Here is a 52,383-nt window from a genome sequence, read left to right on the forward strand (position 1 = left end):
GGTCATTATTTATGTTGCGCATAACGTTTTAGCTTTATTCTTTAAAGCTAATTCTGTTACCGAATTAGTTGACCTTTACAATTGCGAGCGTAGCGTGGCAATCCCCGACTTACAGAGCGGCTCTGCATATCGGGGATTGCCACGTCGTTCCTCCTCGCAATGACGCATGGACAAAGACCTCTTCTAGTAAAAGCTTCAGAAAAAATCAACACCATCAACAAAATCAAAAAAATCAACGGTCTTTTTTGCTAACTTTGTTAGCATGAAACGATCAGGGAGTGCAGATATGCCTTTACATTATGGTTATGTGCCGCAATGGCTTGCCGAGCGCATGGCCAAGCTGGGTCTGGCCGTAGTAGAAAACATTGTACTGGATTATGGCAAGGACGAGGTATTACGTCGCCTAAGTGATCCTTTCTGGTTTCAAAGCCTGGGCGCGGTGATGGGTATGGACTGGCATTCATCGGGCATTACTACCTCGGTGATGGGCGCGCTTAAAAGGGCTATTAACCCGCATAGCCGTGAGCTGGGCATTTATATTTGCGGCGGCAAGGGCAAATACTCCAAACAAACCCCAGCCGAGCTGATGAAGATCAGCGAAAGCACTGGTCTGGATGGTAACTACCTGGTGAAATGCAGCAAGCTGAGCGCCAAGGTTGATAATACCGCCATACAGGATGGCTTTCAACTATACCTGCACAATTTTATCCTGAGCGATACCGGTAAATGGGCCGTGGTGCAGCAAGGCATGAGCGATGCCAGCGGTACAGCACGCCGATATCACTGGCATTCGGAACAACTGAGCTCCTTTGTGAACGATCCGCATACGTTCATCTATGGACAAAACCACGGCCTTATCCTCAATATGACCGCTCAACAAGCTGATGCCGCGCGCAATGGCGTGATGCAGATAGCCACCGAAAAACCTGAAACCATGCTGCGCGAAATCAATAAACTGGTAATGCCCGGCCATCATCATGTAACCGCTAAGGATGTCGACCTGAAACGCCTTGGTGCCGTACTGTGGCTGGCCCATGAAAAACAACCTGCCGATTTTGAAGAGCTGTTATTATTGCAGGGATTAGGGCCGCGAACATTACAATCATTGGCGCTGGTGAGTGAGGTAATACATGGCACGCCCTCGCGGTTTAAAGATCCGGCCCGGTTCTCGTTCGCGCATGGTGGTAAGGATGGTCATCCCTTCCCCGTGCCTACCAAAGTTTACGACGAAACCATCGGCACACTGCAAAACGCCATCTATAAGGCCAAACTGGGTCAATCGGAAAAGAATGAAGCCATCAAACGCTTATCGAAAATAGCCGAGAATGCCGAAAAGGATTTTACGCCCAATGCCAATTTTGAACAAGTGATAGCCCGCGAACGCGAAGATTCCTGGAAGTATGGCGGTCGTACAGTAATGGGCCGCTCCAAACCACCGGTACAACAGCAACTGAAATTATTTTAATACCGTAGCCAAGGTCTTTTCCGACTCCAATCTCGCCCGTAAAATTGGCAATTTGATCTTAGCAAAATCCACTACATTGGCATTGCTGTTACGCGTGGCATCTTCAAATAAACCAATAAGTTGCTGCTGTTCATTAATTATTTCCTGTAAACAGGCCTTATCAAATTGAACTCCGTGCGTTTTCGCCAGCTGACTTATCATTTGCTGATGCACATCACTCACCGAATCGGCAGAGGTTACAAAGTTATCGGACTTTAATTTTCGCAGCTCATCAACAAGTTTCATATTATCCACGGTAACCTTTTGAGCAAACTGGATAACCAATTGGTTTTTAGAGTTGGATACAGGTAAGCCCGAAATTTTGATCATGGTAAGCCCGGCCTCTGTACTGCTATTCAGAAAGCTTAGTCCCTTATCATCAACCAATGATTTGTTATTGTAATTGCTGGGACGCTTATTATCTGTACAACTCTGCACCAAAATCAGAGTGATCAATCCTATTAATATTCCTGTTATCTGCTTCATTTGCTACTTACCTGTATTTTACATAAGGTTTAACAAAAATTAATGCTCCTGGTTTAGCAAAGCATCTATATATCTCGCAATCCATCCCAATTGTTACTTATACCGATTTTTAATTTTTTAATTTGCGTAACCAAAAGGTTTCATTTATATTTGTAACCTAAAGGTTTCAAATAACTATTAACTATGATTCAAAGAGACGTTTTTAAAGCAATTGCCGACCCGACCCGACGCGAGATCATCAATTTGATTGCCCACAACAATATGAATTTAAATGCCCTGGCCGATAATTTTGATATCAGCAGACCGGCGGTATCAAAACATATTAAAATATTAACCGAATGCGGATTGCTGGTGATTAAACAGCAGGGCCGCGAACGGTTTTGTCAGGCCGATCTGCGTCAGCTGCAGGAAGTGACCGATTGGGCCGAGCAATACCGTCAGTTCTGGATGCAAAAACTGGATGCACTGGGCGGTTTCCTGGATAAAGAAGGAGCTTAAAAGCGGAATGCATAAAGCTGAAGCTAAAACATAATTATAAACTTAAAATAAAACCTATGAGTGCACAACCATTTGTTATCGACCGAGTTTACAACGCCTCTGTTGAGCGCGTTTGGCAAGCCATTACCGACAACAACAAAATGAAGGAATGGTATTTTGACATACCTGATTTTAAACCCGAAGTTGGCTTTGAATTTACTTTCACCGGCGGAAGCGAAGAAAAAACATACGTGCACCTTTGCCGCGTAATTGAAGTGATTGAGGGCAAAAAGCTATCGCATACATGGAGATATCAGGATTACGAAGGAGATTCGGTAGTTACCTGGGAGTTATTCCCTGAAGGTGATAAGACCCGGGTTGTACTTACCCATACCGGCCTGGAAACCTTCCCACCGCTCAAGGATTTCGCCAGAGAAAGCTTTACCGCCGGCTGGACCGAGATTGTTGGCCGTATGCTGAAGGAATATGTAGAGAAGGCGTAAGTTTTGGTAACTCACAAAAATTGTCATTTCGAACGTAGAGAGAAATCTTATATAGCTTAGATGAATAACGTATAAGATTTCTCACTCGTTCCTCGTATCGAAATGACATTTTGGCTCCTTATCACTATCTTCGAATGAACGTTATGCTAAACAACCTGACCAACCATATCAAAAAATTCGTAGAGCTCCATGGCATCGATGTGGAGTTGATTAATTCAGTGGTAACGGTAAAGCAGGTTAAAAAGAAAACTTTTTTACTGGAACCAGATCATATTTGCCGAGATCTATACTTCGTAAGCAAAGGTTGCCTACGCCTGTATTTCATCAACAAAAAACTCAACGAACAAATAACCCAGTTTGCAATCGAAAACTGGTGGATGAGCGATCATGGCAGCCTCGAAAGCGGTAAACCATCCAGTTATTTTATACAAGCGGTTGAAAATTCCGAAGTCATCAGCATCAGTAAGCCTAAACTGGAAGAGCTTTTTGAAAAGGTCCCCAGCCTGGAACGTTATTTCCGGATAGTGCAGCAGCGCGCTTTTATCGCCTCGCAAAAGCGTATTGAATACATTTACAGCATGAGCGATGAGGAACGCTACCGCCATTTCAACAGTCTGTTTCCCGATTTTATACAGCGTATACCGCAATACATGCTGGCCTCCTATCTGGGCTTTACGCCGCAGTTTATGAGTAAAATACGGGCAAAAAAAGTTTAGTCAGCCTCCGTATTTCTTAATCTTGATTCATTTTTTGAGGCTTGTTTTGTCCTGATCTTTGGGTATCACAAAAAACAAAAGAAAATGAAAACAAGAATCTTAATCGGAAAAGTAGATCCTGAAGCATACAAAGCATTAGCTGTTTTAAGCAATTACATTGAACACAGCAGCTTAACCAAAACGCATAAAGAGCTGATCAAAATACGTGCTTCACAAATAAACGGCTGTGCTTATTGTATAGACATGCATACCAAAGATGCCCGCAAAGCCGGTGAAACCGAACAACGCATCTACGCCCTGAACGCCTGGCGCGAAACTCCTTTCTTCACCGAAGAAGAGCGCGCTATACTGGCTTTAACCGAAGAAGTTACCCTGATACAAAACCATGTATCCGACAAAACCTACGAAGAAGCAGAACGCATCTTAGGCGAAAAATACCTGGCCCAGGTAATCATGGCCATCATCAACATTAGCGCCTGGAATCGTGTAGGTATAGCTACCGGTATGCAGCCTGCTTTGTAAAACAAAAAACGATTGTCATTTCGAACGAGGTACGAGGAGAAATCTTTTACAGTGTATTTATCGCGCGCAAAAGATTTCTCACTATCATTCGAAATGACAACCTTTTTCAAACAACCAAAAAAGCCGGGTCTTTTTCAAGAGCCCGGCTTTTGGATTTGGATTTATAATTCAAATTAGAACATGCTAATTAAAATACTTGGTCAAACTGGTTAACGGCGTCTTTGCTTTCGAGCACGGAGTGTCCCATCAAAAACTCATCAACCTTGCGGGCTGTTTCGCGGCCCTCGGATATAGCCCATACCACCAGTGATTGTCCGCGGCGCATATCGCCGGCGGTAAATACTTTGCTTATATTGGTACGGTACACACCTTCTTTCGCTTTTACATTTTTACGCTCATCAAGCTCCACGCCTAATTGCTGTATCACACCAACATGCTGCGGATGTAAAAAGCCCATCGCCAGGAATACACGCTGACAAGGTATTTCGCGCTCAGAACCTTCAACTACATTGAATTTTACCGGGCGACCCAGGAAATCCTGCTCCCACTCTACATCAACTACTTTAAGGGCCCTCAGGTTGCCTTCTTCGTCGCCTAAGAACTCCAGCGTATTTACACCCCAGAAACGCTCCGCACCTTCCTCGTGCGAGCTGGTGGTTTTCATCACCATGGGGTAAGTTGGCCATGGCATATGCTTGGTGCGCTGCTCAGGCGGCTGAAACATCACCTCAAACTGTTTAATAGAGCTGGCACCCTGGCGGTTTGATGTACCCACGCAGTCAGAGCCGGTGTCGCCACCGCCAATGACTACCACATCTTTACCGGTAACCAGGATATCTTCACCCTGAACCGGGATGTCGCTTACCCGTTTATTTTGTTGTTTCAAAAAGTCCATCGCGAAGTGGATGCCTTTTAACTCACGACCGGGGATGTTGAGGTTACGTGGTATAGTTGAACCGCCTGCCAGTACTACAGCATCATGGCTGCGTACCAGTTCATCAGCGGCTACGTTAACACCAACCTCGCTGTTGCATTTAAATACAACGCCATCTTTCTCCATCACTTCGATACGGCGCTCTACTACCCATTTTTCCAGCTTAAAATCGGGGATGCCGTAACGTAACAGGCCTCCCGGTTTATCATCGCGCTCGTAAACAGTAACGGCGTGCCCTGCTTTGGTCAGCTGCGCTGCCGCGGCCAGTCCTGCCGGACCTGAGCCTACCACAGCTACCTTTTTACCGGTTTTAACCAGTGGTGCAGTTTGTTTTACCAGGTTTTTCTGGTAAGCGATCTCGATAATATGTTTCTCAATTTCCTCAATAGCTACAGCGGGTTTGTTGATACCCAGTACACATGCCGACTCACACGGAGCAGGGCATATACGGCCTGTAAATTCAGGGAAGTTATTGGTTGACGATAAAATATGGTAAGCCTCTTCCCAGTTTTTGCGATACACCGCATCGTTAAACTCCGGAATAATATTACCCAGCGGGCACCCCGAATGGCAAAACGGAATACCGCAATTCATACACCTGGCCGATTGTTGGTTCAGCTTTTCGTCGGTATATAAATTAACAAACTCTTTATAGTTCTTTACGCGTTCAGCAGCCGGGGTCTTGGTTGGTAACTCCCTGTTAAACTCCTGAAATCCTGTTGGTTTTCCCATTGAAATTTAGCCTATTGTTTGATATTGTAATTTCTCGATAACTTTTTTATACTCTTTCGGATACACCTTCACAAATTGTGTAGATGCCAGCGCCCAATCCTTCAGGATCTGCTGTGCCAGTTTACTGCCGGTTAAGCTGATGTGCTTGCGTAACAATGCCTGTATCTGCTCCTCGTCCTGTAATGATAACGGGTCAAGATCCACCATCTCAGTGTTGCAGTTTTCGGCAAAAGTACCTTCGGGATTGTATACCCAGGCTAAACCGCCGCTCATACCTGCTGCGAAGTTTCTGCCTGTTTGTCCCAGGATCAACGCGCGGCCACCGGTCATGTATTCGCAACCGTGATCGCCAATGCCTTCCACTACAGTAGTAGCACCAGAGTTACGTACCGCGAAACGCTCGCCTGCCATACCACCGATAAATACCTCGCCGGATGTAGCGCCATACAGGGCCACATTACCGATAATGATATTATCCTTCGGCACAAAAGTGGCGTTGCCTGCCGGGTAGATAGCCAACTGTGCTCCCGATAAACCTTTACCTACATAATCATTTGCTTCGCCTTCCAGCTCAAAGGATAAACCTTTGGTGGCAAACGCGCCGAAACTTTGACCTGCCGAGCCTTTGAATTTATAGTTGATGGTATTATCAGGTAACCCAGCCGATCCGTATTTTTTAGATACCTCATTGGATAACAAAGTACCAATGGTACGGTTAACGTTGATCACATCGAAGGATGCAAATACCGGGGTTTTATCTTCCAGGGCAGCTTTAGCGCTTTCTACCAGTTTCCAGTCCAGGATATCGGCCATGCCATGATCCTGGCTTTCGCTATTGTACAGCGTCATGCCTTTGGTATTGGTTACCGGATGCAGGATGCCAGATAGATCGATCTTTTTAGCTTTCCAGTTATCCAGGTGGTCTTTTACTTTCAGGAACTGAACACGGCCTACCATTTCATGAATAGTACGGAAGCCCAGTTCAGCCATGATCTCGCGCAGTTCTTCGGCCATAAACTTGAACAGGTTAACCACATGCTCAGGTTTGCCAGAGAATAGTTTACGCAGTTCAGGATCTTGTGTAGCTACACCCACCGGGCAAGTGTTCAGGTGGCATTTACGCATCATGATACAGCCACCGGCAACAAGGGCAGCAGTAGCCACACCCCATTCTTCGGCACCCATCAGGGCCGCAATAGCCAGGTCACGACCGGTTTTTAACTGACCATCTGTTTGCAATACCACACGGCTGCGCAGTTTGTTGCGTACCAGTGTTTGGTGAGCCTCGGTTAAACCAAGCTCCCATGGTAAACCTGCGTGTTTTACAGAGCTTATTGGCGATGCGCCTGTACCACCGTCATATCCGGCAATCAGGATCACATCGGCGTGGGCCTTAGCAACACCCGCCGCAATGGTACCCACGCCGGCTTTTGAAACCAGTTTTACGTTGATACGTGCGGCACGGTTAGCATTCTTTAAATCGAATATCAATTGGGCCAGATCCTCGATTGAATAAATATCGTGGTGCGGCGGCGGAGAGATCAAACCAACACCTGGTGTAGAGTGACGGGTTTTAGCGATCCAGTCATCAACTTTATGACCAGGTAATTGTCCACCTTCGCCCGGTTTTGCTCCTTGCGCCATTTTTATCTGTAGCTCATCGGCATTGGTCAGATAGTTGGAAGTTACTCCAAAACGTGCCGAAGCGATCTGTTTAATAGCCGAACGCATAGAATCGCCGTTTGGCAATTTTTCGTAGCGCATTTCATCCTCGCCACCTTCGCCGGTATTACTTTTACCGCCTATACGGTTCATGGCGATGGCCATGGTGCTGTGCGCCTCATGCGAGATAGAGCCGAATGACATGGCGCCCGTTGCAAAGCGTTTCATGATATTTTCTGCCGGTTCAACCTCATCTATGCTGATAGCCTCACGGTGATGGGCAAAATCAAGCAGGCCACGGATAGTGAAATGCTTTTCGGTTTGCTCATTGATCTCTTTAGCATATTTTTTATATACCTCGTAATCATTTGTACGGGTAGCATGCTGTAATAAGTGTACGGTGGTTGGGTTAAACAAGTGGGCTTCACCACGGCGTTTCCACTGGTAAATACCACCTTCGGGTAGTAAGTTATCGGCAGCTTTTGCGCTAAACCCGATGCGGTGTTTGCAAAGGGCCTCACGGGCTATTTCATCAAGCCCTAAACCGCCTATGCGACTTACGGCTCCGCAGAAATAACGATCCACAACCGATGTGTTTAAGCCTAATATTTCAAACACCTGCGATCCATGGTATGATTGCAAAGTAGAGATTCCCATTTTAGAGAAGATCTTCAGCAAGCCATCATTTACAGATTTTACATAATTTTTTTGCAGGTATTTGATATCCAGACTGGTTTCCAAGCTGCCATTATTTTTAATAGTTTCAATGGTTGACAGGGCCAGGTATGGGTTGATAGCCGTTGCGCCAAAAGCCAGCAAGCAGGCAAAGTGATGTACTTCCCAGGCATCACCGGTTTCCACAACCAAACCTACCGCGCCACGGCGGCCTTTTTTAACCAAATGATGGTGAACCGCAGATACCGCCAGTAACGATGGTATAGGCGCGTGCTCAGAATCAACAGCACGATCCGATAGGATCAATACCTCAAAACCGTCATCAACCGCGTCCTCGGCATAACGGCAAAGCCTGGCTATACCTTTTTCCAGCGAGCCCGGCATGCCATCGGCATTAAAATAAGTTTGCAGGGTTTTAGCATGGAACAAACCGGTATCAATACTGCGCAGTTTTTCTAACTGGTGATTTTTTAGTATCGGGTGTTTTAACACTACGCAATGGCAGTGCATTTTATCTTCATCAAGCAAATTACCGTTGTTACCAATAAAGGTAGCTAAACTCATCACTAAACGCTCCCGGATAGGATCTATCGGCGGGTTGGTCACCTGGGCAAAAAACTGTTTGAAGTAGCTCGACAGGTGCTGTGGTTTGTCTGACAGGATAGCCAACGGCACATCGGTACCCATGGAACCTACGGGCTCTTTACCATCAACCGCCATTGGTTTAATAATGGTGTCGATATCTTCGCGGCTGTAGCCAAATACCTGCTGGTAACGGAATACCGCCGACTCAGAAAGGCTGGCAAATGCCAAACGCGGCTCGGCCAGTTCGCTCAGGTTTATTTTATAGTTTTCCAACCAACGGCCATAAGGCTGTTGCGTGGCAATTTGTTGTTTAATTTCTTCGTCGGTAATAATGCGGGCCTGTTCGGTATCAATCAGCAGCATTTTGCCGGGCTGTAAACGGCCTTTGCGTAATACCGTGCTTTCGTCAATAGCTAAAGTACCGGCTTCGGAAGCGGCGATTACGCGGCCATCATTGGTGATTACATAACGCAGCGGACGCAGACCGTTACGATCAAGCACAGCGCCAACCAGTTTACCATCGGTAAAGCTAATAGCAGCAGGGCCATCCCATGGCTCCATTAAAGTAGCATGATATTCATAGAATGCTTTTTTAACCGGATCCATCTGCTCGTTACCATCCCATGCTTCGGGGATTAGCATCATCATTACATGTGGTAATGAACGACCAGAGTGCAGTAAGATCTCGATGATATTATCCAAACAGGCAGAGTCAGACTGGTTATTGTCAATCACCGGCATGATCATCTCCATCTCTTCGGCGCTGAAATAGGTGGAAGCGTATGATTTTAAGCCAGAGTAGAACCAGTTTAAGTTACCGGTAAGGGTATTGATCTCGCCGTTATGGGCAATCAGGCGGAAAGGCTGCGCCAGTTTCCATGACGGGAATGTATTGGTGGAGAAACGCGAGTGGATCATGGCAAAGCCAGAGGCGATACGCGGATCGTTCAGATCTGAATAATATTTACGCAGTTGATAGGTAGTAACCTGTCCTTTGTAAACAATGGTTTTACATGATAACGATGTAAAATAAAAATGCTCACCAGCGCCGGGAATAGTTTCAACGATGGTTTTGTTAATATACCTTCTTAATATAAATAGTTTACGTTCAAAATCGTCGGCATTGGTAATACTGCCTGGGCGTGCAATAAAAATCTGTTCTACATCCGGTTCAGCCTGACGGGCGGTTTCACCAACGGCCATCGAATCGACAGTAAGCTTACGATAACCTAATTTGATCAGGCCCAGCTTTTCAATAGCATTGGTGATCACATTACGGCAGGCTTTCTTTTGTGCCGAGTCCTTCGGAAAAAATATCATCCCCACACCATACTCACCGGGTTCAGGCAGGCTGATCTCCAGGTTTGAGCATTCTTCCATCAAAAATTCATGTGGTAATTGTATCAGTATACCTGCGCCGTCGCCGGTTTCAGGATCGCATCCGCAAGCGCCGCGGTGTTCCATGTTCTCCAACATAGTTAGCGCATCGTCAATGATCTGGTAAGATTTATGACCATTAATATTGGTTATAAATCCTGTTCCGCAGGAGTCGTGTTCAAATTCTGGCCGGTAAAGGCCCTGGTGGCTCTCAGTTTGATTCATCGTAAAATTTAAACCAGTTTTATAAAAAGGGTGTAATCACGAAATTACTAAATCCCACATAAATTATAAAATTATCGGTTATTTTTTAAAATATCTAAAAAATCCATTACCGAAGTAATGTTTATTTAACAAATCGATAACAAAAAATACAGAATATTATGATTAAGAAAATGAAATACGAAATTTTCTTATTTAGAATCGATATAAAGTTGCACAAACAAAGCAATATTCAGTTATAGCAGCGGTAATTATTGTTATAACAGAATTTAATTTTGTGTGATTTATCGACGTATTCTATAGAATAACACTCAATTTAAACTAGTGTACTATTTACATTAAGGTATCATTTAACCTAAATTTTAGAATTGTTAACTTCGCACAAAATTTAAAACTGATGCCAGCAAAAAATAAAGCCGTTTTTTTAGATCGTGATGGGGTACTTAATCAGGAGATGGGTGATTATGTGCGCCGCCTGGAAGATTTTCATATACTGGACAATTTTGAAGCCTTGAAAACCCTGCAGGATCGCGGTTATCTGTTGCTTGTAGCTACCAACCAGGGCGGCCTGGCCAAAGGCTGGTATACCGAAGAAGAGCTGGGCAAAATGCATAGCCTGCTGAAACAAACCTACCGTGAGCACGGTGTAGAGATAACCGACTTTTTTTACTGCCCTCATCACCCCCTGTTTACCGGCGATTGCGATTGCCGCAAACCAAAACCGGGTTTATTATTACAAGGCATTGCCAAATATGATATCGACCCGGCCCAATCCTATTTCATTGGCGACCGTGAGCGTGACGTGGAAGCCGGGACGGCCGCCGGTGTTAAAGGTATATTAATAGACAGCGACCAGCCGATTAGTACGGTGCTGCATCAAATTGCTTAAATAATTAATCAAAGTATGTCATTGCGAGGAGGAACGACGAAGACAACCGACCAGAGGGAGCTCATTAATACAATAAAGAAAACAAACACAGCATTAATAATCTCCTCGCATGCATAAATGCGAGGAGATTGCTACGCTACGCTCGCAATGACATAAAGAAAGAGCGATGGTTGTCAAAAAATCTGTATAACCTAAAACATTTTCCCTTCATACAACTTTTATCCCTATTAACCAGTAAAACATCACATGCAACTAAACCGCTATTTAAAAAACTACGACACTTTTATAGCCGCGCTGCTTGGATTTTTTGCTGTACGTATATTTTGTAGTTATAGCGGTATCGGCATTTCGCCCGATTCGATCATGTACGTGAGCGCTGCCCGAAGCCTGAACACCAACGGCACACTGCAAACGTTCAATCACCTACCTATAGTCGACTTCCCGGTGTTCTACCCTATTTTCCTGGGCACTATCAAGTTCATCACCCGTATTGATCCGGTTATTTACGGATCGGTATTGAATGGATTGATGTTTGCCACCTTAATATACTTCAGCGGGTGGATCATGCACCGCTTTGTGCCCACATCACGTGTTTATAAATGGCTGATGCTGGTGGCCATTGTTCTTAGTCCGGCCTTGCTGCAGGTGTACTCCTACTTATGGTCGGAGACTTTATTTATTCTCGAAACTCTGCTATTCCTGGTCGCTTTCAGACAATATCTTTTAAAACATACGCTTAAACCATTGCTGGTGGCTGCCATTATTGCTGCTATAGGCTGTATTACCAGGTATGCCGCCGTTACCATTGTGGGCACCGGAGGCTTATTGTTACTGCTCGATAGGGTACTGCCGCTTAAAAAGAAGATCATACATATTATTATATACGGCTTTGTTTGTATATCGCTGCTGGTAAGTAACCTGCTGTTTAACGCGTTCATGTCGGGCACCACCACCGGGCCACGCGAGCCATCCATTACCTCCTTTGGTAAAAACCTGTACTATTTTGGTACCGTAATGTGCGATTGGATGGGATTTACCCCCAATCAGTATTACCTGGCTACGCCTATTGCTACCATCATGCTATTGGGTTTTATAGCAGCACTGGCGTACAATTACTATCGACGCAGGCTGGATAGCTTTGAAAATCTGGCTATTACCTTTGCTTTAGTGTATGGTTTGTTCATTATCATTTCCTCCACCTTTTCGCGTTATGAGCGTATCAATCACCGCTTGCTGGCCCCTATTTTTATTCCGGCGCTTTGGGGTTATACCAGTTGGGGCCCGCTGATCCTCAAGAAGATCAGCAGCATAACTACCCGCCGTATTGTAGCTGCTGTATTTATAGTGTTGATGCTGGGCTTTGTAACCAAAGAGTTTTTTATAGATAAGCAACGCTACAGCGAACAAATAGCCGATGATTACGGTGTACCCGGCTATACTTCTGATGATTGGCTGGAATCGCCTTTTGCAGCTTATTTAAAGCATATTGATAAAAGCATGTTTAAGCCAAAGGTTACCATTTATACCGATGCGCATGAGGCGGTTTATTTCTTCTCGGGCATATCATCGTACCTGGTGCCGCACCGGTTCTTCAAAAAAGACATTGCCAGTTTCTATAAAAAGAAACACTTCTATCTTATTTGGTTCAACGTACTCGAAAACCCCGAACTAATCAATCTGAAGGATATCCAAAAAGTAAAATCGCTCAAACTGATCAAAGATTTTGGCGAAGAAGGCGGTATTTATGAGTGCGATGAGCAATAAAAAGATCAAAATTTAAAACGATCAGCCATATAAAATTTACAGAATTGCAAAATAGTTAAAGTTTGGGGCCGATTATTTTGATAATTCTAAAATTTGGCAAATTCTGATTCAAACATTTTGATTTAAAAAACATCTGTATATATTTGCGACAGCTAATCCATAGTTTTACTATATAAAAATGAACGGCATCGCACTACATCATCTTCATCTGCATCACCACCATGTGGTGATCAGCTAATATGTATGTTTCTACGCGAAATAACAATCTCCGTTTATACTCTTTTTTATCATAGTTTCTTAAATTCAATCTTTTGAAAACACTTAAAATAGCGATCCAGAAATCTGGTCGTCTCAACGAAAAATCTGTTGAATTACTAAAAAATTGCGGCTTAAATTTCGAAAATTACAAAAGCTCGCTTATCTCCCCCGTTTCCAATTTCCCTTTAGAGATCCTTTTTCTGCGCGATGATGATATTCCAGAATACGTTCAGGATGGTATTGCCGATCTGGGTATTGTTGGCGAAAACGTGATCCAGGAAACCGAGGTTGAGGTGAGCTACCTGCAACGTCTGGGCTTTGGTAAATGCTCGCTCAAAATAGCCGTACCCAACAACAACGATATTCAAAACCTGAGCGATCTGAACGGAAAAGCCATTGCTACTACCTATCCTGTTATTCTAGGTAAGTTCCTGCAGCAGCAGGGTATTCAGTCAGATATCCGTACCATATCCGGTTCTGTAGAGATCTCTCCAGGCCTTGGTCTGAGTGATGCTATCTGCGACCTGGTTTCCACAGGCGGTACATTAAAAAGCAACGGACTGAAACCATTTGCCGATGTAATGTCGTCAGAGGCAGTGCTTATCGGTTGTAAAACCATCGAAGATAATCACCTGGTGCAGGAGCTTATCCAACGCATTCAATCGGTTTTACGTGCTAAAGAAACTAAGTACGTTGTACTTAACGTTCATAGAGATAACCTTGATGCGGTTACTGCTTTATTGCCGGGCGTAAAAAGTCCGTCGGTAGTAAGCCTGGCCGAACCTGATTGGGTTGCGGTACACACCGTGATCCCCGAGCGTGATTTCTGGGATAGGATAAGTCAGCTTAAACAAGCCGGCGCGCAAGGCATTGTGGTTATGCCGATTGAGAAGATAATACTTTAGTTAGTGTGCAGTTGGCGGTTTGCAGTTAGCATTTTAAAACTGTAAATAAAGCAAACTGCCAACTCAAAACTGCAAACTGAAATGAAGACATACAACTATTCAGATTTAAACAGCACCGACATCCAAAAACTGGTTCAGCGTAATGTTGACCCGGCTAATGAGATCCGCACCATTGTTGAGGAGGTTATTGATAACGTACAACAACATGGCGATAGTGCCCTGTATGAATATGCCAGAAAATTCGACAAGGTTGAATTAAGCAACCTGTATCTGGATAAAACAGACCTGGAAGAACTGGCCGAGTCGGTATCTGCCGAGCAAAAAGCCGCGCTGCAAACGGCTTACAACAATATTCATAAATTTCACAAAGCCCAGTTAAAAGCCGAGGATAAAGTAGAAACCATGCCTGGCGTTACCTGCTGGCGCGAGTTAAGGCCGATTGAAAAAGTGGGTCTGTACATCCCCGGTGGAACGGCTGTTTTACCAAGCACTTTTTTAATGCTGGGCATCCCCGCACGCATAGCGGGTTGTCATGAAATTGTGGTGTGTTCACCACCGCAAAAAAACGGTAAGGTGAATGCTTTTATAGCGTACGTGGCCTTGCTGTTGGGCATCGATAAAATATACCTTGCAGGTGGTTCACAGGCTATCGCGGCCATGGCTTACGGAACTGAAAGTATTACTAAAGTTGATAAGATTTTTGGCCCTGGAAATCAGTTTGTTACCAAGGCTAAAACCATCATCCAATCCACCACCACAACGGCTATTGATATGCCAGCAGGCCCATCAGAAGTATTGGTGATTGCTGATGAAAGCGCTACCCCGGCCTACATCGCCGCCGATCTTTTGGCGCAGGCCGAACATGGTATTGATAGCCAGTCGGTATTGGTATGTACCTCTGCCAAAATAGCTCAGGAAACATTGACTGAAGTGGAGAAACAGTTACCTACTTTACCCCGTACCGAGATCGCTAAACTGGCTATTGATAACTCGTACATCGTGGTTGCTTCTAATTTAGAGCAAGCTATGAATTTCAGCAACCAGTACGCGCCGGAGCATTTGATACTGGCTACCGAAAGATGGAAAGAGATCACCGGTTTCATCATCAATGCGGGCTCGGTGTTCCTGGGTAATTTAACCCCGGAAAGCGCCGGCGACTATGCCTCAGGAACTAATCATACGCTGCCAACCAGTAGCTATGCCAGGGCATATTCTGGCGTATCGGTTGATTCGTTTGTCAAAAAGATCACCTTTCAGCATATCACCCGTGAGGGCATCCAAAATATTGGCCCATCAGTTGAAATTTTGGCCGAGTTGGAAGGCCTGCACGCGCATAGGAATGCGGTATCAATAAGGAATAATTATTAAAAATTTGTCATCCTGAGGAACGAAGGATCTGTTCGATGATTAGATTCTTCGCTACGCTCAGAATGACAGGAAAAATTTGAAAGAATAATGTACAATATCAACAATATACTCCGCGAAAACATCAAAAACCTAACCCCCTACTCTTCCGCGCGTGATGAGTATCAGGGCGAGGCCAGTGTTTTCCTGGATGCTAATGAAAACGCGTTCGGGTCGCCGTTGAACCAGCAGTTTAACCGCTACCCCGATCCATTACAGTATCAGTTAAAACGGCGTATCACCGAAATTAAAGGTGTACCACCCCGCAATATTTTTATAGGCAACGGCAGCGACGAAGCCATCGACATCCTTTTCCGCAGTTTCTGCAATCCGGGTATTGATAATGTGATCATCGTGCCGCCTACTTATGGTATGTACCAGGTATCGGCCAATATCAATGATGTGGAAGCCCGCAAGGTGCTGCTTACCGAAGATTACCAGCTTAACCTGGAAGGTATTGCCGAAGCTATTGACGAGCGTACCAAACTGATCTTCATTTGCTCGCCCAACAACCCTACAGGTAACTCCATTAACCGGGCAGATGTGGAAACCCTGCTGGCCAACTTTAACGGCCTGGTGATTGTGGATGAGGCTTATATCAATTTCAGTCGCCAAAAAACATTTATACAGGAACTTACTGAATACGCCAACCTGGTGGTTTTACAAACCCTGTCAAAAGCCTGGGGACTGGCCGGTTTACGTGTAGGTATGGCGTTTGCCAGCGAGGAGATCATTGAGGTGATGAACAAGGTGAAACCGCCATACAATGTGAACGAAGCATCACAACAATTGGCTCTGGAAGCACTCGCCAATATCGACCAGATCAACAGCTGGATCAAGGAAACATTGACACAGCGCGACAGATTGGTGCTTGAACTCAAGAATTTTGATTTTGTGCTGGATATTTACCCATCGGATGCTAACTTTATCCTTGTGAAAACAACCGATGCCAACCGTATTTACGACTATCTTGTCGGCAAAGGCATCATTATACGCAACCGTTCCAAAGTGGAGCTTTGCGAAGGCTGTCTGCGCATTACCGTTGGCACGCCCGATGAAAATACTACCCTACTCCAAACCCTACAAAACTTTAAATGAAACGGAAAATATTATTTGTTGACCGCGACGGCACGCTGATCAAAGAACCTGCCGATGAGCAGATAGATTCTTTTGAAAAGCTGGAATTTTACCCCGGCGCGTTAACTTATCTGCCCAAAATTGCCAAAGAGCTTGATTTTGAATTGGTAATGGTAACCAACCAGGATGGTTTGGGTACAGCATCGTACCCGGAAGACACTTTTTGGCCGGTGCATAATTTCATATTAAAAACATTTGAGGCCGAGGGTGTAAAGTTTGATAACGTCGTGATCGACCGCACCTTCCCGGCCGAGAAAGCGCCGACACGAAAACCAGGCACTGCCCTGCTTACCCAATATTTTGATACCGAAAAGTATGATCTGCCAGGTTCATTTACCATCGGCGATCGTAAAAATGATGTGTTGCTGGCCCGTAACCTGGAAGCCAAAGCCATCTGGCTTAACAATAATTCGGGATTAGGAGGCGCTGAATTTACCGAGGCCGATCATATCGGCGAGACCATTGTGCTGGAAACTACCGATTGGCAACAGATCTACGAATTCCTGAAACTGGGTCAGCGCGTGGTTGAGCATCGCCGTGCCACTAAAGAAACAGATATCTACATCAAAATAAACCTGGATGGTACCGGCGAGGCCAAAGTATCAACCGGCCTGCATTTTTTTGATCATATGTTAGATCAGATTGCACGCCACGGCAGCATCGACCTGGAAGTAATTGCCAAAGGCGATCTGCATATCGACGAGCATCACACCATTGAAGATACCGGCATAGCCTTAGGCGAGGTTTTTGCGGAAGCTTTAGGTAACAAAAAAGGCATTGAACGATACGGTTTTTGCCTGCCGATGGATGACTGTTTGGCACAAGCGGCCATTGATTTTGGCGGCCGTAACTGGATAGTTTGGGAAGCGGAATTTAACCGCGAAAAAGTGGGCGATGTACCAACAGAAATGTTTTATCATTTTTTCAAGTCGTTCTCAGACGCGGCCAAATGCAACCTCAACATCAAAGCCGAAGGGCAAAATGAGCATCATAAAATTGAGGCCATATTTAAAGTATTTGCCAAGGCAATAAAAATGGCCGTAAAACGTGATGTAGATAAGATGGTTTTACCAAGTACTAAAGGGGTACTATAAGAGAGGCAAGATTCTTAGAATCAAGAGACAAGATGTTTTTCTGTCCTGATTCTTGAATCTTATATCTTGACTCTAACTAAAAAAATGACAGGCATCATTCTATACGGAGCGGGCAATATATTTTCCCTTACAGCGGCTTTGGAGCGGCTGGGCATCCCCTATGGCTTTATCAACAGCCAGGCGGATTTTGATAAGTTCGACCGTTATATCATTCCGGGGGTAGGCCACGCCGGCGCGGCTATGGATAAGCTGGAAAAAACGGGCCTTGTGCCCGTTATAAAGGCGCTTAAAAAGCCAACGTTGGGTATTTGCGTGGGTATGCAGCTGCTTACTTCCTACTCCGAAGAAGGCGACTCCAACTTATTAAATATCTTCCCGATCAAAACTTTGCGGTTTCAGGATAGTGCCGAATATAAGGTACCACACACGGGCTGGAACCAGGTGTATCCCGAAAAAGACAATCCATTATTTAAAAATATACCGTCGGGTTCACATTTTTACTTTGTACATTCATACTTTATTGAGTATGATAAGGCATACACATTACTATCTGCCAATTACAGTATCGAATTTTCGGCATCAATTTGGCATGATAATTTTTACGGCGTACAGTTTCACCCCGAAAAATCAGGCGTGTACGGCGAAACATTATTAACTAACTTCTCTAAACTATAAAAAACATGTACATTATCCCTGCTATCGACATATTGAACAAAAAGGTAGTGCGTTTGCGTGAAGGCGACTATGGCCAGGTGACTGAATACGATGTTACGTTGGAAGAAATGATTGAGCGCTACCAAAGCAACGGTACCAATTTCATCCACATCATTGACCTCAACGGCGCCAAAAACGATTTCAGCAACCAGCAATACCTGTTTGATGTGATCCGTAAAACCGACATGAAGGTGCAATACGGCGGCGGTATCCGCAGCATTGATAAAGTGAAAGAGCTGATAGATGCCGGCGTTCACCGCGTTATTGTAGGTACTCAAGCCTTAACCAATCCAAGCTTTTTACCCGAGCTGGGTTCCGAGATCTGCGGTAAAGAAAAATGCTCAGACCAGGTAGTTATCGCTATCGACGTATTGGACGAAGTAATTAAATACTCCGGCTGGATGGAAAGCTCGCCCATAAAACTGATGGATTACGTTGATAAATGCCTTGCCCTCGGTTTCTTCCGCTTTTTATGTACCGACATCAATAAGGATGGCAAACTGGGCGGTGCAGGTATCGAGCTGTATGAAAAACTGCTTGATCATTCGCCTTTTATCAAGCTGATCGCTTCGGGCGGTGTAAGTTCCATGAAGGATATCGAGCAACTGAGTCGCCTAAAAGTTGAATCATGCGTGGTAGGCAAAGCCATCTACGAAGGGCATATCACCATCGAAGATGTTAAGCACTGGAACCTGGACGCGTTAATCTCCATTTAAATAAAAACGTCATTGCGAGGAACGAAGCACTTAAAAGGTTTGTCATTCTGAGCGGAGCGAAGAATCTATCGCCGATTAGATCCTTCGTTCCTCAGGATGACAAAAAGAATTAAAATTGCTTCGTTCCTCGCAATGACGCTCTAATAAAATTCATGCTTAGTAAAAGAATCATCCCCTGTCTTGATGTAAAAGACGGTCGCACGGTAAAAGGAGTAAACTTTGTCGATCTGCGCGATGCCGGCGACCCCGTTGAACTGGCCTGGAACTATTCGCGCCAGGGTGCCGACGAGTTGGTTTTCCTGGATATTACCGCTACGGTGGAGCGCCGTAAAACCATGGTGGAGCTGGTGAAAGCAGTGGCTCGGCAAATCAATATACCCTTTACCATAGGTGGTGGCATCAACGAAATTGCTGATGCCGACGCGCTTTTAAATGCTGGTGCCGATAAAATATCCATCAACTCGGCCGCGGTGCGCAACCCCGCTTTAATTGACGAACTGGCCAAAGCATTCGGCGTACAGTTTGTGGTGATAGCTGTGGATACGCGCCGCATAGACGATAAAAACATAGTGCATTTGAATGGCGGTCGCCTGCCAACAGAACGCCAAACGCTGGAATGGATAAAAGAGGCCGAAAGCCGCGGCGCTGGTGAAATATTGCTCACCTCTATGGATCATGACGGCACCAAAAATGGTTTCGACAATGGGCTGCTCAAAACCGTGAACGATGCGGTGCACATACCGGTAATAGCATCGGGCGGTGCAGGCGCGGTACAGCATTTTGTCGATGTTTTCGAAAAAACCAATGTCGACGCGGCACTGGCGGCATCCGTATTCCATTATGGAGAGATACTAATACCCGATTTGAAAGCCGTGTTAAAAAGTAATAATATTGAGGTAAGGATATGATGAAAGTGCCGGTGTGCCGCACAAAGAGCGAGAATAGAATTTTATGATATACAAATTGGCTCATTCACTCCGGCTCTTCGCACCTACACGCTAACACCTCACAACTGATAAAAAATGAATATAGATTTCAACAAAACCGACGGACTGGTTCCGGTGATCATACAGGATGAGCAAACGCTTGAAGTGCTCATGCTGGGCTATATGAACCAGGAAGCCTATGATAAAACCGTACAGGAAAACATAGTAACCTTCTTTTCCCGCTCCAAACAACGCTTGTGGACAAAAGGCGAAACCAGCAGCAACTTTCTGCATGTAAAAAACATCAGTATTGATTGCGATAGTGATACGCTGTTGATCAAAGTAAAAGCCGATGGCCCAACCTGCCATACCGGCTCGCGCAGCTGCTTTAAAACCGAATTTAATCAGAACTTTATTCTCGAACTGGAGAACATCATTGCCGATAGGTATGAAAACCCGGTTGAAGGTTCATACGTGAATAAACTGCGCAACAAGGGACTCAACAAAATAGCTCAGAAAGTAGGCGAAGAAGGTGTAGAAACTGTTATAGCCGCCCTTGCCGAAACCGAAACAGACCTGATCAATGAATCGTCCGACCTGGTGTTTCACTTGCTGGTTCTATTGCGCGAAAAAGGCCTCGACCTGAAAACAATAGCTAAGAATTTAGAATCAAGACATAAGTAGGTTTTACGTTGGACGTGATACGTTTTACGTTGTCTTCACATTAACATATAACGTCCAACGTAAAACGTAAAACCTAAAAAATGACCGCAGAAAAAATAGCAGAACTTACCGGGCACGGCAATCCCATTTTTACGCTGGAGCTTTCGCAAAAGCCAGGTATTTTGTTTACCGGCGGTAACGATAAAGGTCTGGTGGAGTGGAACCTGGAAAATTTCTCGTTCATCAAAGTGATGTTCCCGGTTAGGGCCTCTATTTATGCTATACACGGCCCTGCAGGCTATCCTATATTACTGACAGGTTTACGCAGCGGCGAGGTTTTGGTGTTTGATTTTATACAACAAAAGCTTCTGCCGTCGCTTGCCCATCATCTTAAGCCGATCTTCGATATCAAATCGGTGAGTACTAAGAACGAGCTCTTGATAGCCTCCGAAGACGGGACAGTTTCAATATGGAACCTAGCAAGTTTACAGATGGTGCACAGCATCAAAGTATCTGCCGATACGGTACGCTGCATAGCCATATCGCCCGATGAAAAACAGGTGGCTTTTGGATGCAGGGATAATTCTATTAAAATTTACGACCTGCATGATTATACCTTGCTTAAATCATTGCATGGCCATACCATGTCGGTTTTTACACTGGCTTATAGTCCGGATGGTACTTACCTGGCATCTGGAGGCCGCGACGCGCAGATCAAGATCTGGGACAGTGTAAATTATCAATCTATCAAAAACATTCCCGCGCATTTGTTTGCCATAAACCATATCCTGTTTCATCCCACAAAGCCATATTTTGCCACAGCAAGTATGGACAAAGGCATCAAGATCTGGGGAGCCGACGATTTTAAACTATACAAGATCATCAGCCGCGAAAAAGGACATCCGGGGCATGTACTCTCCATCAACAAACTGGCCTGGAACGGCGATCAGCTCCTGTCTGTAAGTGATGATAAGAGTGTGCTGGTATGGGATATTAAGTTTGATTGAGGATTCTTGAATTAACAAATTCCCTCCCCACGGGAGGGGTGCGTTGGAATTGTGTTGTAGCAGGGAGGGGTTTATACAAGCGATTCAAACACGTCATGTTTACTAAACCCCTACCTCCCCTTCCCCAAGGAAGGAATCGCACTATCCCCACTTTTCTTTGAGTATTACATAAACCGCTTAATACTATGTAGCTTATGCGTATGACGTTTCTGTTCCTGCGAGTAGATACCATCCTCGTCTATAGTATCAATTTTAACTTTTCCTGAAGCGTGGATGATGTGTTCGTTATTCAGCATAATACCTACGTGGGTTACTTTACCGGCTTCGTTATTAAAAAAGGCCAGATCGCCTAAACGAGCCTGTGCAATATTCTCAACCAGGGTTCCCTCCAGCACCTGCTGACTGGCATCGCGCTTGATCTTAATATTATTGAGGTTAAATACCACCTGGGTAAAGCCGGAGCAATCAATACCAAAATGTGTACGGCCACCCCACAAATAAGGCGCATTTAAAAACGATTTGGCCGTGGTGGCTATGTCTTCCCGCTCCCCTATTTCACCAATGATCTCAAAACGCTCGGTACCGATACGGCAGGTTGTGCCTTCCAAAAAAGCTAAAGAGCTGCCTGCAGGCAAATATACTACACTGTTATCGGCAACTTTCCAGGCTTGTGTTACCGCCCTGTAGGTAAGCGGTGGTTTTACATGTTTAAAGCTTTTGTAAGCGATATGACCGAGCATAGCAAATTGCAGGCGACCTATCCAACCTTCATAACCATCACTTTCGGTGATGATCTTTACCCAGCGTTCGCTCCATTCTATGATCTCAAATGCCTCGCCAAACAATACCTGCGACACTTGTTCGCTGCGGTCACTGGCCTCGGCTCGCAGCGGGATAACCGCCAGATTACAAATACCGTATTCCATTGATAATAGTGAAAAACAAATATAGAAATAAAAATAATTTATATATTTGTAAGTACTTACGTAATTACTATGAGTTTAATTGATGATCTGGAAGAATTGGCCGTTGGAGCAAGGCTCAAACGGTTATATGAATACTTTGCAAAGGATGTTGTTCAGATATATAAAGACGAGCAACTGAATTTCGAACCCAAATATTTTACCCTTTACTACCTGATCAGCAAACAGGGTGAAGCTGCGGTAACCGAAATTGCCGAAGAGCTGGGCTGTACCCATCCGGGCGTCATTCATCTGGCTAAGGAGTTGGAAGCATTGGGCTTTATTGAATCGGTTAAATCAGCAAGCGACAGTCGTAAACGCATGCTGCGCCTGTCGGAAAAAGGGAAAGACTCCCTGCCAAAATTTGAACGGGTATGGGCCAAGATCCTCACCCTCAACAAATCATTATTTAATAGTCAACAAAACAATTTATTAAGCGCTATTATGGAAACTGAAGCACAACTCAACGAAAAACCATACTACCAACGTTTTCAGGAAATGTTTAATCCACAGGGAAACAATCCGGTAAAAGTAACTACCTACGATCCTCAAAATGCCCGTTATTTCAAAAACCTGAATATAGAATGGATCAACACCTATTTTACCGTAGAAGAGCATGACCTAGAGCAATTAAATCATCCCGAAGAATACATCATTGCCCCTGGTGGCGAAATACTTTTCGCGCATATCGACGACGATGTTGTTGGCACCTGCGCGGTCATCAAAACAGGCGAGGCCGAATACGAACTGGCAAAAATGGCGGTAAGCCCAAAATACCAGGGCCGTAAAATTGGCAATGCCCTGATGGACGCGGCTATAGCTAAAACAAAAGAATTGGGTGGTACACGCCTCTGGCTGGGTTCAAACACCCTGCTTGCCCCAGCCATTAGCCTGTACAGAAAATACGGCTTTACGGAATTTAAAGTAGCTGATACCCCCTACGCCCGGGCCAATATCCACATGGAGAAGGATTTGCGATAGATATGAGACTTGAGAACCTCTTTCCCGCGATCAGTGCCCTCTCGAATCGCTAAACCCCATCGGGGTTAAAGCTTTGTAGAAAAAAAATCAGCTTCCGCGTCAGTGCCGTGGGTACTGCACTCAGGTTGCATACCTACGGCATGCTAAATTCTTTTTTCATTTTCTACAAAGCTTTTACTCCTACGGAGTATCCTTCTTCACGAGCCGTGTCCTCACGGCTCGCTAACAATTCATAAAGCACAAAAAAAGGGGATCAGTACTGATCCCCTTTTTTATATCTCATGTTTCAGATCTCACATCTGAATACTATTCATTGATGTGCAGCCAGTCTTTTTTAGCTAACAATTCTTCTTTGCTTTCGCGGATATCTTCATCATCTACACAACAATCTACAGGGCATACTGCAGCACATTGTGGTTCGTCATGAAAACCAACACACTCGGTACATTTATCGGGTACAATGTAATAAATATCATCAGAAAGGGCAGCTTGTGATTCTTCAGCATTTAATGTGTTACCATCGCCAAAATCAATAACCCCTTTTAACCCCGTACCATCGCTAAAGCGCCATGCCGCGCCAGCATCATAAATGGCATTATTTGGGCACTCCGGCTCGCAGGCTCCGCAGTTTATGCATTCGTCGGTGATTTTAATCGCCATATTTCTAAATATCTAATATTCTCAATTAACTTTGCCTGAAATTAACAAGCGTGCAAATATAACAAAAAAAGGGTTTCGGGGTTTACAACCTTACCATATATATGTCAAAAATTAATATAAAAACCGCAATAAATTCATTTTCAGTCTTAGGAAAGCAATTAGCCGAACCTAATGAGCAGTTAATGGCCATTGTTAACGACGAACAATACCACAACGCCTGGTTTACACCCGAAAGTGTTTTACGCGCCGTTACCGCCATTGGCCAAATGCTCAACGAGGCCGATTTAACAACCTGGCTGTCCAGATACGACCTTTCCAGGGACGCCCAACCCAAAAAAGTAGGACTAATCCTGGCCGGTAATATCCCGTTGGTAGGTTTTCACGATGTGCTTTGCGTACTGGCCACAGGCAACCACGCGCTCATCAAAACATCATCGCAGGATGCCTATCTCATCAAACATGTATTGCAACTCCTGGTTGATATCGACAGCAATTTTGCAGCACAGTTCAGCTTTATAGAGCGCCTTACCGACTTTGATGCCATTATAGCTACCGGCAGTAATAACAGCTCACGCTATTTTGACTATTATTTTGGCAAAGTGCCTAATATCATCCGCAAAAACCGTAACAGTATTGCCCTGCTTACCGGCAACGAAACAGCCCAAGATCTGTTTAACCTCGGTCATGATATTTTTGATTACTATGGCCTGGGCTGCCGTAACGTATCCAAACTGCTGGTGCCCGAAGGCTACAGTTTTAATTTCTTTTTTGAATCGATAGAAGAGTTTAAAACCATTATCCATCACCACAAATACAGCAACAATTACGATTACAACAAATCCATTTACCTGGTAAACAGTGATAAGCATTTTGACAATGGTTTTTTAATGGCCAAGGAAGATGAACGCATAGCATCGCCCCTGGCTGTGGTATATTATAGCCATTATACCGATCTGCAGGCGGCGCAGCAATTATTGGCTGATCAAAGCGAAAACCTGCAATGCATCGTCACCAAAGCACCTATTGAAATACAAAACCAGGTGGTAGGTTTTGGCCAGAGCCAGCAACCCGCATTATGGGATTATGCCGATGGGATTGATACAATGGATTTCTTGGCAAATCTTTAAAATAACAATACCTTTGGGGAAAAGCTTATAGTTGATAGTTCATAGATCATAGCTGATCTTTTTAGCTTTGAAAAACCATGAACCATGAACCATGAACCATGAACTAACATGTATATTATAAAAGTAAAAGGCGTTGCCAAAATACCCGATTATGTGCAGCTGCGCGATGATAAATTTACGCTGCTGGCCTATTTCAGGGTTGACAGGCCTGATAAATCGCTGGATAAGGTGGGACTGGCCGACAAGGCCGAATATATTATGAACATAATCAAAGACCTGCCTTTCGGGCAGATCTTAAAATTAGAGCTATAAAACAAGATGATCGGAAATTCTATTATTAAGCTAAACAATGTTGATATTTTTCAGCAATCGCACCTGGTACTGTCAAACGTTAACCTGCATATTGATAAAGGCGATTTTGTATGGCTCATTGGCCAAACCGGATCGGGCAAGAGCAGTTTGCTCAAAGTAATTTACGGCGATCTGATCCCCAAAGCCGGCACCGGTCATGCCTGTGGCTACGAACTGAGCAAACTGGCCAGTCGCGAAGTACCTTATCTGCGCCGTAAGCTGGGCATTGTTTTCCAGGATTTCCAATTGCTTACTGATCGTTCTATCGAACAAAACCTGTTATTTGTAATGCGCGCCACCGGCTGGACAGACAAAAAACTGATTGCTGACCGTACCCTGGATGTGCTGGAAAAAGTTGGCCTGCGTTCCAAACTCAAAAAAATGCCGCATGAGCTATCAGGTGGCGAACAGCAACGCGTGGTAATTGCCCGCGCCCTGTTAAATGATCCCGAAATTATCCTGGCCGATGAGCCAACCGGTAACCTTGACCCCGAAACATCCGAAGAAATTGTGCTACTATTAAAACAGATCAGCCAATCGGGCACCGCCGTATTGGTTGCTACCCACGATTATCACATCATCCGGGCTTTCCCATCACGCATTATCAAATGCGAAAACGGCAAAGTATTGGAAGACGCGGAGATATAAGCGCTGATTGTCTGAATCAGAATTTACAGAATTAAAGGATTTTCAGAATAAGCATTCATTCTGTTAATTTTAAAATTCTGTAAATTCTGATTCAGACAAAATCAACGGTCAACCTGTCACCCTTGCGTAAAACGTGTCACTCCTTCCTGATATTAAAATACACCACTGACAGCTTGTCGGCTTTATGCTAATGGCAGGATACTTGATTGGCACTATCAGCTATGAAATTTAACGATATGTTGAAGAAAAAGAAGAAAGAAAATACGGACACCCCAGAAAATATGAATACGGCAGAACAGGAAAATTTAAACGAGAACGGGCAAGAACAAGCTCCAACCGAAACTACTGAAGCAACAACAGCAGAAGTTTTGTCTGCCGAAGACAAATTGAAAGAAGAATTGGCCCAGGCAAATGACAAATACCTGCGCTTATATGCCGAATTTGATAACTTCAGAAGGCGTACCATCAAAGAGCGCGCGGAAGCCCGTGAAACAGAAGGTAAAGAATTGTTAGTGGCTTTATTGCCTGTACTTGACGATTTTGAGCGCGCGCAACGCTCCATGGAAAACGCGGTTGACGTTGCCCCGGTTAAAGAAGGCGTTACGCTGATACAGAACAAACTAAAAAATATACTGGGTCAAAAAGGACTGAAGGAAATGACATCAATTGGCGAGCCTTTTGATGCCGACCTGCATGAGGCCATTACCAATATACCAGCCCCTACCGACGACCAGAAGGGCAAAGTGATAGACGAAATGGAAAAAGGTTATTATCTGAAAGACAGAGTAATACGTTTCGCCAAAGTAATTGTAGGAGCATAATTAATTAGTGAATTATTGAATTAGTGAATTCTTTCACCTTCCGGTTCAATTGTTCGCGCGTTAATATTATTTAAATAAAAGGAATTGAATTATTGGTTATTCTAAATCAATCACTAATTCACTAACTCAATAATTCAACATTGAATATATGGCTAAGAGAGATTATTACGATATCCTGGGAGTCGCCAAAGGTGCCGATGCCGACGAGATAAAAAAGGCATATCGTAAAATGGCTATTAAATATCACCCGGATAAAAACCAGGGCGATAAAGAGGCGGAAGAAAAATTCAAGGAAGCTGCCGAAGCTTATGAAGTGCTGAGCAGTCCTGAAAAGCGCCAGCGTTATGATCAGTTCGGTCATGCGGCCAATGCATCCTCACCAAATGGTGGCGGCGGTTATGGCGGCAGCATGAATATGGACGACATATTTAGCCAGTTTGGTGATATTTTTGGCGGTGGCAGCCCGTTTGAAGGATTTTTTGGCGGCGGCCGTCAAAGTGGAGGGGGTGGCAGGCGCGTGGCACGCGGCAGCAACCTGCGTATCAAAGTACGTTTAACGCTTGAAGAAATAGCCAATGGCGCCGAAAAGAAGATCAAAGTAAACAAACAGATAGTTTGTAAAACCTGTGATGGTTCTGGTGCTAAAGATAAATCGTCCTTCCAAACCTGTAAAACATGCGGTGGCTCTGGCGCGGTGCGAAGGGTAACCAATACCATACTGGGTCAGATGCAAACTACCAGCACCTGCCCTACCTGTAACGGCGAAGGCTCAACCATACTGTCAAAATGTACGGTTTGTCATGGTGATGGCGTGGTTCGCGGCGAAGAACTGATCACTATCAATGTGCCTGCCGGTGTAAGCGAAGGCATGCAGCTGAGCATGAGTGGCAAAGGTAATGCTGCCCCACGCGGCGGTGTACCGGGCGACCTGATTATCCTGATCGAAGAAATTCCACACGAAACGCTGAAACGCGATGGTAACAATGTGATATATGACCTGCATGTAAACTTTGTGGATGCCGCTTTAGGTACCACAGTTGAAGTGCCCACCATTGATGGCAAAGCCAAGATCAAAATTGATGCAGGTACCCAGGGCGGTAAAATCCTGCGCCTAAAAGGCAAAGGCGTTCCGGAAGTGAACTCTTACCACCGAGGTGACCAGCTGGTGCACATTAACATTTGGACACCAAAAGCCTTGAGCCGCGAAGAGCGCGAGTTGCTGGAGAAATTACAGAACTCACCCAACTTTAAACCCAACCCGGGCAAAAACGAAAAAAGCTTTTTTGAACGGATGAAGGAATATTTTGAATAACCTTTAGAGGTGAAAAGATAAAGGCGAAAGCCAAAAGGTTTAAAAGCCCGGAGTTTATACTTCGGGCTTTTTTGTTTTGATAGCTTGGTGGTATTATTTATTATTGAGCCATGCGTAAATCGTTAAAACCTATTCTTGTCGGAGCCTTGTTATACTGCTGCTGCGACAACCTATTTGCTCAAACTCCTGCCATCCGCAATAACTATCAAACCGAGGCCGGTGTACCCCGCTTAAAAATTGAGCGGAGTATGATCTACTCGCCTGATAAGGAATGGCTGTATAACCACCACCCTTCGATTATTCATTTCAAGGATCGGTTTATAGCGATATGGAGCAATGGGCTCATTGATGAGGATTCGCCGGGCCAGCGGGTGGTTTATGCTACATCCACAGACTTTGCGCATTGGTCGAAACTTGAAGTACTGGCATCGCCCCCAAAATTTAAAGACACACTTAACGTGCTTACCGCTGCCGGTTTATATCAATACAAAGGCATCCTGGTGGCCTACTATGGCGAATACACCAAACACCGGCAAAATACCCGCCTATGGGCCAAAACCAGTACCGATGGCATCCATTGGAGCAGCCCGATAGATATGCATGTACCGCTAATCCCTAACCACGGCCCCGAGGCTACCAATGGCGGCAGGCTCATCATCAGCGGTAATTTTATGTTTCCATATACCGATGATCCAAAAGGCATTTCGGGTTGGAAACTGAGCAGCTTCTACCCAGATTCGTTATATACCCAGGATAACTCTTCCGCCTTTTATGCTCCTGCAGCCAAGTTGGGCCTTCCCCCGTTATGCGAGGGCTCTTTTTTCGAAACGGACAACCGTGTATTGCATATGCTGCTGCGTGTTACTGGCAAAGGCTGGAAAGGCCGCTTATGGCTTACGGAAAGCAAGTATAATGGCCAAAGCTGGTCGCGCCCAGTGGAAACCGCATTTTCTGATAACGACAGCAAATTTCACTTCGGCCGTTTGCCCGATAAGCGTTTTTATTATGTAGGTATCCCGGATACGCTGCATCACTATGATCGCAATCCGCTGGTGTTGTCGCTGTCTAAAAACGGTGAAGCTTTTGATAAAAATTATATTATTGCTGATGAATTATATCATTTAAAAAAAGAGGGCTTATGGAAAGGCGGTCAGTACGGCTATCCACATACCATTATTTACAAAGGTTATATGTATGTGATCATCTCCCGGCAAAAAGAGGCTATTGAAACATTGCGGTTTAGTTTAGATCAACTTAATTAATAGTGGCTGCACAAAAAGCCGGGGCGCTAATAATCCCAACTTTTTCATTTTTAGATTATTAGTTTATAAATTGCATATCTAAACCAGTAGCCATGAACAACCCTCCCGCCGTAAAAATTGGTATCATCATCGCGTTTATACAAATTGCCATTCACATTTCATTTCTGTATATCATCATGAACTTTGGCTTACCGAACACGTATTTAAATGTTCTCCTATCTATATTCACCGTTGCGGCTTATTCCATAGTGATATATTTTTTGAGGGCCACATTGGTTTACTTTGATGAAAAACGAAGTATAGTTAACGCCTTCAGTATCTATCTTGGGCTTAATATTGCGCTTTTTCTCGCCGGTACAGCTATTAGTTACCTGGCAAAGGATTATCATTTATTTTCCTATGCCATCTACCTGTATTATGTAATTGTACTTTATATAGTTGTTCAATCATTTAGAGTGAGCCAACCCGTTATCAAAAGCGGTTTCGCGCTGTTTGCTATAATTTTATTGATCATTACCTTGGGTAATCTGGCCTTGCCTGCTGCTTTTAATTTCTTTAACGTTGATCATCATTTATACGCTTATATCCACCTCTTAAGTATACTGCCTCCAATTGGCGCCATTATTATATTTAATAGTGTAGCAGGTAATAGCACGAAAACCCTTGATCATTTTGACGGAAAACCACTGTTTAAAAGTGATCCATCCTGATCACATGTAACATTTTAAAATACCCCGTATCTAAAGCGTACTTTTAACATCATAAACCAATTACATGTTAAGTATACGCAATATTGTTAAACAATACGCTGGTCACCGGGCTTTGGATGATGTAAGTCTGGAAGTGGAAAGCGGACAAATATTTGGCCTCTTAGGGCCGAATGGCGCGGGTAAAACTTCCCTTATCCGCATTGTAAACCAGATTACCGCTCCGGATTCCGGCGAAGTTTGGTTTAATGGCCAAAAACTCAATCCATCCCATATCGAACGTATCGGTTATCTGCCCGAAGAACGCGGTCTTTACAAAAAAATGGAGATCGGCGAGCAGATGATCTACCTGGCCCGGTTGAAAGGATTGAGCCGGGACGAAGCCAACAAGCGACTCAAGGCCTGGTTTAAAAAACTGGATATGGAGAGTTGGTGGAAAAAGAAAATAGAAGAGCTATCCAAAGGCATGCAGCAAAAAGCCCAGTTTGTGGCTACCGTACTGCATGAACCCGACCTGATCATCCTGGATGAACCATTCAGTGGTTTCGATCCGGTGAATGCCGAGGTGATCAAAGATGAGATCCTGGAGTTGAATAAAAAGGGGGCTACTATCTTGTTCTCCACCCATCGTATGGAATCGGTAGAGGAGCTTTGCGATTCGATAGCGCTTATCCATAAATCGCACAAAATACTGGATGGCAAGGTTAAACACATCCGCAACTCATACCGCAATGATGTTTACCTGGTGGAATATTCGGGCCAATTATTAACCTTTGAAAACGGACAACCTTTTGACCAGATCGGCGAAACCATCAGCGACGATGACCGGCATACCATCAGGATCAAACTCCAGGATGGCCGCAGCTCCAATGATGTGCTGCAATACCTTATCCCCCAAACCCGGGTAACCATGCTGCAGGAAGTGATACCCAGCATGAATGATATTTTTATTGAAAAAGTAAACCTAATGTCTTAACCATGAATAAAGTTTTGCTCATTATACAACGGGAATATTTGACCCGCGTACGAAAGAAATCATTCATCATCATGATATTTGTGGTGCCACTACTTATCCTGGTGATGGGTGGCGCTATTGCCATGATAGCTAAAAACAGCGATCAACTGACCAACCTGCAGGTAGTGAACGTGGTTGACAATACAGGTACTTTTGCAAAAAAGCTGCACGATGTACCCAATATAAAATTCACCATCACTCATCACGATATCAATGAGGCTAAAGCGCTATCGAAAAAGGATGAGAATATCTCTACCCTGTATATCCCGGAAGGCTACCCTCAAAAAGGTAACATTCAAATTTTTGCCAAAAAGAAATCACCTATCCAGCTTACAGATGAGATCCAGAAGCAATTGAATGATATTGATTTCAACAACAGGATGATCCAGCATCATATTGACACCGCAGCTATTCATTCTATCAAAAAATCCGACATCGCTGTTAACGCCGTTGAAATTACCGACAAAGGCGACAAGGACGCCAACGTTGGCGCCAATATTGCCGTTAGTGTAGCCTGTGCTATACTGATATACCTTTCGCTTTTTATTTATGGCGGCCAGGTAATGCGTGGTGTTATTGAAGAAAAAACAAGCCGCATTATTGAGGTGGTTATTTCATCGGTTAAACCATTTCAGTTAATGCTGGGTAAGATTATTGGTGTGGGACTGGTAGGTTTAACACAATTTGGGGCATGGATAATTTTATCCATCATATCATCAAAAATAGCCGGTCACGCTTTCAATTCGCCGCAAAGCCCTATGACTGGCGCTTTGGCGGCGCTTCAAAATATACAGTTTGGGTATATACTGGGTTGCTTTTTGTTCTACTTTTTAACCGGTTACCTGTTGTACAGCGCTTTGTTTGCCGCGGTGGGCTCGGCTGTGGATAGCGAAACAGAAACCCAGCAATTCATGTTTCCCATTACCATGCCGCTCCTGTTCACCTATATTTTATCGGTATCGGTGTTATTCAGAGCACCAGACAGTGCGCTGGCAGTTTGGCTTTCCATAATACCGTTTACCGCTCCTGTGGCTATGATGGTACGTTTGCCTTTTGACCCGCCGGGATGGCAATTGGCCATTTCTATGTCATTAATGGTGATAGGTTTCTTGTTTACCACCTATGTTGCAGCGCGCATATACCGGGTTGGTATCCTGATGTACGGTAAAAAAGTAAGCTTTAAAGAGCTGGGTAAATGGTTCTTTTATAAAGAGTAAGGAAGGTGAAAGATGAAAGGTAGTCAAAAAGAGCTTTCATTTTTATCTTTGCTTTTGTCCTTTTACCTTTAAGAGCATTATCTTAGCCGCATGAGTAAACGCGTTGCTGTAATGGATTTGGGTACCAATACTTTCCACCTGCTTATTGTGGAGGGTACGATAGATAATTATCAGGAAATTGCACATGACCAGGAGCCAGTAAAGCTGGGCGAAGGCGGCATTAACAAAGGCTATATTTTACCTGAGGCCTTTGCACGCGGTATAAAAACCATGCAGCATTTTCAGGAGCAGATCAGTGCTAATGCGGTGCAACAGGTAAGAGCCATGGCAACGTCGGCGCTGCGCAGCGCATCAAACGGAACGGATTTTATCAACGAGGTAAAAACCCAAACTGGTATCAGCATCGAAATCATTAACGGCGACCAGGAAGCCGCTTTTATTTATGAAGGGGTAAAAATCAGCGGTTGTTTATCGGCCAAAAACTCCCTCATTATGGATATTGGCGGCGGTAGCGTTGAATTTATCCTGGGCAATGCCGATCATATTATCTGGAAACAAAGCTTTGAAATTGGCGCGGCCCGCTTAATGGATCTTTTTCATCGAACCGACCCTATTCCACCAGCCTCTATCGAGGCGCTGGATGTGTATCTGCAGGATAACCTCACCGATCTGTTTGCTGCGGTTGAGGGTCATGAGCTGGATACACTCATCGGTTCATCTGGCGTGTTTGAATCTTTTGCCGCGCTTATCGAAACAGAAAAAGGTCACTCCTTCGATCTTAAAACCACCAAAACTTATAGCTTTGACTACGAAGAGCTCCTGATCGAAACCAATAAAATAGTACAATCAACCCATCTGCAAAGGGCAGGTAATACAGATATTATCCCCGTTAGGGTAGATATGATCGTGGTGGCATCGCTTATTACCCGCTTCATTATACACAAACTTGGCATCCAAAAGGTAATGCTATGTACTAACTCATTAAAAGAGGGCATTTTGGCCGGGATGCTGGATTAATTAAAAAATGCGTTTAATTTTATTCCAGGTTCGCTGAACAAATGATAAACGCCTCACAATCACAACCTCACCCGTAAGTCTGTTGGCGCTTTCTTTCATAATAATGTTATGGAATTGATCTGCCGATGAATTGATCTTTATTTCCTGACTATCAAAACCTATAAAAGAAAAACCAAGCACATCCTCTGGTTTGGCGCCAAACAAAACAAATTTACCATCGGCGCCGGTTACTACACCTGCATTAGATCCCTTAACCCCCACTGTTACACCAGGCAAAGGCTGGTGATTCTCATCCGTAACTTGTCCGCTCACTTTTACATGCTTACTGGTATCCGGTGCGGCTATTTTACCTAATATTTCATTAGAGGTTACCGGTTTAGTTTGCTGGGTAACTACCGGAGGAGATTTGGTTTGTGCCGTAGCCTTATAAAACACGGTTTGGCTCAGCAATCCAATAACCATTACCCACCTTCGCCAGATGTTCGGTTGCAGATTTTTGATATCCAGTCTGTTATTGAGGCTGCTCAGTTGTTCCTGCCCAAACCTGCCGCAAACATCATGACTTGTTGCCAGGTAAGCAATGATCTCATCGTTGCTCATCACGGTAAAATCGGTAACCGTTTTGCAGCATTGCTGGCAGTGTCTGCCCTGGTCAACCGGGGTCATTTGCTGCCATGATTCGTGGCAGGCTTCGGGAATGCTGATATTTTGAATTGGTGTCATGGTATTTATCTTTTATACCATGATGCGATTAATCATCGCATTCCATAAACAGGCATTGAAAAAGGGCAAAAAAATGAATTATTATATATCCAAATTGGCGAAATTTGAGTAAGCATCCCATAATTCAATGTTTCATATGGACATACAAGAACAGATCAAAACGTATATCACCGGCCAGCCCCAACCAAAGCGCAATGATATGCAAGCGTTACACCAGCTTATACTGCAAACTTTACCAGGCTGTAAATTATGGTTCGAGGATGGTAAAAACAGCGAAAATAAAACGGTTAGCAATCCCAATATAGGCTACGGGCATTACACCATAAAATATGCTGACGGGAAAGCCAGGGATTTTTTTCAAATCGGTTTAAGCGCCAACAAAACCGGCATCTCTGTTTATGTGCTTGGGATAAAAGACAAAACATACCTGGCCCAAACCTATGGGAAAGAACTGGGCAAAGCCAGCGTGACCGGCTATTGCATCAGGTTTAAAGCGCTAAAAGATATAAACCCCGATATACTTGCAGCGGCAATACGCTATGGGGTTGAGGCTACGGGTGAAAATTAGATTTTAAATTTAAATATGACATCTATAATTACCCTTTGCCGTGAACTAAGACGACATGAAACTAAAGCAGAGAAAATATTATGGCAGCATCTCAGAAATAGAAGCTTGTACGAAATGAAGTTTTTGCGCCAGCACCCTATCTTGATACAATCAATTTTAGGCAGAAACTTATATTATATTCCTGACTTTTATTACGCAGAAGCCAAATTAGTTATCGAAGCCGACGGCCCGGTTCACCTATTTAAAAAGATTACGATAAAAACAGAGACGAAGTGATGGCAGCCTTAGGGTTACGCATTTTAAGATTCGAAAATAAAGTGATACTAAACAATATTGATGACGTTTTAAACACTATAAAAGCGATCTTATCGCCCTGAAAAGACTCACCCCGGCATCGCTCCGCTTGCCGACCCTCTCTACACCTGCGGTGCAAAGAGGGTTAAGTCATTTTTTATTCTTACATAGTTTCTTAACTTTCCCTTTTTCAACCCTCTTTGTGGCGAAGCCGTAGAGAGGGTGATCCAGCGTAGCGCAGATCGGGTGAGTCTTCTGCATCTTTTTAAAACTCTCTCCCATTTTTACCCTCATCCTTTGTATATTGTGGCCTCAAATTCCCTTATGAAATTAAAATTTACCAGACTTGGCTTGCTTGCTCTTTTCGCTTTGAACGTGCAGGCCCAGCAACGAAAGATCAACCCTAACGATACTACTTCCAACTATAATGCGGCCGAAGCTTTTTCGCCGCAATTTTATACCGATAAGGGTAATGATTTTCATTCGGCCAATGGCAATCCCGGGCCACGATACTGGCAAAACCGGGCCAATTATACCTTAAATGTTAAACTGGATACCGCGGCCAAAACTATTGGCGGTACCGAAACTATCGACTATATCAATAACAGTCCGGATGCTTTACCTTTCCTGTGGTTGCAGATGGATCAGAACACCTATAAAAAAGATGCACGCTCTAACTTCGTAACCGGTTTTGCACCCCAACTGGCCGATCACACCGATGGCTACCAGATCGAATCGGTGGCGGTAGAAGAAGCAGGTGTTACCAAAGAAGTAAAATATGTGGTTACCGATACGCGCATGCAGATCCGTCTGACTAAAGCCGTAGCGGCTAAAGGCAGTATCCGCCTCAAAATCAAATATCATTACACCATACCCGGCGCTTTTGGCGCCCGTACCGATTATACCGATACCAAAAACGGTAAGATCTTTGAAATAGCCCAATGGTTCCCGCGCATGTGTGTATATGATGATAGCCGCGGCTGGGACACGCTGCCATTTTTGGGTAGCGGCGAGTTTTACCTCGATTATGGCGATATCGACTACAGCGTAAACGTACCCTGGGACATGATCGTGGCCGGATCTGGCGAACTACAGAACCCCAAAGAGGTATTGACCGCCAAACAAATAGCACGACTGGAAACCGCCCGCAACAGCGACAAAACCATCATGATTCGCGATCTGGCCGAGGTGAACGATCCGGCGAGCCGCCCGGTGCAAAAAGGCACGCTTACCTGGCACTTTAAGATGCTCAACACCCGCGATGTGGCCTTTGGCGCATCCAAAGCATTTATTTGGGATGCCGCAAGAGTAAACCTGCCCGAAGGCAAAAAATCACTGGCCATGAGCGTTTACCCCGCCGAAAGCTATGGCAATGATGCCTGGGGTCGTGCAACAGAATATCTCAAAAAATCGATCGAATATTTTTCTGAAAAATGGTTTGTGTACCCATACCCCGTTGCCGTAAACGAGGCTGGTATAGCCGGTGGCATGGAATACCCGGGTATTGTGTTTGATGGCATTACCGATAAAGGCGCTGTACTGTACTGGGTAACCGCGCACGAGATTGGTCATAACTGGTTCCCGATGATCGTAGGATCAGACGAGCGCCGTTTTGCCTGGATGGACGAAGGGCTGAACACTTTTATTGATGTGTACGCTTCCGACGCGTTTAACAAAGGCGAGTTTGCGCCCAAACGCGACAGCGAATATGCCGAAAAAGGCGGCAACCCGGCCGATGAGATCATTCCTTTCATCACCGCTCCCGGCTCACCCAGCATCATGACCGCTCCCGATGCCATCGCCGAAAAGTACCGTCACCCCCTTACCTATTTTAAACCGGCTTTCGGCCTGGTTTTACTGCGCGAGCAAATCCTGGGGAAAGATAAATTCGATTATGCTTTCCGCAATTACATCCATCAATGGGCCTATAAACATCCACAGCCCGATGATTTTTTCCGTTCGATGGAAAACGGCGCGGGCGAAGATCTGAGCTGGTTTTGGAAAGGGTGGTTCTACAATAACTGGACGCTCGACCTGGCCCTCATAGATGCCAAACAGGTTGACAGCAAAAATGAGAAAGGCGTAAACATTACCGTAGTAAACAAACAAAAACTGCCTATGCCCTTCACCATCGAAGTAAAATATAAAGACGGCAGCAAAAAACGCACTTACCTACCGGTTGAAACCTGGCTGCAAAACAAACAGATCACCCTTACCCTGCCCGGCACTCAGGACGCCGAAAGCGTAACCCTTGATCCGGACAATGCGCTGCCCGACTTGAATAGAAGTAATAATACACTGAAAGTAAAGTAGTGAATGGTGAGTAGGGAGTGGTGAGTTTTGAGCAGTAAAAAGTAAATAACAAACCCCAACTGTCATCTCGAACGAGGTACGAGGAGAGATCTTATATGATTTGCAATTTAAGCCTTGCATCATGTAGAAGATTTCTCCTCACTTCTCCCCCTTCGTCCATCCCTGTTTGTCGAAATGACAACTTTTTATGGAATTTTGATCTTTCAGTACCCTGACCTGCAAATAAACGCAGGGGCGAAAATTAAACCCTTAAAGAGCTTCTGACAGTTTTAACCAGTTGATGCGTTAACGGCAATGCTACATAATCTGTTGGTTCTTTCCATGACGAGAACTTGGCAATTACCATATCATTAGCCCGGTCAATAAAAAGATTCTGGCCATAAATACCCATAGCAAACATTATTTGGGGTTCATCATTAATCATATACCAACCGTTACGATAGCTCATGTTTTTGCTGATAGGTGCAAAAGCTTTACCCCATTGGCCATTGGCCCAGGCATCACCGTCACCATTGCTTGTGATATCATTTATTAATGATGGGGGTATAATTTCCGTCGAATTATGCATCCCCTCGTTTATAATGAGTTGGCCTACACGGGCAAAATCACGGGCAGTTACGCAAAGTCCACCCGTACATCTTGGTGCCCCGTATTTATCAACCGTTATGTAAGCCTCATTTTCGGCCCCCATTGGCTTCCAGATCAGATCGCTCAATAGTGTATTAAATGAGCGCCCTGTGGCGCATTCAAGGGCCCATCCTAACAGATCGGTATTGGCGGATACGTAACTAAAATTTTGATCCGTTAATTTTCCGGATGACTTCAACCGGGTAAAAAAATCGTGCAAACCCAAAGGCTCATTTCCTTCGGGTACCGGTTCCCAATTTGTCGCTATATCATACTGCTTTTGCTGATCTTCATCCAATACTATCCCGGCACGCATATCCAATAGCTGGCGCAAGGTTACCTGCTGATAGATTGTTCCAATAATTTGCGGAATATAGGCGGAAACGGGAGCGCTCAGATCTATTGCTCCTTGATGTTCAAGAATACCAGCAACAAGCCCAACCACCGCTTTAGTAGCAGACATCAGGATATGCGGGGTATGTTCATCATTACCGTTGGCGTATGCTTCATATACAATTTTACCTTTATGAAGAATAACTACAGCATCAGTTGCCGTAGCCTTTAACAGTTGTTTAAGTATAAATCCCTTGATAGATACCGGAGCGTTTTCCAGCAAATTTTGATGCTGAATATCATTCGCGATGGCTATTGAGGGAATAAATTTTTTAACGTGATGAAAAGACCAGCGGTTAAACGGCCTGGTTTTCCAGTTGTTGATATTGGCCCGGTTTTTTTCCGTAGCCATTGTGGAGTTTGTTAGCATTTCATTAATATTAGAAACACCAAAATTGCGACTACCTTAGCGCATTTTTTTTGCCATATGGCAAAAATTAAATGATCTTTCTTCTAATGCGACTTAAAGAAGATTGCTTAATCCCCAGGTAAGAAGCAAGAGCCGATAAGGGTATCCGGTTTGCCAGGCCTGGATAAATTTTCAGAAATTCCAGGTATCGCGTTGTCGCATCCTGCGTAAGCATATTTTGGCTTACTTTTGATTTATTGGTTAATGCCGTAGCGGTAATTTTTAAAAGAATCTCATTCCAGCCAGGAATTGCATTCGCCAGCCCGGCCATGTCTTTTTTGGAAAAAACCAGCAATTTGCAATTAGCAATAGCCTCAAAACAAACTTCAGATGGTGTTTCGTTATTAAAACTTGAAACGTTTAGCGCAAAATGATATTCCGGTATAAATGCTCTTGTAATATCCTCGCCAATTTCGTTATACCAACAAACCCGTAAAACTCCTTCCATTACAAACCCAAATTGTTTAGCTACCCGGCCAACTTCTAAAAAGCAATCGCCCTTTTTTAAGTTTAATAATTTAGCCTTGCTGGTTATCAATTCAATATGCTGCCCACTAAGTGTACTGTATTTTGATAAACAATTTATAAACTCTTCCATTATTCACAACTTTATCATAACCAAATACTAAATTACGTGAAGTATGTATAAATGAGTTATCAAAATGCTTAAATTAAAAAAGCCCTTAAATCATAATCAGGCATTCGCTACTGCAAAGCCCCGGCCTTTAACTTATATAAGCTAAGGGCCCGTTATAATTATCTGATAATTTTTTTGTATATTGTATAAAATACCAGCCCGGTTCTCCATTAACGAGAACCGGGCTGTTTAGTTAAAAATAAAAAGAGCACAAAAACCGATCGCGTGGTATTTAGTTATTTGACAATCAATAAATTAATACTTTTTAAAGTTTTAAAAGTGCGTCAAAACAGTGTTCAAATTTGTTAAAAAGTGTTAAAATCGATGTTTTTAATAAATTTTGAGCCGTTTTTATCTCGGTTTTGAAGCGAAAAGTGTTAAAATTTGAGGTTTAAAAAGGTTTCTCCGGAGGAAATATTTTTAAGATGCATGGAATCCTAAAAATAAATTTCAAAAACAGCAAACTCATTAATTTGTCAATCTTACTATCCACATGAAACTATTCATCGTCTAAAACTTTATCTTTGTTAAATGAACACAGCCGATCTGTTGCAACGCGCTTTGCGGTTTGATTTTTTAACCCAGGACGAAGGGGTTTATCTATATAATAATGCCTCTACTGCCGATTTGATGTATACCGCCAACGAACTGCGTAAAAAGCAGGTTCCGCATGGCAAGGTTACCTGGCAGATAGACCGCAATGTGAACACGACCAATGTTTGTATCGCCAATTGCAAGTTCTGCAACTTTTTCCGCAGACCTGGCCATGAGGATAGCTACATCACTGATATCGAGACCTATAAAAAGAAAATTGAGGAAACTTTCCGCTATGGTGGCGATCAGTTGCTGCTGCAAGGAGGTCACCACCCCGATCTGGGTCTTCAGTTTTATACTGATCTGTTCAGGGAGTTGAAACAGCTGTATCCTAAGCTAAAACTACACTCATTAGGTCCGCCGGAGATAGCGCACGTAGCCAAACTAGAAGGTATGGCTCATATAGATGTGCTGAGGGCCATGAAAGAGGCCGGACTTGATTCATTACCTGGCGCTGGTGCCGAGATATTGAATGATCGTGTTCGCCGCCTGATATCTAAAGGTAAATGCGGTGGTAAAGAGTGGCTGGATGTGATGCGCGCTGCCCATCAGCTTAACTTGCCTACATCAGCTACCATGATGTTTGGCCATATCGAAACTATCGAAGAACGCTTTGAACACTTGGTTTGGATTCGCGAGGTACAAGCCGAAAAACCCGAAGGTGCATATGGATTTGTGGCCTTTATCCCCTGGCCTTTCCAGGATGACGGCACATTGTTACGCAAAGTTCGTGGCATCACCAATAATGTAACCGGTGATGAATATATCCGCATGATAGCGCTAAGCCGTATTATGCTGCCTAATATCAAAAACATACAGGCCTCATGGCTCACCGTAGGTAAACAGGTGGCACAGATATGTTTACATGCCGGTGCCAATGATTTTGGCTCTATCATGATCGAAGAAAATGTGGTATCAGCAGCGGGGGCTCCCCACAGGTTTACCGCCAAAGGCATCCAGGATTCTATCAAAGAAGCTGGCTTTGAGCCACAACTACGTACCCAGAAATATGATTGGCGCGACATTCCCGCCGAAATTGAAGAACAGGTTATTAACTATTAAAGTGAGTGGTGAATAGGGAGTGGTGAGTGGAAAATAGGAGTTACCTAACCATTCACCATTCACCATTCACCATTCGCCACTCACCACTCACCAACATGGAGCATCATATAGAGGCATTAATTTTCGCGTCGGAGCAAGGTATTCGTACGGAGGAGATCATGTACTGTCTCCAGGCGGCCTTTGAGCGTGATTTCACTGCCGACGAGGTGAATGAAAGCTTAACAGCTATCAAAAACAAGTATAGTGATGACAGCCTGGCCATTGAGTTGGTAAAAATCAACAATGGGTACCAATTTCTCACCAAAAAACAATACCACCCGGTTATTAACTTATTACAGCTGCAGCGTTCCAAAAAAAGGTTAAGTCAGGCTGCTTTAGAAACACTGGCTATTATTGCCTACAAGCAGCCGGTAACCAAAACCGATGTGGAGCAGATACGCGGTGTAAATTGTGATTATTCGATACAAAAATTGCTGGAAAAAGACCTGATCGCTATAATTGGGAAGTCGGAAGGCGTAGGAAAACCCATTTTATATGGCACCAGCGGCATGTTTATGGACTACTTTGGTATAAATAGCATAGATGAATTACCTCAGATTAAGGATTTTACAACCAACACCGTGGCCATAGGCGAACAAACAGAATAATTTTAAAAGATATTTTTAATAAAAATGATTTTAATTATTTTTACTACTGAATTAGCCGCCAGAATAAAAACAACCTAAGGCCGATTTAAATTATATTGATAAAGTTTTACTAAAAAAATCCGTTACAATGGGAACGCCAAAAAAACCGAGCACTAAAAAGATCGACAACTCAGAAGACGAAAATGATGACGATGATGATCTATCGCTTACTCCGAAAAAGAAAAAAGTGATTGATGAGGATGAGGATGATTATGATCTACCTTTAGATGATGACCTGGGCAGAGGAGGATACGAGTCTTTTGACGATGACGACGACGACGACTTTTAATTTTTAAGATACACCCATTTACAAAAGCATTCAGTGGCATGCCCTGGATGCTTTTTTTTATATTTGGCCGTCAGCAACATCCCTATGACCATTACAGAAGTAAAAAAAACAGTCACTAAAAAAGCATTCTTAAACGTAGCCCGTATTATTTATAAAGATGATAAAACGTGGGTTTGTCCGCTTGATAATGATATTGAAGCTGTATTTGATCCGGCAAAAAACAACTTTCACCAGGATGGAAAATGCACCCGCTGGATACTTACCGATGATAACAACCAATTAATTGGCCGTGTGGCTGCATTCATCAATAATAAAAAGGCTTATCATTACGAACAGCCAACCGGTGGGATGGGCTTTTTTGAATGTATTGATAACCAGGATGCTGCTTTTCTATTGTTCGATACTGCTAAAAAATGGCTGCAGGATAACGGCATGCAAGCTATGGACGGCCCTATCAATTTTGGCGAGAACGATAACTTCTGGGGATTACTGGTAGAGGGCTTTACCCATCCCTCCTACGGGATGAATTACAATCCTCCCTACTATAAGGCCTTTTTTGAAGCTTATGGTTTTAAAACCCTTTACGAACAGATCACCAATCACCTGGATGTGCATAAGCCTTTTTCAGAGCGGTTCACTAAAATTGCTAATTGGGTGATCAAAAAACCGGGGTATGATTTCCGGCATTTCCGGGTAAAGGAAATGGAAAAATTTGCCGCCGATTTTATAGAGATATACAATGATGCCTGGCGCGATTTTGAAAATTTCGTCCCCATAACGCATGCTACCATCGCCGAAAGCTTTGAGAAGATGAAACCCCTGATGGATGAAAAACTCATCTGGTTTGCCTATATCGACGATGAACCAGCCTCATTTATCATCATTTTACCCGATGCCAATCAGATGCTTAAACCACTTAACGGAAAGTTAAACCTGATCGGCAAACTTAAATTTTTGTATTACCGCTGGAAGGGTGTATCCCGTATGCGTGCCATTGTAATGGGCACCAAACAAAAATTCCAGAAGCATGGTTTGGAATCGGCTATATTTATCAAGTTAAAGGAATACGTTTTGCCTTTAAAGCAATATAATGAGCTGGAACTATCGTGGGTTGGGGATTTTAACGAGAAAATGATAGCTATCCACAGTGCGGTAGGAGCCACATTTGGCAAAAAGCATTTAACAATGCGTTATATTTTTTAACTAGCCCGGCATTACACCGGGCGTTAAAATTATGCTGTAGCTTTGGAGTGCCTTAATTCTTCGAATAATTCGATCACTTTCTTTTGCAGATCGATAACCTCTGTTTCCCGATCCATCAACCGTTTATTAACGGTTTCAAGTTCATTAACAAATTTCTGATCATGCTCAGCATCATTAAAGGTAAGCAATTGAACAACAGACATTTCGAACAAAGTTGCAATTTGTTCAAGTCTCGATAAATTGATGTCAGTTATTCCGGTTTCAATCTTTGAAAAGGCCGGAATAGAGATATCTAATCGTTTTGCAACATCTTCCTGGCTCCACCCTTTTTGATGACGTAACAGTCTGATTTTTTTCCCAAGTGTTTTCATGTAAGTTTAATAATAGTAATAGTTAGGTTTCGCGAAAGTTAATTACTTTACAATAGTATTTATTATTACGCTAATTATCAACTAATTTGCATTTTTTTTTATTTAAAAGTGAAACTTTTTTAAACAATCTTCGTTTAAGGTTTTTTTGCTGCACAGAAGTGTATTCTTAACAATCATTAAATCAGCACATTAATTCTTAATTAAGTTATTATTTATCAGCAAAAAGTAATTTAATGTTAATATAATCAAAATCCTCATTGTTATAAAATTATAAATCCTACTTTTGTACTGTAACTTTTTTAATTACAGATGAACGGGCAATTTCAGATAGCAATCCATATCCTCACCCTTCTTGACCAGGCGGGCGATGATCTGTTATCGTCTGAGTATATTGCCGGCAGCATCAACATAAACCCGGTATTGGTGCGTAAAGAAATACGAAACCTGCGCAACTACGGATTGATCAACAGTAAAGAAGGGAAAACCGGCGGATATAGCCTGGCAAAAGCTTCAGCCAAAATTGTATTGGCCGATGTATACAAGGCAGTAAAAAGCCACCCGGCGCTGGGACAGGCAAAAAATCTCCCAAATCCCGCCTGTGCTGTTGGCCGCCAAATCAATCAACACCTGGATGATTTGGCTGCCGAAGTAGATACGGCCATCGTTGGTAAATTAACTAAAATTACCCTGGCAGATTTTAGCCAAAAATTTAAATAATTTTTTTTAAACAAAACTGTAACAAATTAAATTACATATAAAAACAAATCCATTATGAAATTAGCATTGATAGGCGCCACAGGCAATGTAGGCCAAACCATTTTAAAAGAAGCCTTATTACGCGGACACGAGGTAACCGCTATTGCCCGCGACCCCAAAAAACTAAATATCACCAACAGTAAATTAACCATAAAAGCTGTTGACGTATTTAATGTTGATAGCCTGGCTGATGTACTTAAAGGTCATGACGCTGTAATTAGCGCTTACAACTCTGGTTGGACAAACCCTAACATCTATGATGATTTTATCGCAGGTTCTGAAGCTATCCAGCAAGCGGTAAAGCAATCAGGTGTTAAGCGCCTGTTGGTTATTGGAGGCGCAGGAAGCCTGGAAATAGCCCCTGGTCTTCAACTGGTTGATTCTCCTAACTTTCCTGCAGCTTACAAACCAGGCGCCTCTGCAGCACGTGATTATTTAAACATCCTTCGCAAAGAAGAAGATCTGGATTGGACATTTTTAAGTCCGGCGATTAATATGCACCCTGATGCGCACGGCGAACCCACCAGGAAATTCCGTTTAGGTACCGATCAACCGGTATTTAATGAAAAAGGAGAAAACAATATTCTTATTGAGGACCTCGCTGTAGCAGTTATTGATGAACTGGAAAATAACCAGTTTATCAAACGGAGGTTTACTCTGGGTTACTAATAGTCCTTCTTTACTTGTCATGCTGAGCGCAGCGAAGCATCTATTAGCTGACATACATAAGCGTCGATAGATCCTTCACTGCGTTCAGGATGACATATTAAAAGAGTTTGCTACTTTACAAACTTGGCAGCTACCCAGTCATTCGTTTTTTTGTGGCTGATGTATTTTAAGCCATGTTTCCGCGCCTCATCGGTAATGATCTCCAGGTCTGGCGACTCATAGAAACCACTGAAATAAATTTCTCCTCCTTGCTTTAACACCTCGGCGTAACGTTCCATTTGATCGAGCAGGATATTACGGTTAATATTGGCCAGGATAATATCATATTGCTCATTCGGGATCACTTCTTTTGAGCCACACAACGGAGTGATATTGGTTATATGATTAAGGGCAGAATTTTCGATAGTACTGTCATAGCATACCGAATCATAATCTATCGCGGCAATTTCGGCAGCGTTCAGTTTAGCGGCCATAATGGCCAGGATACCTGTACCACAACCCATATCCAGTACTTTTTTACCAGCGAAATCATTTTCCAGGATCAATTCCAGCATCATAGATGTGGTTTGATGGTGCCCTGTACCAAAAGCCATCTTCGGATCGATCACGATCTCATAAGGAAACTCAGGCTTAGCCGGGTGAAAAGTAGCGCGCACGTATATTTTATCCCCTATCTCTATCGGTTCAAAATTACTTTCCCATACTTCGTTCCAATTTTTTTGTGGAATAAGAGTTATCTCATAACTAAAGGTGAACATATCCTGGTAGGGCAACAATTGCTCTTTCAATTGCTGTTCATTGAAATCATCGGTCGGTATATATGCCTTAAACCCAAATTCCAGTTCTTCAAAAGTATCAAAACCAATCTCGCCCAGAGCATTGATCAGCAGGTCCTGCTGATAATCTTCGGTAGTAATGGTGGTAAAAAGTAATTCGTAATAGTTCATTATTAATGATTAGTAAAATCAGGGGTGAGTATTTCTTTACACCGGGGTTTCAACCGCTTCTGGCATTGGTGTTTTGGCAAACTTGCGCCTGTCCATCAAAAACAAAATGACAAAGGTAATTACCCAGTAAAAAAGCTGAATTTCTGATAAATACCACCAAAAGCTATAGAAAGGCTTAGTCCCTTCGGCCTGATCCCATATAATGTAGCTGATAGAGCCCGCAAAGGCTATACAAACTACCGCAATACAAACCCCGATAATTAAACGCGCTTTGAAGCTTTTTACAGCGTAGTTATCCCATAAGGGCACTACGATGAGGTACTGAGTTAAAATGCCAACCGCAAGTAACAGAGGCCAGAAAAGGTGAAAGTAAGCCATTAAACTGTATAAATTACCATCACCTATCTCAATCAGCTTCATGGGGTGACTGGGCATATTATACTCAACCACGGCCCAATAAATGCCGAAATCAATTAAGATGGGTAAAATAACTTTTAACAGCTTCCTCATGCAGATTTGAGATGTGAGATATTAGATTTGAGATTATTGGATGCTCCATTAAACACCTTAAAGCCTATTCTGTTTCAGGCATAAAAAAGCTTGGTGTTATTTGCCTCATATCCCATATCTCACATCTCTTATCTAATTTAATTGAATACTTTTACAATATCCACAAAATCGCGCGATTTAAGGGAAGCGCCGCCAATTAACCCACCATCAATATCTGGCTGGGCAAACAACTCGGGAGCGTTTTTAGGGTTGCAGCTGCCTCCATATAAAATAGTGGTGTTATCGGCTACTTCCTGGCTGTATTTGGCAACAATCTCCTTACGGATAAACGCGTGAATTTCCTGTGCTTGTTCTGATGACGCGGTTACACCTGTGCCAATAGCCCAAACTGGTTCATACGCAATAACTAATTTGGAAAAGTGAGCGGCATCCAGGTGAAACACACCTTCAACCAGCTGGCTTTTGATGATATCAAAATGCTGGTTAGCTTCGCGTTCTTGCAGGGTTTCGCCAATGCAAAATATCGGACGAAGATCATTTGCCAGTACAGTATCTATTTTTTTGGCAAGCAATTCATTAGTCTCGCCAAAATACTGGCGGCGTTCTGAGTGGCCCAGGATCACATAAGCGGCACCTATAGATTTGATCATCTTAGCAGATGTTTCGCCGGTATATGCTCCGGATTCCGCCTGGTGGGCGTTCTGCGCCCCTAATGAAACTTTGGTATATCCTTTTGCCAGTTGTACCAGGCTATGCAGATGTATGAACGGACTGCAAATAACCGCTTCCTGTGTACCGGTCACTTCATCTTTTACCATATTGATGATCTCAGAAAATACACCCAAACCTTCATTATAGTCAAGGTTCATTTTCCAGTTACCGGCAACAATTTTTTTTCTCATGATGTTGTTTTTAGTTGATTATGTTTAGTGAGTTTATGCAGTTGATTGGGTTGATTAGGTTGTCTGAATCAGAATTTAAGAATTTTCAAAATTGATAAGCCAAAATCTTGTTAATCCTTAAATTCTGAAAATTCTGATTCAGACAAAATAAATAATACTAAAACCGTCTGTATTCTTCAGTTAATTCAAATATTTTCTTCAATATATCCTGTTCGGTTTCATCAAACGTCCGGTGTTCACGGCGTTCAAAAACTTTTTGCGCGGTTTCGAGCATTTTATGGAGCACGTAAACTTCAAAACCGGCTGCGCCCCCCCATGAAAAATCAGGTACAAAATTACGCGGAAAGCCTGCACCAAAAACATTAGCCCCTACCCCTACTACGCTACCGGTATTGAACATGGTATTGATACCGCATTTGGCATGATCGGCCATGATCAAACCGCAGAATTGCAGTCCTGTTTTACGGAAACGCTGCGTCGTATAATCCCACAGTTTTACCTCTGCATAATTATTTTTGAGGTTGGAGTTATTGGAATCGGCTCCAATATTGCACCATTCACCCAGTACAGAGTTACCCAGGTAGCCTTCATGCCCCTTAGATGAATATCCCCAGATCACCGCGTTATTGATTTCGCCGCCAACTCGTGAATATGGCCCAACCGTTGTAGCGCCATATATCTTTGTCCCCATTTTTACCTGCGAATGTTCGCAAATGGCAAAAGGGCCGCGAATGTGGGTACCTTCCCAAACTTCGGTATTGCCGGATAAATATATTGGCCCGTTGGTGGTATTAAATGTAGAACATTCGGCAACCGCGCCTTCTTCGGCAAAAAAATCATTACCGATAATTACGTTTGTGCTGCTTACAACCGCACTCGTACGTCCTTTGGTAAGCAATTGAAAATCCTTACGCAATTCAATATCATTCTTGCTGAAAATATCCTCCGGATAACGGATAGCCACAAAAAGGCTTGTATAACTAATTACGCTACCAAACCCGGCTTCCGGATCAAAATTGCCCGCGTCGGTTTGATTTAGCCTTACAGCCAGCAGTAAGTCGTTATATTTAAGCGCCTGCCCGGTTTGCAGTTTATCGATAGCCTCCAGCAGGTTTTCATCCGGGCAAACGGCTCCGTTTATAAATAAATTATCAGTACCGATCCTGGCAGGATATTTAGCCTGTAAGTAATCGGCAGTATGAAAAGAAGATGTTGTATTTAAATGTCTTGCCCACTTTTCGGCTATAGTTAATATCCCCAACCGCAAATCAGCAACAGGCCGGGTATGTGTCAGGGGTAATAGCGTTTGGCGTGCGTTATCGTCAAAAAGAATAATAGACATGGCACAAAAATAAAAAAAGTCGCCCGATGTATCGGGCGACTTGTAAATATTTAATTCAACAAAAAATTATTTTTTGTTGTAACGTGAGCGGAATTTATCGATACGTCCTGCAGTATCAACCAGTTTCATTTTACCGGTGTAGAAAGGGTGAGATGTATGCGAAATTTCTAATTTCACTAATGGATACTCGTTACCGTCTTCCCATTTTACTGATTCACGGGTATCGATGCAAGATTTAGTTATGAAAGAATAGTCGTTTGACATGTCTTTAAATACAACTAATCTATAGTTTGATGGATGCAGATCTTTTTTCATTATATATAAACTTATACCTTCTGTACTTTTTAAAAGAGGCGCAAATATAATTAAAAATTCAAAATTAAAAAGTCAAAAAGCTAAAAGTTTTATTTGATGTCAAAATCAACCAATAGCACCCGGGAACTACTTGTTATTGAGCACAAAACACATCTCAGCTTTATTTTAATTTACTTCAGACCACAGCCCTATCAATATTTATTTACTCTTTTAAAGTATAAAAAAAACCACTTATTGATTATGAGCTCCTGACTTTGGGTCATCCCTTAACTATACAAATCCGTCTTTTTTAATGACTTTTCATATATATTATCGCCAGTTGCCATATCATTTATAGCAATACTTACACACCTTATCCTGTTCATGTCCAAATATTGTAAATTAAAGGTCAGGATTGATATTTTACCAATTGTTTTGAATGAATTTAAATAAAATCTTGCGTATCTTTGTTCTTGTTAATATACTTAAGATATGAATATCCCAATTTATTTAGATAATAATGCAACAACTCCGATGGATCCACGGGTCCTGGAAGCGATGTTACCTTATTTTAACGAGAAATTCGGTAATGCTGCAAGCCGTAACCATGCTTTTGGATGGGTGGCTGAAGAAGCTGTTGATTATGCACGTGAGCAGGTAGCCAAATTAATCGGCGCATCTGACAAGGAGATCATTTTTACATCGGGCGCTACTGAATCAGATAACCTTGCCATTAAAGGTGTATTTGAAATGTATAAAGATAAAGGTAACCACATTATTACTGCCGTTACCGAGCATAAAGCTGTGCTTGATGCCTGCAAACACGTAGAAAAATTGGGAGGAAAGGTTACTTATCTTCAAGTAAAAGAAGACGGGTTGATCGATCTGGCTGAGCTGGAAAAAAACATGACACCAGAAACCATCCTGGTATCTATCATGTATGGTAATAACGAGATTGGTGTAGTGCAGCCAGTTAAGGAAATTGCAGCCATTGCACACAAACATGGCGCATTGTTTATGACGGATGCTACCCAGGCTGTTGGTAAAATACCTGTTGATGTTAATGCTGATGGTATTGACCTGCTGGCTTTATCGGCACACAAAATATATGGTCCTAAAGGCGTTGGTGCTTTATACGTTCGTCGTAAAGGTCCACGTGTTAAAGTTACAGCTCAAATGGACGGCGGCGGTCACGAACGTGGCATGCGCTCAGGAACTTTAAACGTTCCCGGTATTGTTGGTTTAGGTAAAGCTTGCGAGCTTTGCGGCCAGGAAATGGAAAGCGAAGCAAAACGCCTTTCAGCTTTACGTGATAAACTGCAAAGTGCATTAACTGTATTGGAAGAAAGCTATGTAAATGGTAACGTGGATCACCGCTTGCCACACGTAGCTAACATATCATTCAAATATGTAGAAGGTGAAGGTTTGATGATGGCCATGAAAGATTTGGCTGTATCTTCAGGATCAGCCTGTACATCAGCTTCATTGGAACCATCATATGTACTGAAAAGCTTAGGCTTATCAGATGATCTGGCACACTCGTCTATCCGTTTTGGTTTAGGCAGGTTCACTACCGAAGAAGAAGTTGATTATGCGGTTGAAGTAACCAAAAAAGCGGTTACCCACCTGCGTGAACTATCACCACTTTGGGAAATGTTTAAAGAAGGCATCGACCTTAACTCTATTGAGTGGGCGGAACACTAATAAAATATGCAGATGTGCAGATTAACTGCGTTGAAGACTTCGCCGTTTCAAATGTGCAGATGCTTTAAAAAAACAAAATATTACGAGTTCAGATTATTCACTAACTCACTAATTCAATAATTAAAAGAAAATGGCATATTCAGATAAAGTAATCGATCACTATACTAACCCCCGCAATGTGGGCACTTTGGATAAAAGCAGCCACAAAGTAGGTACCGGTTTAGTAGGTGCCCCTGAGTGCGGCGACGTAATGCGTTTGCAGATACAGGTTGATGATAACAATGTTATCACCGATGCAAAATTTAAAACTTTCGGATGCGGTTCGGCTATCGCTTCTTCATCTTTAGCTACAGAGTGGTTAAAAGGAAAAAGCATCGACGACGCAATGAAAATAGACAACATGGACATCGTTGAAGAATTAGCTTTACCACCGGTAAAAATTCACTGCTCAGTTTTAGCAGAGGACGCTATCAAGGCGGCTATTAATGATTTCCGCGTAAAAAATGGCTTAGCGCCAATTGAAAGCGAAAAAGTACATCATTAATAAGTGTCAGGTAGTTAGTATCAAGTATCACGATTTTGGGTATTGACTAGCTACTTGAAATAAAAAATGGTAAGGTATTTGCGAGACATTTGTCTTGATACATGATACTAATTACTTGATACTAAAAAGAATAACAATGGTAACTGTAACTGATAAAGCAAAAAGTAAAATAGACCACCTGATGCAGGATGCGGGGCTTGATGCCTCTTATTTTCTGCGTGTATCTGTTCAGGGTGGTGGATGTTCTGGTTTATCTTATAATCTTGATTTTGATAACGAAGAAAAAAAGGGTGATCAATTTTTTGAAGATCGTGGCTTGCGTTTCGCGCTCGACATGAAATCGTTCCTTTATCTGGCCGGTACAGAGCTTGATTTTTCTGATGGCTTAAATGGTAAAGGCTTTGCATTCAATAATCCCAATGCCAGTCGTACCTGCGGTTGCGGCGAAAGCTTTTCTGTATAACAATTACCATGAATATATTTAAAAGAGGCTCCAATTTTACACTGCCCCCAAAAAGTTAGACACTTATTGGGGGCATTTTTATGATTAGATACAAGAAGCATAAGACAGAATTTAAGCTAAAGCTCATTAAA

General features: G+C 43.3%; 53 protein-coding genes and 1 pseudogene. 40 read left to right on the top strand and 14 right to left on the bottom strand.

Annotated features, from left to right (window positions below):
- Positions 1-262 precede the first annotated feature (262 nt).
- Positions 263-1,465: a DUF763 domain-containing protein gene (locus tag FHW89_RS27345; protein ID WP_172338227.1), complete on the top strand. Its 1,203-nt coding sequence runs from the start codon at positions 263-265 to the stop codon at positions 1,463-1,465.
- Here the strand turns inward: FHW89_RS27345 and FHW89_RS27350 are convergent.
- The gene (locus FHW89_RS27350; protein WP_172338228.1) at positions 1,457-1,990 is read right to left on the bottom strand and encodes a DUF4142 domain-containing protein; all 534 of its coding nucleotides are present in this window, start codon (positions 1,988-1,990) and stop codon (positions 1,457-1,459) included. The two genes, FHW89_RS27345 and FHW89_RS27350, sit on opposite strands and share 9 nt — an antisense overlap.
- A 183-nt stretch (positions 1,991-2,173) precedes the next feature.
- On the opposite strand from FHW89_RS27350, the gene FHW89_RS27355 reads away from it, so the two are divergent.
- From FHW89_RS27355 to FHW89_RS27370, 4 genes are all read left to right on the top strand, one after another.
- Entirely contained in the window at positions 2,174-2,488 is a 315-nt protein-coding gene (locus FHW89_RS27355) for a helix-turn-helix transcriptional regulator (RefSeq protein WP_216650705.1), read from the top strand.
- A gap of 56 nt (positions 2,489-2,544) precedes the next feature.
- Complete coding sequence (locus FHW89_RS27360) at positions 2,545-2,970, top strand: SRPBCC domain-containing protein (protein WP_172338229.1); 426 nt, start codon at positions 2,545-2,547, stop codon at positions 2,968-2,970.
- A 134-nt stretch (positions 2,971-3,104) separates the two neighbouring features.
- Positions 3,105-3,686 carry a Crp/Fnr family transcriptional regulator gene (locus tag FHW89_RS27365; RefSeq protein WP_253952336.1) on the top strand — a complete coding sequence of 194 codons (582 nt, stop codon included), beginning with the start codon at positions 3,105-3,107 and terminating at the stop codon, positions 3,684-3,686.
- An 84-nt stretch (positions 3,687-3,770) separates the two neighbouring features.
- Positions 3,771-4,208, top strand: coding sequence for a carboxymuconolactone decarboxylase family protein (locus FHW89_RS27370; protein ID WP_172338230.1), 438 nt, complete (start codon positions 3,771-3,773; stop codon positions 4,206-4,208).
- Between the two features lie 187 nt (positions 4,209-4,395).
- Here the strand turns inward: FHW89_RS27370 and FHW89_RS27375 are convergent, their stop codons facing one another.
- Entirely contained in the window at positions 4,396-5,874 is a 1,479-nt protein-coding gene (locus FHW89_RS27375) for a glutamate synthase subunit beta (RefSeq protein WP_172338231.1), read from the bottom strand.
- A gap of 6 nt (positions 5,875-5,880) precedes the next feature.
- Positions 5,881-10,398 (bottom strand): glutamate synthase large subunit, encoded by a 4,518-nt coding sequence (gene gltB / locus FHW89_RS27380; protein WP_172338232.1) that lies wholly within the window; start codon positions 10,396-10,398, stop codon positions 5,881-5,883.
- A 394-nt stretch (positions 10,399-10,792) separates the two neighbouring features.
- On the opposite strand from gltB, the gene FHW89_RS27385 reads away from it, so the two are divergent.
- From FHW89_RS27385 to FHW89_RS27435, 11 genes are all read left to right on the top strand, one after another.
- Positions 10,793-11,284 (top strand): HAD-IIIA family hydrolase, encoded by a 492-nt coding sequence (locus tag FHW89_RS27385; protein ID WP_172338233.1) that lies wholly within the window; start codon positions 10,793-10,795, stop codon positions 11,282-11,284.
- Between the two features lie 246 nt (positions 11,285-11,530).
- Positions 11,531-13,048 carry a hypothetical protein gene (locus FHW89_RS27390; RefSeq protein ID WP_172338234.1) on the top strand — a complete coding sequence of 506 codons (1,518 nt, stop codon included), beginning with the start codon at positions 11,531-11,533 and terminating at the stop codon, positions 13,046-13,048.
- A gap of 311 nt (positions 13,049-13,359) precedes the next feature.
- Positions 13,360-14,211, top strand: a complete 852-nt coding sequence (hisG, locus tag FHW89_RS27395) for an ATP phosphoribosyltransferase (RefSeq protein WP_172338235.1) — start codon at positions 13,360-13,362, stop codon at positions 14,209-14,211.
- Positions 14,212-14,292: 81 nt separating this feature from the next.
- Entirely contained in the window at positions 14,293-15,579 is a 1,287-nt protein-coding gene (hisD, locus tag FHW89_RS27400) for a histidinol dehydrogenase (RefSeq protein ID WP_172338236.1), read from the top strand.
- Between the two features lie 87 nt (positions 15,580-15,666).
- Positions 15,667-16,713, top strand: coding sequence for a histidinol-phosphate transaminase (gene hisC, locus FHW89_RS27405; RefSeq protein ID WP_172338237.1), 1,047 nt, complete (start codon positions 15,667-15,669; stop codon positions 16,711-16,713).
- Positions 16,710-17,846, top strand: coding sequence for a bifunctional histidinol-phosphatase/imidazoleglycerol-phosphate dehydratase HisB (hisB, locus tag FHW89_RS27410; RefSeq protein WP_172338238.1), 1,137 nt, complete (start codon positions 16,710-16,712; stop codon positions 17,844-17,846). Before hisC ends, hisB begins: the two co-directional genes overlap by 4 nt.
- 84 nt (positions 17,847-17,930) lie before the next feature.
- Positions 17,931-18,521 (top strand): imidazole glycerol phosphate synthase subunit HisH, encoded by a 591-nt coding sequence (hisH, locus tag FHW89_RS27415; RefSeq protein ID WP_172338239.1) that lies wholly within the window; start codon positions 17,931-17,933, stop codon positions 18,519-18,521.
- Between the two features lie 5 nt (positions 18,522-18,526).
- On the top strand, positions 18,527-19,276 hold the full coding sequence (locus tag FHW89_RS27420) for a HisA/HisF-related TIM barrel protein (RefSeq protein WP_172338240.1): 750 nt from the start codon (positions 18,527-18,529) through the stop codon (positions 19,274-19,276).
- A gap of 152 nt (positions 19,277-19,428) precedes the next feature.
- Positions 19,429-20,184 (top strand): imidazole glycerol phosphate synthase subunit HisF, encoded by a 756-nt coding sequence (gene hisF, locus FHW89_RS27425; RefSeq protein ID WP_172338241.1) that lies wholly within the window; start codon positions 19,429-19,431, stop codon positions 20,182-20,184.
- A 114-nt stretch (positions 20,185-20,298) separates the two neighbouring features.
- Positions 20,299-20,886, top strand: coding sequence for a bifunctional phosphoribosyl-AMP cyclohydrolase/phosphoribosyl-ATP diphosphatase HisIE (gene hisIE, locus FHW89_RS27430; protein ID WP_166087754.1), 588 nt, complete (start codon positions 20,299-20,301; stop codon positions 20,884-20,886).
- An 80-nt stretch (positions 20,887-20,966) separates the two neighbouring features.
- Positions 20,967-21,872, top strand: a complete 906-nt coding sequence (locus tag FHW89_RS27435) for a WD40 repeat domain-containing protein (protein ID WP_172338242.1) — start codon at positions 20,967-20,969, stop codon at positions 21,870-21,872.
- A gap of 164 nt (positions 21,873-22,036) precedes the next feature.
- Here the strand turns inward: FHW89_RS27435 and FHW89_RS27440 are convergent, their stop codons facing one another.
- Entirely contained in the window at positions 22,037-22,798 is a 762-nt protein-coding gene (locus FHW89_RS27440) for a C40 family peptidase (RefSeq protein ID WP_172338243.1), read from the bottom strand.
- Between the two features lie 69 nt (positions 22,799-22,867).
- Here FHW89_RS27440 and FHW89_RS27445 point away from each other — a divergent pair, with 69 nt between their 5' ends.
- Positions 22,868-23,815 (top strand): bifunctional helix-turn-helix transcriptional regulator/GNAT family N-acetyltransferase, encoded by a 948-nt coding sequence (locus FHW89_RS27445; protein WP_172338244.1) that lies wholly within the window; start codon positions 22,868-22,870, stop codon positions 23,813-23,815.
- A gap of 306 nt (positions 23,816-24,121) precedes the next feature.
- Here the strand turns inward: FHW89_RS27445 and FHW89_RS27450 are convergent, their stop codons facing one another.
- A complete protein-coding gene (locus FHW89_RS27450) occupies positions 24,122-24,475 on the bottom strand; it encodes a 4Fe-4S dicluster domain-containing protein (protein ID WP_076378133.1) in 354 nt (117 codons plus the stop codon).
- 101 nt (positions 24,476-24,576) lie between these two features.
- Here FHW89_RS27450 and FHW89_RS27455 point away from each other — a divergent pair, with 101 nt between their 5' ends.
- From FHW89_RS27455 to FHW89_RS27500, 10 genes are all read left to right on the top strand, one after another.
- On the top strand, positions 24,577-25,602 hold the full coding sequence (locus tag FHW89_RS27455; protein ID WP_172338245.1) for an acyl-CoA reductase: 1,026 nt from the start codon (positions 24,577-24,579) through the stop codon (positions 25,600-25,602).
- Positions 25,603-25,710: 108 nt separating this feature from the next.
- Entirely contained in the window at positions 25,711-25,914 is a 204-nt protein-coding gene (locus tag FHW89_RS27460; RefSeq protein WP_076378137.1) for a fructose-6-phosphate aldolase, read from the top strand.
- A 6-nt stretch (positions 25,915-25,920) separates the two neighbouring features.
- Positions 25,921-26,601 (top strand): cell division ATP-binding protein FtsE, encoded by a 681-nt coding sequence (locus FHW89_RS27465; protein WP_172338246.1) that lies wholly within the window; start codon positions 25,921-25,923, stop codon positions 26,599-26,601.
- 221 nt (positions 26,602-26,822) lie between these two features.
- A complete protein-coding gene (locus FHW89_RS27470; protein WP_253952337.1) occupies positions 26,823-27,422 on the top strand; it encodes a nucleotide exchange factor GrpE in 600 nt (199 codons plus the stop codon).
- A 148-nt stretch (positions 27,423-27,570) separates the two neighbouring features.
- A complete protein-coding gene (dnaJ, locus tag FHW89_RS27475; protein ID WP_172338247.1) occupies positions 27,571-28,734 on the top strand; it encodes a molecular chaperone DnaJ in 1,164 nt (387 codons plus the stop codon).
- 110 nt (positions 28,735-28,844) lie between these two features.
- Complete coding sequence (locus FHW89_RS27480; protein WP_172338248.1) at positions 28,845-29,996, top strand: exo-alpha-sialidase; 1,152 nt, start codon at positions 28,845-28,847, stop codon at positions 29,994-29,996.
- Between the two features lie 92 nt (positions 29,997-30,088).
- Positions 30,089-30,706 (top strand): hypothetical protein, encoded by a 618-nt coding sequence (locus FHW89_RS27485; RefSeq protein ID WP_172338249.1) that lies wholly within the window; start codon positions 30,089-30,091, stop codon positions 30,704-30,706.
- A 64-nt stretch (positions 30,707-30,770) separates the two neighbouring features.
- Complete coding sequence (locus FHW89_RS27490; RefSeq protein WP_172338250.1) at positions 30,771-31,679, top strand: ABC transporter ATP-binding protein; 909 nt, start codon at positions 30,771-30,773, stop codon at positions 31,677-31,679.
- 2 nt (positions 31,680-31,681) lie between these two features.
- Complete coding sequence (locus FHW89_RS27495; RefSeq protein WP_172338251.1) at positions 31,682-32,935, top strand: ABC transporter permease; 1,254 nt, start codon at positions 31,682-31,684, stop codon at positions 32,933-32,935.
- A 90-nt stretch (positions 32,936-33,025) separates the two neighbouring features.
- Positions 33,026-33,952, top strand: coding sequence for an exopolyphosphatase (locus FHW89_RS27500; protein ID WP_172338252.1), 927 nt, complete (start codon positions 33,026-33,028; stop codon positions 33,950-33,952).
- On the opposite strand, the gene FHW89_RS27505 is transcribed toward FHW89_RS27500, so the two are convergent.
- On the bottom strand, positions 33,953-34,675 hold the full coding sequence (locus FHW89_RS27505; RefSeq protein ID WP_172338253.1) for a carboxypeptidase-like regulatory domain-containing protein: 723 nt from the start codon (positions 34,673-34,675) through the stop codon (positions 33,953-33,955). It lies immediately after the preceding gene.
- A 136-nt stretch (positions 34,676-34,811) separates the two neighbouring features.
- Here FHW89_RS27505 and FHW89_RS27510 point away from each other — a divergent pair, with 136 nt between their 5' ends.
- The 4 genes and pseudogenes from FHW89_RS27510 to FHW89_RS27520 all read left to right on the top strand — a co-directional run bounded on the left by FHW89_RS27510 (position 34,812) and on the right by FHW89_RS27520 (position 37,850).
- Entirely contained in the window at positions 34,812-35,243 is a 432-nt protein-coding gene (locus FHW89_RS27510) for a DUF1801 domain-containing protein (protein WP_172338254.1), read from the top strand.
- Between the two features lie 15 nt (positions 35,244-35,258).
- Complete coding sequence (locus FHW89_RS29245; RefSeq protein ID WP_216650706.1) at positions 35,259-35,519, top strand: DUF559 domain-containing protein; 261 nt, start codon at positions 35,259-35,261, stop codon at positions 35,517-35,519.
- A pseudogene (locus FHW89_RS29250) lies at positions 35,504-35,620 on the top strand (DUF559 domain-containing protein); the annotation flags it as partial. The gene FHW89_RS29245 and the pseudogene FHW89_RS29250, both read left to right, overlap by 16 nt.
- Before the next feature lie 241 nt (positions 35,621-35,861).
- Complete coding sequence (locus FHW89_RS27520) at positions 35,862-37,850, top strand: M1 family metallopeptidase (protein ID WP_172338255.1); 1,989 nt, start codon at positions 35,862-35,864, stop codon at positions 37,848-37,850.
- 241 nt (positions 37,851-38,091) lie between these two features.
- Here FHW89_RS27520 and FHW89_RS27525 read toward each other — a convergent pair whose 3' ends face one another.
- Positions 38,092-39,222, bottom strand: coding sequence for a serine hydrolase (locus FHW89_RS27525; protein WP_172338256.1), 1,131 nt, complete (start codon positions 39,220-39,222; stop codon positions 38,092-38,094).
- A gap of 85 nt (positions 39,223-39,307) precedes the next feature.
- Positions 39,308-39,877, bottom strand: coding sequence for a Crp/Fnr family transcriptional regulator (locus FHW89_RS27530; protein WP_172338257.1), 570 nt, complete (start codon positions 39,875-39,877; stop codon positions 39,308-39,310).
- Between the two features lie 570 nt (positions 39,878-40,447).
- Here FHW89_RS27530 and mqnC point away from each other — a divergent pair.
- The 4 genes from mqnC (at position 40,448) to FHW89_RS27550 (ending at position 43,750) form a co-directional block, all read left to right on the top strand.
- Positions 40,448-41,572, top strand: a complete 1,125-nt coding sequence (gene mqnC, locus FHW89_RS27535; RefSeq protein ID WP_172338258.1) for a cyclic dehypoxanthinyl futalosine synthase — start codon at positions 40,448-40,450, stop codon at positions 41,570-41,572.
- Between the two features lie 95 nt (positions 41,573-41,667).
- Positions 41,668-42,219, top strand: a complete 552-nt coding sequence (gene scpB / locus FHW89_RS27540; RefSeq protein WP_172338259.1) for an SMC-Scp complex subunit ScpB — start codon at positions 41,668-41,670, stop codon at positions 42,217-42,219.
- Between the two features lie 127 nt (positions 42,220-42,346).
- Positions 42,347-42,547 carry a hypothetical protein gene (locus tag FHW89_RS27545; RefSeq protein WP_172338260.1) on the top strand — a complete coding sequence of 67 codons (201 nt, stop codon included), beginning with the start codon at positions 42,347-42,349 and terminating at the stop codon, positions 42,545-42,547.
- Between the two features lie 84 nt (positions 42,548-42,631).
- Positions 42,632-43,750, top strand: a complete 1,119-nt coding sequence (locus FHW89_RS27550; protein WP_172338261.1) for a GNAT family N-acetyltransferase — start codon at positions 42,632-42,634, stop codon at positions 43,748-43,750.
- A 29-nt stretch (positions 43,751-43,779) separates the two neighbouring features.
- On the opposite strand, the gene FHW89_RS27555 is transcribed toward FHW89_RS27550, so the two are convergent.
- Positions 43,780-44,121 (bottom strand): helix-turn-helix domain-containing protein, encoded by a 342-nt coding sequence (locus FHW89_RS27555; RefSeq protein ID WP_172338262.1) that lies wholly within the window; start codon positions 44,119-44,121, stop codon positions 43,780-43,782.
- A 309-nt stretch (positions 44,122-44,430) separates the two neighbouring features.
- Between FHW89_RS27555 and FHW89_RS27560 the strand changes: the two genes are divergently transcribed.
- Both FHW89_RS27560 and FHW89_RS27565 read left to right on the top strand, forming a co-directional pair.
- Positions 44,431-44,838: an Rrf2 family transcriptional regulator gene (locus FHW89_RS27560; RefSeq protein ID WP_172338263.1), complete on the top strand. Its 408-nt coding sequence runs from the start codon at positions 44,431-44,433 to the stop codon at positions 44,836-44,838.
- Between the two features lie 54 nt (positions 44,839-44,892).
- Positions 44,893-45,546 (top strand): NAD(P)-dependent oxidoreductase, encoded by a 654-nt coding sequence (locus FHW89_RS27565; RefSeq protein ID WP_172338264.1) that lies wholly within the window; start codon positions 44,893-44,895, stop codon positions 45,544-45,546.
- 110 nt (positions 45,547-45,656) lie between these two features.
- Here FHW89_RS27565 and prmA read toward each other — a convergent pair whose 3' ends face one another.
- From prmA to FHW89_RS27590, 5 genes are all read right to left on the bottom strand, one after another.
- Positions 45,657-46,493: a 50S ribosomal protein L11 methyltransferase gene (gene prmA, locus FHW89_RS27570; RefSeq protein WP_172338265.1), complete on the bottom strand. Its 837-nt coding sequence runs from the start codon at positions 46,491-46,493 to the stop codon at positions 45,657-45,659.
- Positions 46,494-46,529: 36 nt separating this feature from the next.
- Complete coding sequence (locus FHW89_RS27575) at positions 46,530-47,003, bottom strand: hypothetical protein (RefSeq protein ID WP_172338266.1); 474 nt, start codon at positions 47,001-47,003, stop codon at positions 46,530-46,532.
- A 137-nt stretch (positions 47,004-47,140) separates the two neighbouring features.
- Positions 47,141-47,905 (bottom strand): triose-phosphate isomerase, encoded by a 765-nt coding sequence (tpiA, locus tag FHW89_RS27580; RefSeq protein ID WP_172338267.1) that lies wholly within the window; start codon positions 47,903-47,905, stop codon positions 47,141-47,143.
- 157 nt (positions 47,906-48,062) lie between these two features.
- Complete coding sequence (locus FHW89_RS27585; RefSeq protein ID WP_172338268.1) at positions 48,063-49,247, bottom strand: GlmU family protein; 1,185 nt, start codon at positions 49,245-49,247, stop codon at positions 48,063-48,065.
- Positions 49,248-49,313: 66 nt separating this feature from the next.
- A complete protein-coding gene (locus FHW89_RS27590) occupies positions 49,314-49,562 on the bottom strand; it encodes a type B 50S ribosomal protein L31 (RefSeq protein WP_166087813.1) in 249 nt (82 codons plus the stop codon).
- 471 nt (positions 49,563-50,033) lie between these two features.
- On the opposite strand from FHW89_RS27590, the gene FHW89_RS27595 reads away from it, so the two are divergent.
- The 3 genes from FHW89_RS27595 to FHW89_RS27605 all read left to right on the top strand — a co-directional run bounded on the left by FHW89_RS27595 (position 50,034) and on the right by FHW89_RS27605 (position 52,252).
- Positions 50,034-51,245: an IscS subfamily cysteine desulfurase gene (locus FHW89_RS27595; protein WP_172338269.1), complete on the top strand. Its 1,212-nt coding sequence runs from the start codon at positions 50,034-50,036 to the stop codon at positions 51,243-51,245.
- Between the two features lie 130 nt (positions 51,246-51,375).
- The gene (gene iscU, locus FHW89_RS27600) at positions 51,376-51,789 is read left to right on the top strand and encodes a Fe-S cluster assembly scaffold IscU (RefSeq protein ID WP_076378185.1); all 414 of its coding nucleotides are present in this window, start codon (positions 51,376-51,378) and stop codon (positions 51,787-51,789) included.
- 136 nt (positions 51,790-51,925) lie between these two features.
- Positions 51,926-52,252 (top strand): iron-sulfur cluster assembly accessory protein, encoded by a 327-nt coding sequence (locus tag FHW89_RS27605; protein WP_172338270.1) that lies wholly within the window; start codon positions 51,926-51,928, stop codon positions 52,250-52,252.
- The last annotated feature ends 131 nt before the right edge of the window (positions 52,253-52,383 follow it).

The sequence above is a fragment of the Mucilaginibacter sp. SG564 genome, assembly GCF_013149275.1.
Lineage (GTDB): Bacteria > Bacteroidota > Bacteroidia > Sphingobacteriales > Sphingobacteriaceae > Mucilaginibacter.

What these genes read in the sequence shown, in the direction of transcription:
- FHW89_RS27345 (WP_172338227.1), top strand. Translation starts at nt 263, where the DNA reads ATGAAACGATCAGGGAGTGCAGATATGCCTTTACATTATGGTTATGTG.
- FHW89_RS27350 (WP_172338228.1), bottom strand. Translation starts at nt 1,990, where the DNA reads ATGAAGCAGATAACAGGAATATTAATAGGATTGATCACTCTGATTTTG.
- FHW89_RS27355 (WP_216650705.1), top strand. Translation starts at nt 2,174, where the DNA reads ATGATTCAAAGAGACGTTTTTAAAGCAATTGCCGACCCGACCCGACGC.
- FHW89_RS27360 (WP_172338229.1), top strand. Translation starts at nt 2,545, where the DNA reads ATGAGTGCACAACCATTTGTTATCGACCGAGTTTACAACGCCTCTGTT.
- FHW89_RS27365 (WP_253952336.1), top strand. Translation starts at nt 3,105, where the DNA reads ATGAACGTTATGCTAAACAACCTGACCAACCATATCAAAAAATTCGTA.
- FHW89_RS27370 (WP_172338230.1), top strand. Translation starts at nt 3,771, where the DNA reads ATGAAAACAAGAATCTTAATCGGAAAAGTAGATCCTGAAGCATACAAA.
- FHW89_RS27375 (WP_172338231.1), bottom strand. Translation starts at nt 5,874, where the DNA reads ATGGGAAAACCAACAGGATTTCAGGAGTTTAACAGGGAGTTACCAACC.
- gltB (WP_172338232.1), bottom strand. Translation starts at nt 10,398, where the DNA reads ATGAATCAAACTGAGAGCCACCAGGGCCTTTACCGGCCAGAATTTGAA.
- FHW89_RS27385 (WP_172338233.1), top strand. Translation starts at nt 10,793, where the DNA reads ATGCCAGCAAAAAATAAAGCCGTTTTTTTAGATCGTGATGGGGTACTT.
- FHW89_RS27390 (WP_172338234.1), top strand. Translation starts at nt 11,531, where the DNA reads ATGCAACTAAACCGCTATTTAAAAAACTACGACACTTTTATAGCCGCG.
- hisD (WP_172338236.1), top strand. Translation starts at nt 14,293, where the DNA reads ATGAAGACATACAACTATTCAGATTTAAACAGCACCGACATCCAAAAA.
- hisC (WP_172338237.1), top strand. Translation starts at nt 15,667, where the DNA reads ATGTACAATATCAACAATATACTCCGCGAAAACATCAAAAACCTAACC.
- hisB (WP_172338238.1), top strand. Translation starts at nt 16,710, where the DNA reads ATGAAACGGAAAATATTATTTGTTGACCGCGACGGCACGCTGATCAAA.
- hisH (WP_172338239.1), top strand. Translation starts at nt 17,931, where the DNA reads ATGACAGGCATCATTCTATACGGAGCGGGCAATATATTTTCCCTTACA.
- FHW89_RS27420 (WP_172338240.1), top strand. Translation starts at nt 18,527, where the DNA reads ATGTACATTATCCCTGCTATCGACATATTGAACAAAAAGGTAGTGCGT.
- hisF (WP_172338241.1), top strand. Translation starts at nt 19,429, where the DNA reads ATGCTTAGTAAAAGAATCATCCCCTGTCTTGATGTAAAAGACGGTCGC.
- hisIE (WP_166087754.1), top strand. Translation starts at nt 20,299, where the DNA reads ATGAATATAGATTTCAACAAAACCGACGGACTGGTTCCGGTGATCATA.
- FHW89_RS27435 (WP_172338242.1), top strand. Translation starts at nt 20,967, where the DNA reads ATGACCGCAGAAAAAATAGCAGAACTTACCGGGCACGGCAATCCCATT.
- FHW89_RS27440 (WP_172338243.1), bottom strand. Translation starts at nt 22,798, where the DNA reads ATGGAATACGGTATTTGTAATCTGGCGGTTATCCCGCTGCGAGCCGAG.
- FHW89_RS27445 (WP_172338244.1), top strand. Translation starts at nt 22,868, where the DNA reads ATGAGTTTAATTGATGATCTGGAAGAATTGGCCGTTGGAGCAAGGCTC.
- FHW89_RS27450 (WP_076378133.1), bottom strand. Translation starts at nt 24,475, where the DNA reads ATGGCGATTAAAATCACCGACGAATGCATAAACTGCGGAGCCTGCGAG.
- FHW89_RS27455 (WP_172338245.1), top strand. Translation starts at nt 24,577, where the DNA reads ATGTCAAAAATTAATATAAAAACCGCAATAAATTCATTTTCAGTCTTA.
- FHW89_RS27460 (WP_076378137.1), top strand. Translation starts at nt 25,711, where the DNA reads ATGTATATTATAAAAGTAAAAGGCGTTGCCAAAATACCCGATTATGTG.
- FHW89_RS27465 (WP_172338246.1), top strand. Translation starts at nt 25,921, where the DNA reads ATGATCGGAAATTCTATTATTAAGCTAAACAATGTTGATATTTTTCAG.
- FHW89_RS27470 (WP_253952337.1), top strand. Translation starts at nt 26,823, where the DNA reads ATGAAATTTAACGATATGTTGAAGAAAAAGAAGAAAGAAAATACGGAC.
- dnaJ (WP_172338247.1), top strand. Translation starts at nt 27,571, where the DNA reads ATGGCTAAGAGAGATTATTACGATATCCTGGGAGTCGCCAAAGGTGCC.
- FHW89_RS27480 (WP_172338248.1), top strand. Translation starts at nt 28,845, where the DNA reads ATGCGTAAATCGTTAAAACCTATTCTTGTCGGAGCCTTGTTATACTGC.
- FHW89_RS27485 (WP_172338249.1), top strand. Translation starts at nt 30,089, where the DNA reads ATGAACAACCCTCCCGCCGTAAAAATTGGTATCATCATCGCGTTTATA.
- FHW89_RS27490 (WP_172338250.1), top strand. Translation starts at nt 30,771, where the DNA reads ATGTTAAGTATACGCAATATTGTTAAACAATACGCTGGTCACCGGGCT.
- FHW89_RS27495 (WP_172338251.1), top strand. Translation starts at nt 31,682, where the DNA reads ATGAATAAAGTTTTGCTCATTATACAACGGGAATATTTGACCCGCGTA.
- FHW89_RS27500 (WP_172338252.1), top strand. Translation starts at nt 33,026, where the DNA reads ATGAGTAAACGCGTTGCTGTAATGGATTTGGGTACCAATACTTTCCAC.
- FHW89_RS27505 (WP_172338253.1), bottom strand. Translation starts at nt 34,675, where the DNA reads ATGACACCAATTCAAAATATCAGCATTCCCGAAGCCTGCCACGAATCA.
- FHW89_RS27510 (WP_172338254.1), top strand. Translation starts at nt 34,812, where the DNA reads ATGGACATACAAGAACAGATCAAAACGTATATCACCGGCCAGCCCCAA.
- FHW89_RS29245 (WP_216650706.1), top strand. Translation starts at nt 35,259, where the DNA reads ATGACATCTATAATTACCCTTTGCCGTGAACTAAGACGACATGAAACT.
- FHW89_RS27520 (WP_172338255.1), top strand. Translation starts at nt 35,862, where the DNA reads ATGAAATTAAAATTTACCAGACTTGGCTTGCTTGCTCTTTTCGCTTTG.
- FHW89_RS27525 (WP_172338256.1), bottom strand. Translation starts at nt 39,222, where the DNA reads ATGGCTACGGAAAAAAACCGGGCCAATATCAACAACTGGAAAACCAGG.
- FHW89_RS27530 (WP_172338257.1), bottom strand. Translation starts at nt 39,877, where the DNA reads ATGGAAGAGTTTATAAATTGTTTATCAAAATACAGTACACTTAGTGGG.
- mqnC (WP_172338258.1), top strand. Translation starts at nt 40,448, where the DNA reads ATGAACACAGCCGATCTGTTGCAACGCGCTTTGCGGTTTGATTTTTTA.
- scpB (WP_172338259.1), top strand. Translation starts at nt 41,668, where the DNA reads ATGGAGCATCATATAGAGGCATTAATTTTCGCGTCGGAGCAAGGTATT.
- FHW89_RS27545 (WP_172338260.1), top strand. Translation starts at nt 42,347, where the DNA reads ATGGGAACGCCAAAAAAACCGAGCACTAAAAAGATCGACAACTCAGAA.
- FHW89_RS27550 (WP_172338261.1), top strand. Translation starts at nt 42,632, where the DNA reads ATGACCATTACAGAAGTAAAAAAAACAGTCACTAAAAAAGCATTCTTA.
- FHW89_RS27555 (WP_172338262.1), bottom strand. Translation starts at nt 44,121, where the DNA reads ATGAAAACACTTGGGAAAAAAATCAGACTGTTACGTCATCAAAAAGGG.
- FHW89_RS27560 (WP_172338263.1), top strand. Translation starts at nt 44,431, where the DNA reads ATGAACGGGCAATTTCAGATAGCAATCCATATCCTCACCCTTCTTGAC.
- FHW89_RS27565 (WP_172338264.1), top strand. Translation starts at nt 44,893, where the DNA reads ATGAAATTAGCATTGATAGGCGCCACAGGCAATGTAGGCCAAACCATT.
- prmA (WP_172338265.1), bottom strand. Translation starts at nt 46,493, where the DNA reads ATGAACTATTACGAATTACTTTTTACCACCATTACTACCGAAGATTAT.
- FHW89_RS27575 (WP_172338266.1), bottom strand. Translation starts at nt 47,003, where the DNA reads ATGAGGAAGCTGTTAAAAGTTATTTTACCCATCTTAATTGATTTCGGC.
- tpiA (WP_172338267.1), bottom strand. Translation starts at nt 47,905, where the DNA reads ATGAGAAAAAAAATTGTTGCCGGTAACTGGAAAATGAACCTTGACTAT.
- FHW89_RS27585 (WP_172338268.1), bottom strand. Translation starts at nt 49,247, where the DNA reads ATGTCTATTATTCTTTTTGACGATAACGCACGCCAAACGCTATTACCC.
- FHW89_RS27590 (WP_166087813.1), bottom strand. Translation starts at nt 49,562, where the DNA reads ATGAAAAAAGATCTGCATCCATCAAACTATAGATTAGTTGTATTTAAA.
- FHW89_RS27595 (WP_172338269.1), top strand. Translation starts at nt 50,034, where the DNA reads ATGAATATCCCAATTTATTTAGATAATAATGCAACAACTCCGATGGAT.
- iscU (WP_076378185.1), top strand. Translation starts at nt 51,376, where the DNA reads ATGGCATATTCAGATAAAGTAATCGATCACTATACTAACCCCCGCAAT.
- FHW89_RS27605 (WP_172338270.1), top strand. Translation starts at nt 51,926, where the DNA reads ATGGTAACTGTAACTGATAAAGCAAAAAGTAAAATAGACCACCTGATG.